51 protein-coding genes and 1 tRNA gene (2 of these 52 only partly in view) are annotated in these 55,260 nt (G+C 72.1%); 25 read left to right on the top strand and 27 right to left on the bottom strand.

What is annotated here, in order from left to right; all coding sequences use genetic code 11:
- From ACGH52_RS20980 to ssd, 4 genes are all read right to left on the bottom strand, one after another.
- Positions 1-434 carry the 5' portion of a type II secretion system F family protein gene (locus tag ACGH52_RS20980; RefSeq protein ID WP_121700550.1) on the bottom strand. It extends 364 nt beyond the left edge of the window, so 434 of the gene's 798 nt are visible here — the first part of the coding sequence; it begins with the start codon at positions 432-434; the stop codon falls past the left edge of the window.
- Positions 431-1,378, bottom strand: a complete 948-nt coding sequence (locus ACGH52_RS20975) for a type II secretion system F family protein (protein WP_399946817.1) — start codon at positions 1,376-1,378, stop codon at positions 431-433. The genes ACGH52_RS20980 and ACGH52_RS20975 overlap by 4 nt, the downstream gene beginning before the upstream one ends.
- Before the next feature lie 41 nt (positions 1,379-1,419).
- Positions 1,420-2,595 carry a TadA family conjugal transfer-associated ATPase gene (locus tag ACGH52_RS20970; RefSeq protein WP_399941418.1) on the bottom strand — a complete coding sequence of 392 codons (1,176 nt, stop codon included), beginning with the start codon at positions 2,593-2,595 and terminating at the stop codon, positions 1,420-1,422.
- 284 nt (positions 2,596-2,879) lie between these two features.
- Complete coding sequence (ssd, locus tag ACGH52_RS20965) at positions 2,880-4,064, bottom strand: septum site-determining protein Ssd (RefSeq protein ID WP_399941415.1); 1,185 nt, start codon at positions 4,062-4,064, stop codon at positions 2,880-2,882.
- Positions 4,065-4,674: 610 nt separating this feature from the next.
- Between ssd and ACGH52_RS20960 the strand changes: the two genes are divergently transcribed.
- Complete coding sequence (locus ACGH52_RS20960; RefSeq protein WP_076974970.1) at positions 4,675-5,532, top strand: HAD family phosphatase; 858 nt, start codon at positions 4,675-4,677, stop codon at positions 5,530-5,532.
- A 382-nt stretch (positions 5,533-5,914) separates the two neighbouring features.
- Here ACGH52_RS20960 and ACGH52_RS20955 read toward each other — a convergent pair whose 3' ends face one another.
- Positions 5,915-6,739 (bottom strand): Fic family protein, encoded by an 825-nt coding sequence (locus tag ACGH52_RS20955; RefSeq protein WP_059301700.1) that lies wholly within the window; start codon positions 6,737-6,739, stop codon positions 5,915-5,917.
- Between the two features lie 111 nt (positions 6,740-6,850).
- Here ACGH52_RS20955 and ACGH52_RS20950 point away from each other — a divergent pair, with 111 nt between their 5' ends.
- The gene (locus ACGH52_RS20950) at positions 6,851-7,831 is read left to right on the top strand and encodes an ATP-binding protein (RefSeq protein ID WP_399941412.1); all 981 of its coding nucleotides are present in this window, start codon (positions 6,851-6,853) and stop codon (positions 7,829-7,831) included.
- 62 nt (positions 7,832-7,893) lie between these two features.
- On the opposite strand, the gene ACGH52_RS20945 is transcribed toward ACGH52_RS20950, so the two are convergent.
- Positions 7,894-9,189 (bottom strand): hypothetical protein, encoded by a 1,296-nt coding sequence (locus ACGH52_RS20945; protein ID WP_059301701.1) that lies wholly within the window; start codon positions 9,187-9,189, stop codon positions 7,894-7,896.
- Positions 9,190-9,444: 255 nt separating this feature from the next.
- On the opposite strand from ACGH52_RS20945, the gene ACGH52_RS20940 reads away from it, so the two are divergent.
- From ACGH52_RS20940 to ACGH52_RS20915, 6 genes are all read left to right on the top strand, one after another.
- Positions 9,445-11,898, top strand: a complete 2,454-nt coding sequence (locus ACGH52_RS20940) for a SulP family inorganic anion transporter (RefSeq protein WP_210974280.1) — start codon at positions 9,445-9,447, stop codon at positions 11,896-11,898.
- A gap of 306 nt (positions 11,899-12,204) precedes the next feature.
- Positions 12,205-14,163 carry an acetate--CoA ligase gene (gene acs / locus ACGH52_RS20935; RefSeq protein WP_210974281.1) on the top strand — a complete coding sequence of 653 codons (1,959 nt, stop codon included), beginning with the start codon at positions 12,205-12,207 and terminating at the stop codon, positions 14,161-14,163.
- Positions 14,164-14,339: 176 nt separating this feature from the next.
- Positions 14,340-15,764 carry a Na+/H+ antiporter NhaA gene (nhaA, locus tag ACGH52_RS20930; RefSeq protein ID WP_399941407.1) on the top strand — a complete coding sequence of 475 codons (1,425 nt, stop codon included), beginning with the start codon at positions 14,340-14,342 and terminating at the stop codon, positions 15,762-15,764.
- A gap of 64 nt (positions 15,765-15,828) precedes the next feature.
- The gene (locus ACGH52_RS20925; RefSeq protein WP_076975088.1) at positions 15,829-16,317 is read left to right on the top strand and encodes a phage holin family protein; all 489 of its coding nucleotides are present in this window, start codon (positions 15,829-15,831) and stop codon (positions 16,315-16,317) included.
- A complete protein-coding gene (locus ACGH52_RS20920; protein WP_121701910.1) occupies positions 16,314-17,282 on the top strand; it encodes an alpha/beta fold hydrolase in 969 nt (322 codons plus the stop codon). Before ACGH52_RS20925 ends, ACGH52_RS20920 begins: the two co-directional genes overlap by 4 nt.
- Positions 17,283-17,431: 149 nt before the next feature.
- Entirely contained in the window at positions 17,432-17,617 is a 186-nt protein-coding gene (locus ACGH52_RS20915) for a hypothetical protein (RefSeq protein WP_076974977.1), read from the top strand.
- 48 nt (positions 17,618-17,665) lie between these two features.
- Here ACGH52_RS20915 and ACGH52_RS20910 read toward each other — a convergent pair whose 3' ends face one another.
- From ACGH52_RS20910 to nth, 3 genes are read right to left on the bottom strand one after another with little or no spacing between them, the layout of a single operon-like run.
- Positions 17,666-18,865, bottom strand: a complete 1,200-nt coding sequence (locus tag ACGH52_RS20910) for a MarP family serine protease (RefSeq protein ID WP_059301705.1) — start codon at positions 18,863-18,865, stop codon at positions 17,666-17,668.
- Between the two features lie 45 nt (positions 18,866-18,910).
- Positions 18,911-19,657, bottom strand: a complete 747-nt coding sequence (locus ACGH52_RS20905; RefSeq protein WP_059301777.1) for a CoA pyrophosphatase — start codon at positions 19,655-19,657, stop codon at positions 18,911-18,913.
- 52 nt (positions 19,658-19,709) lie between these two features.
- Complete coding sequence (gene nth, locus ACGH52_RS20900) at positions 19,710-20,894, bottom strand: endonuclease III (RefSeq protein ID WP_399941403.1); 1,185 nt, start codon at positions 20,892-20,894, stop codon at positions 19,710-19,712.
- Positions 20,895-21,263: 369 nt separating this feature from the next.
- Between nth and ACGH52_RS20895 the strand changes: the two genes are divergently transcribed.
- Positions 21,264-21,938 (top strand): Crp/Fnr family transcriptional regulator, encoded by a 675-nt coding sequence (locus tag ACGH52_RS20895; RefSeq protein WP_003975365.1) that lies wholly within the window; start codon positions 21,264-21,266, stop codon positions 21,936-21,938.
- A gap of 11 nt (positions 21,939-21,949) precedes the next feature.
- Here ACGH52_RS20895 and ACGH52_RS20890 read toward each other — a convergent pair whose 3' ends face one another.
- The 5 genes from ACGH52_RS20890 to ACGH52_RS20870 form a co-directional block, all read right to left on the bottom strand.
- Positions 21,950-22,792, bottom strand: coding sequence for an MBL fold metallo-hydrolase (locus tag ACGH52_RS20890; RefSeq protein ID WP_059301707.1), 843 nt, complete (start codon positions 22,790-22,792; stop codon positions 21,950-21,952).
- Complete coding sequence (locus ACGH52_RS20885; RefSeq protein WP_399941400.1) at positions 22,789-23,727, bottom strand: NUDIX hydrolase; 939 nt, start codon at positions 23,725-23,727, stop codon at positions 22,789-22,791. Before ACGH52_RS20885 ends, ACGH52_RS20890 begins: the two co-directional genes overlap by 4 nt.
- Positions 23,728-23,786: 59 nt before the next feature.
- Positions 23,787-24,806: an alpha/beta fold hydrolase gene (locus ACGH52_RS20880; RefSeq protein WP_399941397.1), complete on the bottom strand. Its 1,020-nt coding sequence runs from the start codon at positions 24,804-24,806 to the stop codon at positions 23,787-23,789.
- Between the two features lie 166 nt (positions 24,807-24,972).
- Positions 24,973-25,440 (bottom strand): RidA family protein, encoded by a 468-nt coding sequence (locus ACGH52_RS20875; RefSeq protein ID WP_059301710.1) that lies wholly within the window; start codon positions 25,438-25,440, stop codon positions 24,973-24,975.
- Entirely contained in the window at positions 25,437-25,598 is a 162-nt protein-coding gene (locus tag ACGH52_RS20870; protein ID WP_003975360.1) for a DUF4177 domain-containing protein, read from the bottom strand. The genes ACGH52_RS20875 and ACGH52_RS20870 overlap by 4 nt, the downstream gene beginning before the upstream one ends.
- 106 nt (positions 25,599-25,704) lie before the next feature.
- Here ACGH52_RS20870 and ACGH52_RS20865 point away from each other — a divergent pair, with 106 nt between their 5' ends.
- Entirely contained in the window at positions 25,705-26,682 is a 978-nt protein-coding gene (locus tag ACGH52_RS20865; RefSeq protein ID WP_121702326.1) for an ArsA-related P-loop ATPase, read from the top strand.
- Positions 26,679-28,082, top strand: a complete 1,404-nt coding sequence (locus tag ACGH52_RS20860) for an ArsA family ATPase (RefSeq protein WP_399941393.1) — start codon at positions 26,679-26,681, stop codon at positions 28,080-28,082. Before ACGH52_RS20865 ends, ACGH52_RS20860 begins: the two co-directional genes overlap by 4 nt.
- A gap of 33 nt (positions 28,083-28,115) precedes the next feature.
- Here ACGH52_RS20860 and wblA read toward each other — a convergent pair whose 3' ends face one another.
- Positions 28,116-28,454, bottom strand: a complete 339-nt coding sequence (gene wblA, locus ACGH52_RS20855; RefSeq protein WP_011029097.1) for a transcriptional regulator WblA — start codon at positions 28,452-28,454, stop codon at positions 28,116-28,118.
- Positions 28,455-28,914: 460 nt separating this feature from the next.
- Between wblA and ACGH52_RS20850 the strand changes: the two genes are divergently transcribed.
- A complete protein-coding gene (locus ACGH52_RS20850; RefSeq protein WP_121702324.1) occupies positions 28,915-31,182 on the top strand; it encodes a transglycosylase domain-containing protein in 2,268 nt (755 codons plus the stop codon).
- 111 nt (positions 31,183-31,293) lie between these two features.
- Here the strand turns inward: ACGH52_RS20850 and ACGH52_RS20845 are convergent, their stop codons facing one another.
- Positions 31,294-31,758: a GatB/YqeY domain-containing protein gene (locus ACGH52_RS20845; RefSeq protein WP_399941389.1), complete on the bottom strand. Its 465-nt coding sequence runs from the start codon at positions 31,756-31,758 to the stop codon at positions 31,294-31,296.
- Positions 31,759-31,878: 120 nt separating this feature from the next.
- Between ACGH52_RS20845 and ACGH52_RS20840 the strand changes: the two genes are divergently transcribed.
- From ACGH52_RS20840 to ACGH52_RS20830, 3 genes are all read left to right on the top strand, one after another.
- Positions 31,879-32,808, top strand: a complete 930-nt coding sequence (locus tag ACGH52_RS20840) for a metallophosphoesterase (RefSeq protein WP_210974286.1) — start codon at positions 31,879-31,881, stop codon at positions 32,806-32,808.
- Positions 32,809-32,907: 99 nt separating this feature from the next.
- Positions 32,908-33,660, top strand: coding sequence for a Pr6Pr family membrane protein (locus tag ACGH52_RS20835; protein ID WP_399941386.1), 753 nt, complete (start codon positions 32,908-32,910; stop codon positions 33,658-33,660).
- Between the two features lie 67 nt (positions 33,661-33,727).
- A tRNA-Pro gene (locus ACGH52_RS20830) sits at positions 33,728-33,801 on the top strand.
- Between the two features lie 106 nt (positions 33,802-33,907).
- On the opposite strand, the gene ACGH52_RS20825 is transcribed toward ACGH52_RS20830, so the two are convergent.
- The 4 genes from ACGH52_RS20825 to vanR-Sc all read right to left on the bottom strand — a co-directional run bounded on the left by ACGH52_RS20825 (position 33,908) and on the right by vanR-Sc (position 37,348).
- Positions 33,908-34,519: a dihydrofolate reductase family protein gene (locus ACGH52_RS20825; protein ID WP_399946815.1), complete on the bottom strand. Its 612-nt coding sequence runs from the start codon at positions 34,517-34,519 to the stop codon at positions 33,908-33,910.
- A gap of 95 nt (positions 34,520-34,614) precedes the next feature.
- A complete protein-coding gene (locus tag ACGH52_RS20820; RefSeq protein WP_399941383.1) occupies positions 34,615-35,349 on the bottom strand; it encodes a dienelactone hydrolase family protein in 735 nt (244 codons plus the stop codon).
- A 222-nt stretch (positions 35,350-35,571) separates the two neighbouring features.
- Complete coding sequence (locus tag ACGH52_RS20815; RefSeq protein ID WP_076975090.1) at positions 35,572-36,660, bottom strand: HAMP domain-containing sensor histidine kinase; 1,089 nt, start codon at positions 36,658-36,660, stop codon at positions 35,572-35,574.
- Positions 36,653-37,348 (bottom strand): VanSc-type vancomycin resistance response regulator transcription factor VanR, encoded by a 696-nt coding sequence (gene vanR-Sc / locus ACGH52_RS20810; protein ID WP_059301720.1) that lies wholly within the window; start codon positions 37,346-37,348, stop codon positions 36,653-36,655. Before vanR-Sc ends, ACGH52_RS20815 begins: the two co-directional genes overlap by 8 nt.
- Before the next feature lie 87 nt (positions 37,349-37,435).
- Here vanR-Sc and ACGH52_RS20805 point away from each other — a divergent pair, with 87 nt between their 5' ends.
- The 5 genes from ACGH52_RS20805 (at position 37,436) to vanX (ending at position 42,775) form a co-directional block, all read left to right on the top strand.
- Complete coding sequence (locus ACGH52_RS20805; protein WP_210974291.1) at positions 37,436-38,530, top strand: endonuclease/exonuclease/phosphatase family protein; 1,095 nt, start codon at positions 37,436-37,438, stop codon at positions 38,528-38,530.
- A gap of 120 nt (positions 38,531-38,650) precedes the next feature.
- The gene (locus tag ACGH52_RS20800) at positions 38,651-39,844 is read left to right on the top strand and encodes a lipid II:glycine glycyltransferase FemX (protein ID WP_399941379.1); all 1,194 of its coding nucleotides are present in this window, start codon (positions 38,651-38,653) and stop codon (positions 39,842-39,844) included.
- A gap of 174 nt (positions 39,845-40,018) precedes the next feature.
- Positions 40,019-41,044 carry a D-lactate dehydrogenase VanH gene (gene vanH / locus ACGH52_RS20795; protein ID WP_399946812.1) on the top strand — a complete coding sequence of 342 codons (1,026 nt, stop codon included), beginning with the start codon at positions 40,019-40,021 and terminating at the stop codon, positions 41,042-41,044.
- Positions 41,037-42,095: a D-alanine--(R)-lactate ligase VanA-Sc gene (vanA-Sc, locus tag ACGH52_RS20790; protein ID WP_399941376.1), complete on the top strand. Its 1,059-nt coding sequence runs from the start codon at positions 41,037-41,039 to the stop codon at positions 42,093-42,095. The genes vanH and vanA-Sc overlap by 8 nt, the downstream gene beginning before the upstream one ends.
- The gene (vanX, locus tag ACGH52_RS20785; protein ID WP_399941373.1) at positions 42,092-42,775 is read left to right on the top strand and encodes a D-Ala-D-Ala dipeptidase VanX; all 684 of its coding nucleotides are present in this window, start codon (positions 42,092-42,094) and stop codon (positions 42,773-42,775) included. The genes vanA-Sc and vanX overlap by 4 nt, the downstream gene beginning before the upstream one ends.
- Here vanX and ACGH52_RS20780 read toward each other — a convergent pair.
- On the bottom strand, positions 42,729-43,619 hold the full coding sequence (locus tag ACGH52_RS20780) for a CPBP family intramembrane glutamic endopeptidase (RefSeq protein ID WP_399941370.1): 891 nt from the start codon (positions 43,617-43,619) through the stop codon (positions 42,729-42,731). The genes vanX and ACGH52_RS20780 overlap by 47 nt on opposite strands.
- 115 nt (positions 43,620-43,734) lie before the next feature.
- Complete coding sequence (locus tag ACGH52_RS20775) at positions 43,735-44,694, bottom strand: alpha/beta hydrolase (RefSeq protein WP_399941367.1); 960 nt, start codon at positions 44,692-44,694, stop codon at positions 43,735-43,737.
- 64 nt (positions 44,695-44,758) lie between these two features.
- On the opposite strand from ACGH52_RS20775, the gene ACGH52_RS20770 reads away from it, so the two are divergent.
- Positions 44,759-45,313 (top strand): helix-turn-helix domain-containing protein, encoded by a 555-nt coding sequence (locus ACGH52_RS20770; RefSeq protein WP_399941364.1) that lies wholly within the window; start codon positions 44,759-44,761, stop codon positions 45,311-45,313.
- A 71-nt stretch (positions 45,314-45,384) separates the two neighbouring features.
- Here the strand turns inward: ACGH52_RS20770 and ACGH52_RS20765 are convergent, their stop codons facing one another.
- Positions 45,385-46,899, bottom strand: coding sequence for a potassium/proton antiporter (locus ACGH52_RS20765; protein WP_399941361.1), 1,515 nt, complete (start codon positions 46,897-46,899; stop codon positions 45,385-45,387).
- Positions 46,900-46,974: 75 nt separating this feature from the next.
- Complete coding sequence (locus ACGH52_RS20760) at positions 46,975-47,265, bottom strand: DUF3040 domain-containing protein (RefSeq protein ID WP_076974995.1); 291 nt, start codon at positions 47,263-47,265, stop codon at positions 46,975-46,977.
- Between the two features lie 271 nt (positions 47,266-47,536).
- Between ACGH52_RS20760 and ACGH52_RS20755 the strand changes: the two genes are divergently transcribed.
- Positions 47,537-47,824, top strand: coding sequence for a zinc-ribbon domain-containing protein (locus ACGH52_RS20755; protein WP_399941357.1), 288 nt, complete (start codon positions 47,537-47,539; stop codon positions 47,822-47,824).
- 11 nt (positions 47,825-47,835) lie between these two features.
- On the top strand, positions 47,836-48,918 hold the full coding sequence (locus ACGH52_RS20750; protein WP_059301729.1) for a helix-turn-helix domain-containing protein: 1,083 nt from the start codon (positions 47,836-47,838) through the stop codon (positions 48,916-48,918).
- 30 nt (positions 48,919-48,948) lie between these two features.
- On the opposite strand, the gene ACGH52_RS20745 is transcribed toward ACGH52_RS20750, so the two are convergent.
- The gene (locus ACGH52_RS20745) at positions 48,949-50,475 is read right to left on the bottom strand and encodes a flotillin family protein (protein ID WP_059301730.1); all 1,527 of its coding nucleotides are present in this window, start codon (positions 50,473-50,475) and stop codon (positions 48,949-48,951) included.
- Positions 50,476-50,561: 86 nt separating this feature from the next.
- On the bottom strand, positions 50,562-51,071 hold the full coding sequence (locus tag ACGH52_RS20740) for a hypothetical protein (RefSeq protein ID WP_210974298.1): 510 nt from the start codon (positions 51,069-51,071) through the stop codon (positions 50,562-50,564).
- Positions 51,072-51,304: 233 nt separating this feature from the next.
- Between ACGH52_RS20740 and ACGH52_RS20735 the strand changes: the two genes are divergently transcribed.
- Positions 51,305-53,176 carry an NAD(P)-binding protein gene (locus ACGH52_RS20735; protein ID WP_076974999.1) on the top strand — a complete coding sequence of 624 codons (1,872 nt, stop codon included), beginning with the start codon at positions 51,305-51,307 and terminating at the stop codon, positions 53,174-53,176.
- A 90-nt stretch (positions 53,177-53,266) separates the two neighbouring features.
- Here ACGH52_RS20735 and ACGH52_RS20730 read toward each other — a convergent pair whose 3' ends face one another.
- The gene (locus ACGH52_RS20730) at positions 53,267-55,087 is read right to left on the bottom strand and encodes a prolyl oligopeptidase family serine peptidase (RefSeq protein WP_076975000.1); all 1,821 of its coding nucleotides are present in this window, start codon (positions 55,085-55,087) and stop codon (positions 53,267-53,269) included.
- A gap of 143 nt (positions 55,088-55,230) precedes the next feature.
- Here ACGH52_RS20730 and ACGH52_RS20725 point away from each other — a divergent pair, with 143 nt between their 5' ends.
- On the top strand, positions 55,231-55,260 hold the 5' end (the start) of the coding sequence (locus ACGH52_RS20725; protein WP_399941352.1) for an SURF1 family protein. The gene runs 843 nt beyond the window's last position; the window shows 30 of its 873 coding nt (coding positions 1-30); the start codon lies at positions 55,231-55,233; the stop codon falls past the right edge of the window.

The raw sequence follows: 55,260 nt of genomic DNA, 5'->3' as shown, positions 1-55,260 counted from the left end.
CCGACCGCCCGTGCCGCGGCGACCGGGCTCGCGCCCGCCGCGACGCAGGCCGCCAGCAGGTCGGCCGCCAACGGCAGTTGACGGGCGGCCTCCGCGGCAGCGGCCTCCGCCGCCGCCGTCCCGGCCGCCGAACGACGGGCACTCCAGCGCCACAGCGCGGCCGCGCCGACCAGCCCCACCAGGACCCCGACCGCACCGCCGAGCACGGCCCAACCGGCGCCCACCGTGCCGACCAGCGGCAGCCATGGACGGACGGCGCTCAGCACCTCGGCGCGGCGCGCGGCGGGACGGGCCGGTTCCGGTGCCAGCAGGCCGGTGAGCCGCCTGCGCACCGCGCGCTCCCGCCGGGCGGCCACGAGACCGCGCGTCAGCCAGCAGGCGACCAGCGCCGTCCCCACCACCGCCCCCAGCCTGTGGACAAGGTCGCCGTTCACGACGCCGCCTCCGCTCCGCGCACGATCCGCGCCACCCACCACACGCCCAGGCTCTCCAGAAGCCCGCCGGCCAGCAGACAGCCCAGCCCGGCTCCGGTGTGCAGCAGCACGTGCAGCGGATCGGACCCGAGGGCGACGCCGAGCAGGAGGCCGAGGACCGGCAGACCGGCGAGCATCACGGCCGTGGCCCGAGCACCCGCCAACTGGGCGCGCAGGTCGGAGCGCTGGTCCCGCTCGGCGCGCAGCGCGCCCTCCAACCGGTCGAGACCGGCCGCGAGTCCGGCCCCTTGGTCGACCGCGACCCGCCAGCACGCCGCCAGTCCGCGCAGCCCTTCGGCGCCGGGCTGCCCGGCCGCCGCCGCCAGCGCCCCGGGGACGTCCCCGCCGAACCGGGCCGCAGCCAGCACCGCGGCCTGCGCGTCACCCAGCCCTCCGGAGTCGTGCGCGGCACACAGGAGCGCCTCGCCCGGTTGCCGCCCCGCTCGCACCTCCCCGGCGAGCGTCCCGCACAGGGCGATCACCGCGTCCTGCCGACGCTCCCGGGCCCGCCGCTCCCGGCCGGCCAGCCGCACCCGCCGCAGTACCGGCACACCGGCCGCCCCCGCGAGGATCGGCAGCACCGAATGGCCCAGGAGCGCCAGGACCAGCCCGGCCGCCGCTGACCACCACTCCGGCCTCAACCGGTTACGGACCTGCCGCCACCCGTCCGTCATCCGGCGCGCCGGGTGCGGCCCGGTACGGCCCGCTCCACTCGCTCCACCCGCTCCACCGGGCCCGTCAGCCCCGCCAGACCCGTCAGTCCCGTTCGTCCTGCCCGTTCCGCCCGTTCCGCCCGTTCCGCCCGTCCGGCCTTCGGCGAGCACCATCCGCGCCCGCCGTACGCCGGAGTGCCACCCACCGGCCAACCAGGCGGCCGCTCCCAGGCACACCAGGGCCACGCCCATCGACAGCTCGCCCGCCCCCGGCACACCCGTCCCCGTCGCGCTCAGCACCCCTGCACCTCCCGTCCGACGGCCCGGTCTTCGGGCCCCGCGCCCCGCAACAGCTCCCGCAGCCGCTGCCAGCCGCGTTCGGCCACGAATGCCTCCGCTCCCCATCGCAGCGCCGGCACGGTCCGCACCAGCCCCGACGGGTCCCGCTCCAGTACGTGCACCTCGGCGATCCGGCGCCGTCCCGCGCGGTCACGGACCAGGTGGAGGACCACCGAGAGGGCCGCCGCGAGCTGGCTGTGCAGAGCCGCACGATCCAGGCCCGCGACCGTGCCGAGCGCCTCCAGCCGGGCCGGGACGTCGACGGCCGCATTGGCGTGCACCGTCCCGCACCCGCCTTCGTGGCCCGTGTTCAACGCGGCGAGCAGATGGACCACTTCGGGGCCGCGCACCTCGCCCACGACCAGCCGGTCCGGTCGCATGCGCAGGGCCTGGCGCACCAGGTCCTCCAAGGTGACCAGCCCCGCGGCCTCCTGGTTCGCCGGTCTGGTCTCCAGACGGACGACGTGCGGATGGTCGGGTCGCAGCTCCGCCGAGTCCTCGGCCAGCACGATGCGCTCGTCCGGTCCGACGAGCCCGAGCAGGGCACTGAGCAACGTCGTCTTGCCGGTACCGGTCCCGCCGCTGACGAGGAAGGACAGCCGGGCCCGCAGAAGAGCGCGCAGCACGCGGTCGCCGCCGGGCGGCACGGTGCCCGCCGCCATCAGCTCGTCGAGGGTGAAGGCGCGCGGCCGTACCACCCGCAGCGACAGGCAGGTGCAGTCGACGGCGACCGGTGGCAGCACCGCGTGCAGCCGGGTGCCGTCGGGCAGCCTGGCGTCCACCCAGGGCCTGGCGTCGTCGAGCCTGCGTCCGGCGACGGTGGCGAGGCGCTGCGCGAGCCGCCGCACCGCCCCCGCGTCGGGGAAGGAGACCGGCGCCAACTCGAGGCCACCGCCCCGGTCCACCCAGACCCGGTCCGGGGCGGACACCAGTACGTCGGTCACCGAGGGGTCGGCGAGCAGCGGCTCGAGCGGCCCGCTGCCGACCAGTTCCGACCTGAGCTGGTCGGCGGCACCGAGCACCTCGGCGTCCCCCAGCACCCGGCCCTGCTCCCGCAGGGCCTGCGCCACACGCGCGGGCGTCGGCTCCGCCCCGCTCTCGGCGAGCCACCGCCGCACGCCGTCGAGCATCCCGGGCGCGGCACCCGGGCCCCTCGGAGACCGCACGGGACCCGGCGCCGTCGCCGCCCGTGCCCGTCCGGAGGCCGAGCCGGCCGATCCGGCGGCGTGCCGGATCGCCCAGCCCGGAGCCGCCCGCGCGGTCGGCCCGTCGGGCGTCCCCAGGCCCGGGCCGTCCGTTCCCCGCCCCGGTGGGGGCCCGCCGGGCCACCCCACAGTCCCGTCCCGCACCCCCACGGCCGCCGCGTCGACCCCGCCCAGCCTTCCGCCGCTCACGACCGGCCCCGTCACGCGCCTCATGAGCCGCTCACGCCCCGCCCGTCCGTCTCCGCCAGTGCCCGTTCCCAGAAGCCCCGGCAGAAGCGCGCCAGTGGGCCTCGGGAGGGCGTGCCCGGGGGGCGTTTGCTCTCCGTGGCGCGCAGGAGTCCGGACTCGACCGGCACCTCACCGACCAACGGCAGGCCGAGCAACCGGGCCACCTCACGGTCGTCGAGTCCGGAGGCGTAGGGCCCGCGCACCGCGACCCGGAGGTCGCGCAGGACCATGCCGACCGCGGCCGCCACCCGGCCCGCCGCGGCGACGGCCCGCAGCTCGGCGGGGACCACGAGGATCCCGATGTCGAGCTGGGCGAGGACCTCGGCGACGCCGTCGTCGATGCGGCGCGGCAGGTCCACGACGACCGTGCCGCCCCTTCGCCGGGCCGCCGCGAGCACCGCGCGCACGGCCTGCGCCGGTACGGCGACACAGTCGCCCCGGTCCCAGCTGAGCACCCGCAGGGAATGCAGCTCGGGCAGCGACTCCTCCAGAGCGCCGCCGCCGACCCGCCCCCGCGAGGCCGCGAACGCCGGCCACCTCAGCCCGTCGGCCGTCTCGCCGCCGAGGAGGACGTCGAGGCCGCCGCCCATCGGATCGGCGTCCACCAGCAGACTGCGCAGCCCCTCCCGCGCGGAGGTGACGGCGAGCGCGCAGGCCAGCGTGGACGCTCCAGCGCCGCCCCGGCCGCCGATGACGCCGACGGTGAGGGCCGGACGGCCGACTCCCTCGGCGACGTCGGCGATGCGGTCGACCAGCCACTGCTCACCGTCGGGCAGCATGAGGACGTGGTCGGCGCCGATCTCGACGGCCCGCTGCCAGATCCCCGAGTCGTCCTGGTCGCGGCCCACGAGGACGACGGCCCTTCTCCGCGCCGCCCCGCGCACGCGCCGGGCCGCGTCGTCCCCGACGAGGACCAGCGGCGCGGTCTCCCATCCGGTCCGCCGCCCGGACGCCGGGGATGCGGGGGACGTCGCCGTCCCGCTCGGTGCCGAAGGCGTCGCATGAGGCGTCAGGGGCATCGAGTGGTGCACCTCCGGTGTGGCGCCCGCGGCCGCGCACAGGCGCAGCAGGTCGTCCAGGAGCTCCGTGTCCTCGGTGACGATGAGGGGTGCGCCCTGCCGTCCCCCGGCGGTGGGCGGCGGGTCGTGCGCGATGGTTCCGGTCATGGCCTTTCCCCCTTCGGCGCGGCTCCCGCGGTCGCGCCCGGTGTCTGGTGGTCTCGCGCAGCCCCCGTGGCCCCGCGATTCACGGCCGCCCGAAGAACCGGAATCCGGTCTCCGCACGAGCGGCTCGCAGCACGCGTCCGGCAAACAGATCCGGCCATGGAACTCGGCACGGCCCGGACGCATGGGAATCACGGTGCAGCGATCCGGGAAATCGTGTGGATCTTGGTCAAAAACTGTGGACAACTCGGCGGTTGTGAATATCGACTCACTCGAACCGGTGAGCGTCGCGCGGCCCCGTTCCAGCCCGCGTGCGACTTCCGCAGAGCAGTCCGTCAACTACGCTGCGTAGTCGAACGGAGTCGCGACAGAACCTGGGCCCCGCACCGGCACGGCGCGGGGCCCAGATCATGGAAGGAGCGAGAAAACCCACCCGGACATGCGACGACCCCCGCCGGGGGGGAGAGCGGGGGTCGTCTCCACGGCCGACTCGGGGGGGGAGGAGTCGGACCGGGTTAGCACGGTCGCGAACGATCCGTGACTTCCATGGTGTACCCGAGAGCCTTCTCAGGCAAACCCACGCGCCCCACCTTACGCCGAATGGGCTGCGCCTATGCTCAGGGTTGTGGAAAACCACTCCTTGCCCCACTCCGCGTCTCACTCCACGCCCCGCACAGCGGCCTTCTTCGACTTGGACAAGACGGTCATTGCGAAGTCGAGCACGCTCACGTTCAGCAAGTCGTTCTACCAAGGCGGGCTGATCAACCGCAGGGCCGTGTTGCGCACCGCATATGCCCAGTTCGTCTTCCTCGCGGGCGGTGCCGACCACGACCAGATGGAGCGGATGCGCGAGTACCTCTCGGCGCTGTGCCGCGGGTGGAACGTCCAGTTGGTCAAGGAGCTGGTCGCCGAGACCCTGCACGACCTGATCGACCCGATCATCTACGACGAGGCGGCCTCCCTGATCGAGGAGCACCACACCGCCGGCCGGGACGTGGTGATCGTCTCCACGTCGGGCGCCGAGGTCGTCGAGCCGATCGGCGAGCTGCTCGGCGCGGACCGGGTGGTGGCGACCCGGATGATCGTGGGGGCGGACGGCTGCTTCACCGGAGAGGTGGAGTACTACGCGTACGGCCCGACCAAGGCGGAGGCGATCCGGGAGCTGGCCGCCTCCGAGGGATACGACCTGTCCCGCTGCTACGCCTACAGCGACTCGGCGACCGACCTGCCGATGCTGGAGGCCGTCGGGCACCCCCACGCGGTCAACCCGGACCGGGCGCTGCGCAGGGAGGCCCTCGCGCGCGAGTGGCCGATTCTCGATTTCCACCGCCCGGTGCGGCTCAAGCAGCGGCTCGGGGGGTTCTCCGTGCCGCCGCGGCCCGCGCTCGTCGCCGCCGCCGCGATAGGCGCCGCGGCGGCCACCGCGGGCCTCGTCTGGTACGCGAGCCGACGGCGGTCCACGGCGGCCTGACCGGCCACCTGACAGACCACCTGACCGGCCACCCGACCGACCCTTTCACCCGCGTATGAGCGCAAAAGTAAAGAAGTGCGGCGAGGACTTCCGCTTACTGGGGCCCGGTAGTACAAAGGAATCAACGGCCCGCGAGACCAAGGCCATCCGAAAGGATCGCCTTCAACACGCATTTGGCCCCACGGACCGAGCACGGACACCGGGCACCCACGCGACGTCGACCCGTCGATTACGGGCCAACCGCACCAGGTGACGGGCGAAGTTCCCGGCCTGATGGGCACATATCGAGGACGCTTGGTAACCCGGTGGGCGTGCCAGCGGCGGTACGAGCACTCGTACCGCCGCATTTCTGTCCCGTCCGCCGGACGGCGCGCCGTTCGCCCTACGCCGCCCCGCGCTGGAGCGCCTCGCAGACGGCCGTGGACTCGCGTGCGCCCAGCGCGACGGCCCTGCCGCAGTGGGCGATCCAGGCGGCCATGCCCTCCGGCGTGCCGGAGACGTAGCCGTCGAGCGCCGCGAGGTAGGCCGCGCGCCCCAGCTCGGCGTGGCCGACCTCGGCCGGGCACACCGACTTGGGGTCCAGTCCGCTGCCGACCAGGACGATGCGCTCCGCGGCGCGCGCGACCAGACCGTTGTGGGAGGCGAAGGGGCGCAGAGCCAGGAGTTCCCCGTGCACCACGGCGGCCGTCACCAGCGCCGGTGCCGAACCGCCGGCCGCGACCAGCGCGGCCAGGCCGTCCAGGCGGCCGTGTGCCTCCTCGGCGTCGGGCAGCGGCAGCTCGACGAGCGGTTCGTCCACCGGCTCGCCCGGCCGGCGGGGGCGCCCCACCTCGTCGGCCTTGTCCGCGGCCGCCACCAGGTGCAGCCGGGCCAGCACCCGCAGCGGCGACTGACGCCAGATGGACAGCAGCTGCCCCGCCTCGGCGGTCAGCCGCAGCGCGGCGCCCACCGCGCGCGCGTCGCCGTCGCCGCTGAAGTCGCTGCGTCGGCGCACCTCCTCCAGCGCCCAGTCCGCCCCCGACAGCGCCGCCGAGCCCCGGGCGCCGCGCAGTGCCGCCTCGGAGGTGATCTCGTTGCTGCGGCGCCGCATGATCCGGTGGCCGTAGACGCGGTCCACGGCCTTGCGCACGGACTCCACGGACTCGGCCACGCCGGGCAGGGCGCCCAGGGCCGCGAGCGGATCGGCGTTCGCGCCTGTCGTACTCATGAGTACGACCCTACGCAACCCGGCGCCGCGCCCCACGAATGAGTGGTCTTCTTCACCCCTCACCCGTCTCGCATGCCACCTACAGCTATCGAGCCACTACGCTTGGTGAACATGAAAATTGCTTTCGTCGGGAAGGGCGGCAGCGGCAAGACCACCCTGTCCTCCCTGTTCGTCCGCCATCTCGCCGCCACCGGCGCCCCCGTCGTCGCGATCGACGCCGACATCAACCAGCACCTGGGGGCCGCGCTGGGCCTCGACGACGCGGAGGCGGCCGGGCTGCCCGCGATGGGCGAGCACCTGCCGCTGATCAAGGACCATCTGCGCGGCAGCAATCCGCGGATCGCCTCCGCCGAGAAGATGATCAAGACGACGCCGCCCGGCGCGGGCTCGCGTCTGCTGCGGGTGCGCGAGGACAACCCGGTCTACGACGCCTGCGCCCGGCCGGTGGAACTCGACGGCAGGGCCGTCCGTTTGATGGTCACCGGCCCCTTCACGGACGCCGACCTGGGAGTCGCCTGCTACCACTCCAAGACCGGAGCGGTGGAGCTGTGCCTGAACCACCTGGTCGACGGCCGTGACGAGTACGTCGTGGTGGACATGACCGCCGGCTCGGACTCGTTCGCCTCCGGCATGTTCACCCGCTTCGACATCACGTTCCTCGTCGCCGAGCCGACCCGGAAGGGGGTCTCCGTCTACCGCCAGTACAAGGAGTACGCCCGCGACTTCGGCGTCACCCTGAAGGTCGTCGGCAACAAGGTGCAGGGCCAGGACGACCTCGACTTCCTGCGCGACCAGGTCGGGGACGACCTGCTGGTCACCGTCGGGCACTCGGACTGGGTGCGTTCCATGGAGAAGGGCCGCCCGCCCCGCTTCGAGCTCCTGGAGGAGGCCAACGGCCGGGCGCTGCGCGCGCTGCACACGGCCGTCGACGCGACGTACGAGCTGCGGGACTGGGAGCGCTACACCCGGCAGATGGTCCACTTCCACCTGAAGAACGCCGCCAGTTGGGGCAACGAGCGCACCGGGGACGACCTGGCGGCGCAGGTCGACCCCGGCTTCGTCCTCGGCGAGGAGGTCACCGCCCCCGCGTGACCCGCCGGTCACCGCGCCCTCGTACCCCTCGGTACTCCCTCGCGGCGCCCGGCGGCCCGGTGTTACGGCTTGGCGGCCGGCGCTCCGGGCACGCCCTTCGGCGCCGGTGCGGGTGCCGCGGACAGGAAGGACGCCCAGCCCTTCTTCGGAGCCTCACCGACGCCGAGGGTGCGCAGCTTCTTCAGCACCTTCGGGTCCTGGGCGTCCAGCCAGTCCGCGAGCTGCCGGAAGGAGACGCAGCGCACCTCCTCCTTGGTGCACACCGTCTCGACGACCTCCTCCACGGCACGCATGTAGGTGCCGCCGTTCCAGGACTCGAAGTGGTTGCCGATGATCAGGGGCGCGCGGTTCCCGTCGTAGGCCCGCTCGAAGCCCTGGAGCAGGCTGTCACGCATCTGGTCGCCCCAGAACTCGCGCTTGGCGGGGTCCCCCTGGGTGGCGGTGCCCGACTGGTTGACCATGTAGTTGTAGTCCATGGTGAGCTGCTCGTAGGAGTGGCCGGGGAACGGCACGAGCTGCATCGACAGGTCCCACAGGCCCTCCTTCTTCGACGGCCAGACCTGGTTGTTCACCCCGCTGCTGTCGTAGCGGAAGCCCATCTGGCCGGCGGCCTTCATGAAGTTCTTCTGGCCCTCCAGACACGGGGTGCGGGCGCCGATCAGCTCCTTGTCGTAGTCGAAGGGCAGGGGCGCCGCGTTCTTCATTCCGGTGTTGGTCTTCCAGGTCTTCACGAACTGCTTGGCCTGGCTGATCTCCTCCTTCCACTCCTCGACGGACCACTCGCCGACCCCGCCGCCGGCGCCGCAGAAGTGCCCGTTGAAGTGGGTGCCGATCTCGTTGCCCTCCTGCCACGCCAGCCGCAGCTGCTTCACGGTGTCGGCGATGCCCTGCTCGTCGTTGAAGCCGATGTCGGAGCGGCCCGGGGAGTGCTGGGGAGGGTTGTACTGGTCCCGCTTCTCGGTCGGCAGCATGTACACGCCGCTGAGGAAGTACGTCATCGTGGCGTTGTTCTCCTTGGCCACTTCACGGAAGTGGGAGAACAGCTTCTGGCTGTCCTCACCCGCGCCGTCCCAAGAGAACACCACGAACTGCGGAGGCTTCTGGCCCGCCTTGAGGCGTTCGGGGCGGGGCAGGTGCGGCTGGGCCCCGGTGTACGCGGTGGAGCCGTCGCCGATCAGCCGGACCGCGTTCTTGGGCGCCGGTGCCGCTTTCCCCTTTTCCTTCTCCGGACCTTGCGTCCCTTCGCCGGAACCGCTGCCGTCGTCGATCGCGCAACCGGCGAGCGACGCGGCGCAGATCGCGGCGACCACGGCGCGCGCGGCCATCCTGTGGGAGGCCATCCTGCGGGTGGCGGCCATGTCCGCCCACCTTCTTCCTTCTCTCGGGCCAACGCCGACTAGGCGATGTCGGGTGCTGAGCCGGGCCGTGCCGTCAGCGCCGTCAAGGTGACACGGAAATGAGAAGGAATTAGTACGACAAGCCGATGAAATAACTGATCCACCCGAATGCGCGGGGCGTTACTCCATTCGCGCTAAAAACCTATGCCTCTTCTTTACTCTGAATTACTCTCTATTTACTCGCTGTAATCGAACGGACCCACAGGAGACAGGAACATGTCAGCCTGCGTCCCCGCCCGCGCCGATTCGGCCCGGACCAAGCACGTCCACCCACCCCACAGCCCGCCGCCCGGCGGCCCCCGGCGCTTCCGCGTCGCGGGCGCCGACGTCTCGGCCGCCATCGCGGTCTTCCTGATCGCCCTGCCCCTCTCCCTGGGCATCGCCCTCGCCACCGGCGCCCCCCTCCAGGCCGGCCTCGTCGCCGCCGCGGTGGGCGGGATCGTCGCCGGACGCATCGGCGGCTGCCCGCTCCAGGTCAGCGGCCCCGCCGCCGGACTCACCGTGGTCACCGCCGACCTCATCCAGCAGTACGGCTGGCGCACGACCTGCGCCATCACCGTCCTCGCCGGGATCGCCCAGCTGGGGCTCGGCTGCCTGCGCGTGGCGCGCTCGGCGCTCGCCGTGAGCCCCGCCATCGTGCACGGCATGCTCGCCGGCATCGGCGTCACCATCGCCGTCGCCCAGCTGCACATCGTGCTCGGCGGCACCCCGCAGAGCTCCGTGCCCGACAACCTGGTCGCGCTGCCCGCCCAGTTGGCCAACCTCCACCCCGCCGACGTGGCCGTGAGCGTGCTGACCCTGACCCTCCTGCTGCTCTGGCCCCGCCTCCCCGGCCGGGCCGGGGAGATCCTGGGCAAGCTGCCCGCCGCCCTGATCGCCGTCGCCGGTGCCACCGCCGTCGCCGCCCTCACCGGGCTCCGCCTGCCCAAGGTCGACCTGCCGTCCTGGAGCAGCCACGCCCTGGCCTCGCTGCCCGAAGGACCGGTGCTCGGTCTTGTCGCCGCCATCCTCACCACCACACTCGTGTGCAGCGTGCAGTCCCTGCTCGGCGCGGTCGCCGTGGACAAGCTGGTCTCCGCCCGGCCCGCGCTGACCGGCCGCGTCAAGCGTTCCGACCTCGACCGCGAACTGCTCGGCCAGGGCGCCGCCAACATCGTCTCCGGGTCGCTCGGGGGGCTGCCCATCGCCGGTGTGGCCGTGCGCAGTTCCGCGAATGTGGCGGCAGGTGCCGTCAGCCGGAACTCCACGATGCTGCACGGCGTTCTCGTAGTGATCGCCGCACTGCTGATGGTCCCGGCGCTGGAGCTCATCCCGCTCGCCTCGCTCGCCGCCCTGGTCATGGCCGTCGGCCTCAAGATGGTGTCGCTGAACCACATCCGTACAGTGACCCGCCACCGCGAGGTGCTGGTCTACGCGGTCACCACCTGCGGCGTGGTGTTCCTCGGCGTCCTGGAGGGCGTCGCACTGGGCATCGCCGTCGCCGTCGGCGTCGCCCTGCACCGCCTCACCCGCACCCGGATCACCCACGACGACATGGAGGGAGTCCACCACGTACACGTACGGGGGCAGTTGACCTTCCTCGCCGTGCCGCGGCTCAGCCGGATCCTGCACCAAGTGCCCCCTGGCGCCGACGCCGTCGTGGAGCTGGACGGGTCCTTCATGGACCACGCGGCGTACGAGACACTCCAAGACTGGCAGAAGACGCACACCGCGCACGGCGGCTCCGTCGACATCACCGGCCGCCGGCCCGGCACCCGCCTCTCCGAACCGGCCGAGGTGGACGGCTGCCGCTGCCGCCCCTGGACGCCCTGGCGCAACCACCAGTGCGAACGGCCACCGAAGGCCCCGGCATCCGGCACGGACCGACAGGCCACCACCGCCAGGACCCCCGGCGGGTCCCCCGGCGCCACGACCGGCGCGAACGCCCGCGGCGCGACGGGCACGACCGGCGCGTCCCCGGCATCCGGTGCGACCGACGAACCTCACGGACACGAACTCGCCCGTGGCATCAACGCGTTCCACCGCAACACCACCCCGCTGATGCGCCGTGAACTGGCCCGGCTGGCCCGGGAAGGACAGCAGCCCTCCCAGCTGTTCCTGACCTGCGCCGACTCGCGGGTGGTCACGTCGATGATCACCTCCAGCGGCCCCGGCGACCTCTTCGTGGTGCGCAACGTCGGCAACTTCGTGCCGCTGCCCGGCAAGGAGAGCGGCGACGACTCGGTGGGCGCCGCGATCGAGTACGCGGTGGACGTGCTGAAGGTGCGGTCCATCACGGTGTGCGGACACTCCGGGTGCGGGGCGATGCAGGCGCTGCTCGGCGCCGACCCCGGTGGCGCGCGCACGCCTCTCCAGCGGTGGCTGCGGCACGGGGTGCCGAGCCTGGAGCGCGTGCCCGCGAACCTGGACACGGGCGGGGAGGACCGCGCCCGGCCCCGGCTCGCCGGACGTGCGCCCGCCGACGCCGCCGAGCGGCTGTGCCTGGCCAACGTGGTCCAGCAGCTGGAGCACCTGCGCGCCCACGAGTCGGTGGCCCGGGCGCTGGACGCCGGAGACCTGGAGCTGCACGGCATGTACTTCCACGTCGGCGAGGCGCAGTCGTACCTGCTGTCCGAGGACGCGGACGGCGGCGTGTTCGAGCTCGTACGGGAGACGAACCCGACCGCCTGACCTGCCTACCTCCCGATCGTGCGGGTGGCGGTCCCGGGGAGCCGCGGCGCGGGCCGGTGTGAGAGGCGTTACACACACTGAACCCCGCGTCGCCGGCTTCCGTGGGTACGGGTGACCACGGACCACGAAGGAGACGCGGCGGCAGGCGGCGACCGGAACAGGTCTAAACCATTTGCCCGTCGACCCTTGTCATCGGCCCCCCGGGTCTGATGAGCTGTGGCCTGGGACACAACGGACAACCCTGAGAAAGGGAGATGTCGTGAGCAACGAATCCTTGGCCAACCTGCTCAGGAAGGAGATGGGACGATGAGCGAGACTTCTTCCCTCTCCAACCTGCTCAAGGAAGAACGCAGGTTCGCACCCCCCGCCGACCTGGCCGCGAACGCCAACGTCACGGCGGAGGCGTACGAACAGGCCAAGGCTGACAGGCTCGGCTTCTGGGCCGAGCAGGCCCGCCGCCTCACCTGGGCGAAGGAGCCGACCGAGACGCTCGACTGGTCGAACCCGCCGTTCGCCAAGTGGTTCAAGGACGGCACGCTGAACGTCGCCTACAACTGCGTCGACCGGCACGTGGAGGCCGGCAACGGCGACCGCGTCGCCATCCACTTCGAGGGCGAGCCCGGCGACAGCCGCGCCCTCACCTACGCCCAGCTCAAGGACGAGGTCTCCAAGGCCGCCAACGCCCTGCTGGAGCTGGGCGTGCAGAAGGGCGACCGCGTCGCCATCTACATGCCGATGATCCCCGAGACGGCGATCGCGATGCTGGCCTGCGCCCGCATCGGCGCCGCGCACTCGGTCGTCTTCGGCGGCTTCTCCTCGGACGCGCTGGCCACCCGCATCCAGGACGCCGACGCCCGCGTCGTCATCACCGCCGACGGCGGCTACCGGCGCGGCAAGCCGTCCGCGCTCAAGCCGGCCGTCGACGAGGCCGTCGAGCGCGCCGGGATCGTCGAGCACGTGCTCGTCGTCCGCCGCACCGGCCAGGACGTCGCCTGGGACGGCTCCCGCGACAAGTGGTGGCACGAGACCGTCGACCGGCAGTCCGCCGAGCACACGCCCGAGGCGTTCGACGCCGAGCACCCGCTGTTCATCCTGTACACGTCCGGCACGACGGGTAAGCCCAAGGGCATCCTGCACACCTCCGGCGGCTACCTCACGCAGACGGCGTACACCCACTGGGCCGTCTTCGACCTCAAGCCGGAGACCGACGTCTTCTGGTGCACCGCCGACGTCGGCTGGGTCACCGGGCACTCCTACATCGTCTACGGCCCGCTCGCCAACGGCGCCACGCAGGTCATGTACGAGGGCACCCCGGACACCCCGCACCAGGGCCGGTTCTGGGAGATCGTGCAGAAGTACGGCGTGACGATCCTGTACACGGCGCCGACCGCGATCCGGACGTTCATGAAGTGGGGCGACGACATCCCCGCGAAGTTCGACCTGTCCTCCCTGCGCGTCCTCGGCTCGGTCGGCGAGCCGATCAACCCCGAGGCGTGGATCTGGTACCGCAAGAACATCGGCGCGGACGCGACCCCGGTCGTCGACACCTGGTGGCAGACCGAGACCGGCTCGATGATGATCACGCCGCTGCCGGGCGTGACCGAGGCCAAGCCGGGCTCCGCCCAGCGCGCGCTGCCCGGCATCAGCGCCACCGTCGTCGACGACGAGGCCAACGAGGTGCCCAACGGCGGGGGCGGCTACCTGGTCCTCACCGAGCCGTGGCCGTCGATGCTGCGCACCATCTGGGGCGACGACCAGCGGTTCATCGACACGTACTGGTCGCGCTTCGAGGGCAAGTACTTCGCGGGCGACGGCGCCAAGAAGGACGACGACGGCGACATCTGGCTGCTCGGCCGCGTCGACGACGTGATGCTCGTCTCCGGCCACAACATCTCCACCACCGAGGTCGAGTCGGCCCTCGTCTCACACCCGTCGGTCGCCGAGGCGGCCGTGGTCGGCGCGGCGGACGAGACCACGGGCCAGGCCATCGTCGCCTTCGTCATCCTGCGCGGCACGGCAGCGGAGAGCGAGGACTTGGTCACCGAGCTGCGCAACCACGTCGGTACCACGCTCGGCCCGATCGCCAAGCCCCAGCGGATCCTGCCGGTGGCGGAGCTGCCGAAGACCCGCTCCGGCAAGATCATGCGGCGCCTGCTCCGCGACGTCGCGGAGAACCGCCAGCTCGGGGACGTCACGACGCTGACGGACTCGACGGTCATGGACCTCATCCAGTCCAAGCTCCCGGCGGCATCCAGCGAGGACTGAGCCACGCACACCGAGGGCACCCGGCGCCGGACGCGCGCCGGGTGCCCTCGCCCTGTGCGGCACCCGGGGCACGGGTAAGCTGGACGGACGTAAGAGAATCATCAAGATCCTCATGGTGCGCCGGGAAGTCTGGTCGGCATGTGTTCCGTGCTGCCCACCCACCGGAGGTTCTCCCCGTGACCGCGCCCCGCACCCCCCGCAAGGCCTTCGGACGGCTGTCCCTCCCGGAGCGCACCTACCTCGCGGACGCGCTGCGCACCGAGACCGTCGGCGGTGTCCTGCTGCTCGTCGCCGCGATCGCCGCCCTGGTCTGGGCGAACATACCGGCGCTGCGCGACAGCTACGAGAGCGTCAGCCACTTCCACTTCGGCCCCTCGGCCCTCGGCCTCGACCTGTCGGTCGCGCACTGGGCCGCCGACGGGCTCCTGGCGATCTTCTTCTTCGTCGCCGGCATCGAACTCAAACGCGAACTCGTCGCCGGTGACCTGAAGGACCCCAAGGCCGCCGCGCTCCCGGTGGTGGCGGCGCTGTGCGGCATGGTCGTCCCGGCGCTCGTCTACACCGTCACCAACACCGCGGGCGGCGGTTCCCTGTCCGGCTGGGCCGTGCCGACCGCCACCGACATCGCCTTCGCGCTCGCCGTGCTCGCCGTCATCGGCACCTCGCTGCCGAGCGCCCTGCGCGCCTTCCTGCTGACGCTCGCCGTCGTCGACGACCTGTTCGCCATCCTGATCATCGCGGTCTTCTTCACCGACACCCTGAACTTCGCCGCGCTGGGCGGCGCGGTCGTCGGCCTCGTCGTCTTCTGGCTGCTGCTGCGCAAGGGGGTGCGCGGCTGGTACGTGTACGTCCCGCTCGGCCTGGTGATCTGGGCCCTGATGTACAACAGCGGCGTCCACGCCACCATCGCCGGTGTCGCGATGGGCCTGATGCTGCGCTGCCACCGGCGCGAGGGCGAGGACCACTCCCCGGGCGAGCGCATCGAACACCTGGTGCGCCCGCTGTCGGCGGGCCTGGCCGTTCCGCTGTTCGCGCTGTTCAGCGCGGGTGTGGCCATCTCCGGCGGGGCGCTGGCGGACGTGTTCACCAAGCCGGAGACCCTCGGTGTCGTGCTCGGGCTCGTGGTCGGCAAGACGCTGGGCATCTTCTTCGGCACCTGGCTGACCTCCCGCTTCACCCGGGCCTCGCTCAGCGACGACCTCCAGTGGGCGGACGTGTTCGCGGTGGCGACCCTGGCCGGCATCGGGTTCACCGTCTCGCTGCTCATCGGCGAGCTGGCCTTCGAGGGCGACGCGGCGATGACCGACCAGGTCAAGGCCGCCGTCCTGACCGGCTCGCTCATCGCCGCGGCCCTGGCCACGGTGCTGCTGAAGATACGGAACGCGAAGTACCGGGGCATGGTCGCGGAGGAGGAGCGCGACGACGACCTCAGCGGCGTACCGGACATCTACGAGGAGGACGACCCCGAGTACCACCTCCGCGTGGCCGCCGTCTACGAGCGCAAGGCCGCCGAGCACCGCCGGATCGCCGAGGAGATGGAGTCGGCGCGGCTTGCCGAAGTGGCGGGCGGGGCAGGCGATGAGGACGACCGTCCGGCATGATCTGACGAGACGGTACAAAAGACGGAACCGTACTCAGATGAGCCAGCAGAAGAGGGAGACCGCGATGAGCGCACCCGACGGCAGCCCGGTCGGCACCGAACGCAGCATCGGCCAGCTGTTCGCCTCGGCGACCACCGAAATGTCGGCGCTCGTGCACGACGAGATCGCGCTGGCGAAGGCGCAGCTGAAGCAGGACGTCAAGCGCGGGGCGACGAGCGGCGGCGCGTTCTCCGCCGCGGGCCTGCTCCTGCTGTTCTCGCTGCCGATGCTGAGCTTCGCGCTGGCCTACGGCATCCGCACCTGGAGCCACTGGAACCTCGCGGTCTGCTTCCTGCTCTCCTTCGCGGCCAACGTCCTGATCGCGGGCCTCCTCGCGCTGATCGGCGTCGTCTTCGCAAAGAAGGCCAAGAAGGGCCGCGGACCGCAGAAGGTCGCCGCCTCGGTGAAGCAGTCCGCGGGCGTGCTGCAGAACGCCAAGCCGCACCCGCGCCCGGAACTGCCCGCGGACCGGTCCCCCGAAGCGATCGAGGCTGTGGCACGCTCGTCCTCATGACGGGCTCCACCACCCCTTCGGGGCACTCCCCCTCGGCGCAGCACCCCACGTCGGTCGTACGCCTCGGCATCCCCGGCGGTCCCGAGGTGACCCACCGGGACGTCGCGGCCAACGGCGCCCGCTTCCACATCGCCGAGCTGGGCGACGGACCGCTGGTGCTGCTGCTGCACGGCTTCCCGCAGTACTGGTGGGCCTGGCGGCACCAGCTGGTGGCGCTCGCCGACGCCGGTTTCCGCGCGGTCGCCATGGACCTGCGCGGCGTCGGCGGCAGCGACCGGACCCCGCGCGGCTACGACCCCGCGGGCCTCGCCCTCGACATCACCGGCGTGATCCGCTCCCTCGGCGAGCCGGACGCCGCGCTGGTCGGTCACGACCTCGGCGGCTACCTGGCCTGGACGGCCGCCGCGATGCGCCCCAAGCTCGTGCGGCGGCTCGCGGTGTCCTCGATGCCACACCCCCGGCGCTGGCGCTCGGCCATGCTCGGGGACGTCCGCCAGAGCCGGGCGGGCTCCTACATCTGGGGCTTCCAGCGCCCCTGGGTGCCGGAGCGTCAACTGACCGCGGACGACGGTGCGCTGGTCGGCCGGCTGCTCCACGACTGGTCGGGGCCGCGGCTCCTGGACGACGAGGCGGTGACGGCGTACCGGCGCGCCATGTGCATCCCCTCCACGGCGCACTGCTCGGTCGAGCCGTACCGCTGGCTGGTGCGCTCCCTGGCCCGGCCGGACGGCATCCAGTTCTACCGCCGGATGAAGCGGCCGGTGCGCGTGCCGACGCTGCACCTGCACGGTTCCCTGGACCCCGTGATGCGGACGCGGAGTGCCGCCGGGTCCGGACAGTACGTCGAAGCGCCGTACCGCTGGCGGCTGTTCGACGGGCTCGGGCACTTCCCGCACGAAGAGGATCCGGTCGCTTTCTCGACCGAACTGATCAACTGGCTGAAGGACCCCGAACCCGATCGGTGAGGATGTGATGAGCGATCGGTCACCGAACGGACGCACCCGGTATCCGAACCAGAACGCTTGTCCTATGAACGGCCACTTGCCCGGCGCATAGGCCAATTGGGCGCGCCGGGCACGGTTATCGACCATGGGTCGGGGGCACACGTCCGGTTATGGGCTGGACGCACGACTACAGTGACGTAGCACGCGACGGCCGCTCCACGAGCGGCGTGAGCAGTACCCACCGACGCGACAGCACCCCGCAACTCGCGGGTGCGGACCTTCGGGTGGGCATTCCGCGCATCCTGCGCCGCCGGGCCCGCTGGGTCTCCGTACGCCTGCGCCATCCGCGGACCTGAGACACCGCTCCGCCGCCCCGACGCCTCCCGGATGCGGGGAGCGCGGGCCTAGAGCGCGCAGCTGTCGCTGTCCACCTGCTGGCTGGCGGTGCGGCCCTTGCTGATGTCCTCGCGGATCTCGTCCGCGGTGAGCGCGTACCCGGTGTCGGGGTCGTCCAGGGACTTGGCGAAGACCACGCCGTACACCTCGCCCTCCGGCGTCAGCAGCGGGCCGCCGGAGTTGCCCTGACGGACGGTCGCGTACAGCGAGTAGACGTCGCGGCGGACGGTGTCGCGGTGGTAGATGTCCGGCCCGTTGGCCGTGATGCGCCCGCGCACCCGCGCGGCACGGACGTCGTACGCCCCGTTCTCCGGGAAGCCCGCGACGATCGCGCCGTCGTCGCCCTCCGCATCCTCGTCGGTGAACCGCAGGGCGGGCGCGTCCAGTTCCGGCACGTCCAGGACGGCGATGTCGCGCCGCCAGTCGTAGAGGACGACCGTCGCGTCGTACTTCCGGCCCTCGCCGCCTATCTGCACGGTGGGTTCGTCGACGCCGCCCACGACGTGGGCGTTGGTCATGACGCGGCGGTCGGCGAAGACGAAGCCGGTGCCCTCCAGGACCTTGCCGCAGTCGGGGGCCGTGCCCATCACCTTGACGATGGAGCGCTTGGCACCGGCGGCGACCGGGCTGTTCACCAGGGCCGGGTCCGGCGGCAGCGTGTCGGGGATCGACTCGTTGGAGAACGGGCTGAAGACCTGCGGGAAGCCGTTCTCCCCGAGGACCGAGGTGAAGCTGTCGAACCAGTTCTCGGCCCCCGCGGGCAGCACCTCCTGCACCCCCGCCAGCAGCGTGGACTGACGCACCTCCTTGCCGACCGTCGGCATCGTGGTTCGCGCCAGGGCGGAGCCCAGCAGCCAGGCGACCAGGAGCATGGCGACAACGTTGACCAGGGCGCCGCCGGTGGCGTCCAGGGCGCGGGCCGGGGACCAGGTGATGTAGCGGCGCAGCTTGTTGCCCAGATGGGTCGTCAGGGCCTGGCCCACGGAGGCGCACACGATGACGACCACGACCGCGACGACGGCGGCGGTGGTGCTCACCTCCGCGTTGTCCGTCAGCGCGTCCCAGATCACCGGGAGCAGGTAGACGGCGACGAGACCGCCGCCGAGGAAACCGATCACCGACAGGATGCCGACGACGAAGCCCTGGCGGAAGCCGACGATCGCGAACCAGACGGCGGCCAGCAGCAACAGGATGTCCAGCACGTTCACCGATTCAGGCCTCGTCTTGTCGTCTGCGGTACGCAGGCCACCCTGTCATGAGCGCCAGTCCAGCGGGACCTGCTTATCCCGGTCCCACGGCCGCTCCCAGCCCGCGAAGTGCAGCAACCGGTCGATGATGCCGGCGGTGAAGCCCCACACGAGCGCCGATTCGACCAGGAATGCCGGGCCTCGGTGACCGCTGGGGTGGATGGTCGTCACCCGGTTGGCGGGGTCCGTGAGATCCGCCACGGGGACCGTGAAGACGCGGGCGGTCTCCGCCGGGTCGACGACGCCGACCGGGGTGGGCTCGCGCCACCAGGCCAGCACCGGGGTGACGACGAAGCCGCTGACCGGGATGTAGAGCTTGGGCAGGACACCGAAGAGCTGGACGCCGGCCGGGTCGAGCCCGGTCTCCTCCTCGGCCTCGCGCAGGGCGGCCCGCAGCGGACCGTCACCGAGCGGGTCGCCGTCCTCGGGGTCGAGGGCACCGCCCGGGAAGGCGGGCTGGCCGGGGTGGGAGCGCAGGGAGCCGGCCCGCTCCATGAGCAGCAGCTCCGGGCCGCGGCCGGCCTCCTCGCCGCCCTCGCCCGCACGCCTGCCGTCGCCGAAGAGGATCAGGACGGCGGACTGGCGGCCGGCGCCGTCCGCGGGCGGCAGGAAGCGGCTCAGCTGGGTGGGCCGGACCGTCTCGACGGCCCGCACCACCGGGTCCAGCCAGCCGGGCAGACCCTCCTTGCTGAGGACCGCGCCGTCCCGAGTGCGGTCCCTGGCGGGGCCCTGCGTGTCGCTCGCCCGTGTCATCTCCACCCCCGTCCTGCCGACTCCAACGCCCGACGCCTCCGCGATCGTTCCGTCACCCGGCCCCCAGCGGCGGGGCCGGCTTGCCGCCCGCGTCCAGGTAGGCCTGCGGGGGCTTCAGCCGCTGTCCCGGGAAGCCGCCCTTCTCGTACTTCAGCAGCTTCTTCGCCTTCTCCGGGTCCGTCTCGCCCTCGCCGTACGCCGGACACAGCGGGGCGATGGGGCAGGCGCCGCAGGCGGGCTTGCGGGCGTGGCAGATGCGGCGGCCGTGCCAGATCACGTGGTGGGAGAGGTCGGTCCAGTCGCTCTTCGGGAAGAGCGCGCCGACGGCGGCCTCGATCTTGTCCGGGTCGGTCTCCTCGGTCCACCGCCAGCGGCGCACCAGGCGCTGGAAGTGCGTGTCCACGGTGATGCCGGGGCGGCCGAACGCGTTTCCGAGCACGACGAAGGCGGTCTTGCGGCCGACGCCGGGCAGCTTGACGAGGTCTTCGAGGCGTCCGGGGACCTCGCCCCCGAAGTCCTCCGCCAGGGCCTTGGACAGCCCTATGACCGACTTGGTCTTGGCCCGGAAGAAGCCGGTCGGGCGCAGGATCTCCTCGACCTCCTCGGGGACGGCGGCGGCCAGGTCCTCGGGGGTGGGGTACTTGGCGAAGAGGGCGGGCGTCGTCTGGTTGACCCTGAGGTCGGTGGTCTGGGCGGACAGCACCGTGGCGACGACCAGCTGGAACGGGTTCTCGAAGTCCAGTTCCGGGTGGGCGTACGGGTAGACCTCGGCCAGCTCGCGGTCGATACGGCGGGCGCGGCGGACCAGTGCGGTGCGGGACTCGCCGCGCGGCGGCTTGGGGGCGACGGTCTTCGCCGGGGCGACGCCCTTGACGGCGGCGGTGGCCTTCTTCGGGGCGACGGCGGGCTTCTTGGCGGGCGCCTGCCTCTTGAGAGGCGCGGCCTTCTTCGCGGGGCTCGCCTTCTTGGCCGCGGACGCTTTCTTCGCCGGGGACGCTTTCTTCGCCGGGGACGCTTTCTTCGCTGCGGAAGTCTTCGCGGTCGCGGCAGTCCTCGCCGTCGCCGCCGTCTTCTTGGCCGCGGAGGTCTTCTTAGCCGCGGAGGTCTTCTTGGCCGTGGAGGCCTGCTTACTCGCGGTAGCCTTCTCGCTCACGGCGGCCTTCTTCGCCGGAGTCTCCGCACTCGCGGCGCTCTTCCCGCTCGCGGCGGACTCCTTGCTCGCGGCGCTCTTCTTCACGGCACCCTTCTCCGCAGTCACCCTCTTGGCAGGCACTGCCCTCTTTGTCGCTTTCGCCGTTTTCCTACCGCCATCGGGACCCTGTTCGCCCACAGCGGAATCGCGACGTACACTCACCCGCGCAGCCCCCTAGGCCTGTGCTCTCACCGGCGATTTGGACACCCGGCCAGCCTACGACCCGGCACCGACATCCGCCCCGGACCTCGAAGATCGGCGTCCAATTGGACCCCTGCCGCGTACCCCGGGACACCAGTGCGGCATCCTTGTGACAGATCACACTGTTTGGACTGTCCGGCAAAATGGGCACCACGGACCCCTGGTACACCGGGGGAACAAGATCCTCTGAGCCGGTCGACAAGGAGAGAACTCGTGGACGACGTTCTGCGGCGCAACCCGCTCTTCGCGGCGCTCGACGACGAGCAATCCGCGGAGCTCCGCGCCTCCATGAGTGAGGTGACCCTCGCCCGCGGCGACACCCTGTTCCACGAGGGGGACCCCGGAGACCGCCTCTATGTGGTCACGGAAGGCAAGGTCAAGCTCCACCGCACGTCCCCCGACGGGCGCGAGAACATGCTGGCCGTCGTCGGCCCCAGCGAGCTGATCGGCGAGCTGTCGCTCTTCGACCCGGGCCCGCGCACGGCGACCGGTACCGCGCTGACCGAGGTCAAGCTGCTCGCCCTCGGCCACGGCGACCTCCAGCCCTGGCTGAACGTCCGGCCGGAGGTGGCCACCGCACTGCTGCGCGCCGTCGCGCGCCGTCTGCGCAAGACCAACGACGCCATGTCCGACCTGGTCTTCTCGGACGTCCCCGGCCGCGTCGCCCGCGCCCTGCTGGACCTCTCCCGCCGCTTCGGCGTGCAGTCCGAGGAGGGCATCCACGTGGTGCACGACCTGACGCAGGAGGAGCTGGCCCAGCTGGTCGGCGCGTCCCGCGAGACGGTCAACAAGGCACTCGCGGACTTCGCCCAGCGCGGCTGGCTCCGGCTGGAGGCCCGCGCGGTGATCCTGCTGGACGTGGAGCGGCTGGCCAAGCGCTCCCGCTGAGCGCCCGGCCGCTACTCGGGCAGCTGGATGAGCCCGTGCTCGCCCAGGTACTCCAGCTGCGCCCGCACCGACAGCTCCGCCGCCGGCCACAGGGAGCGGTCGACGTCCGCGTACACGTGGGCGACGACCTCGCCCGGCGTGCGGTGGCCGTCCTCCACCGCCGTCTCGACCTGGGCGAGGCGGTGGGCGCGATGGGCGAGGTAGTACTCCACGACGCCCTGGGCGTCGTCCAGGACGGGTCCGTGCCCCGGGAGCACCGTGTGCACCCCGTCGTCGGCCGTGAGCGACCTGAGCCTGCGCAGCGAGTCCAGGTAGTCGCCGAGACGGCCGTCGGGGTGGGCCACCATCGTCGTACCGCGCCCCAGGACGGTGTCGCCCGTCAGGACGGCCCGGTCGGCCGGGAGATGGAAGCACAGGGAGTCCGCCGTGTGCCCCGGACTCGCCACGACCCTCAGCTCCAGGCCGCCGACCCCGATCACGTCACCGGCGGCCAGCCCCTCGTCGCCCAGTCGCAGGGCCGGGTCCAGTGCCCTTACGTTCGTCCGGGTCAGCTCGGCGAAGCGCGCCGCGCCCTCCGCGTGGTCCGGGTGACCGTGCGTCAGCAGCGTCAGCGCGACCCGCTTGCCGGCCCGCTCGGCCGTGTCGACGACGTTCCGCAGGTGGGCGTCGTCCAGCGGGCCCGGGTCGACGACGACGGCCAGGTCGGAGTCGGGTTCGGCGAGGATCCAGGTGTTCGTGCCGTCCAGGGTCATCGCCGAGGCGTTGGGCGCCAGGACGTTCACCGCGCGCGCGGTGGCCGGTCCCGACAGGACACCGCCCCGCGGCTGTCCGGGCAGTGCTGCTGCGTCCGTCATGCGGGGGCTCCCCCGGTCGGGTCGGAAGGTGTCGCCGGTGGTGCCGCCGCACCCGGGACGTGCTTGGTGAACTCGTCGTGCCCCGGCCAGGAGAGGACGACCTCGTCGCCGGACAGCCGCGCGCGGGCCAGTACCGGCGTCATGTCGCGGCCGGGCGCCGACGCCAGCGCCTCGGCCACTGTGCCGCACTCCGCGAGGCCCCGCAGGGTTGCGACGGTGGGCGGCATCATCAGCAGCTCGCCCTTGTCGTACCCGGCGGTCGCGTCCGCCGCGGTGATCCACACCGTGCGGTCGGCCTCCGTGGACGCGTTGCGGGTGCGCTGGCCCTCGGGGAGCGCGGCCACGAAGAACCAGGTGTCGTAGCGCCGGGACTCGAACTCCGGGGTGATCCAGCGCGCCCAGGCGCCCAGCAGGTCGGAGCGCAGGACGAGGCCCCTGCGGTCCAGGAACTCCGCGAAGGACAGCTCGCGGTCGACCAGGGCGGCCCGGTCGGCCTCCCAGTCCGCGCCCGTCGTGTCGCCGACCACCGAGTCACCGGTCGGACCGGCGAGCAGGACGCCTGCCTCCTCGTACGTCTCCCGGACGGCCGCGCAGACGATCGCCTGGGCGCCCGCCTCGTCGACGCCCAGCCGATCCGCCCACCACGCGCGCGTCGGGCCCGCCCAGCCGATGTCGCGGTCGTCGTCCCGCGGGTCGACCCCGCCGCCCGGATAGGCGTACGCGCCCCCGGCGAACGCCATGGAGGTGCGGCGGCGCAGCATGTGGACGACGGGTCCGGACCCGGACCCCGTGGTGCCGGGGCCGGTGTCCTTGAGGAGCATGACGGTGGCCGCGCGCTTCGGGGTGACCGGGGTGAGGGTGCCGGCCGCCAGCGCGCGGATGCGGTCCGGCCACTCCGATGGGTACCACTGACCATTCGCCTGACCATTCGCCATGGCCGGAGGCTATCCGGTGACGGGCGGATGTTCGAGTGGCCCCCGGGGCCGGACGGGCCTCAGGTGGACAGGCCGGTCAGCCACTCGATGAGCAGCCGGTTCGTCTCCTGGGGGCGCTCCTGCTGGAGCCAGTGGCCGCAGCCCTCCAGGACGTGCGAGGCGCGCAGGCCGGGCAGGGTGACGGGATACGCCTCGATGGCCTCGGACAGCCAGGTGGTGGAGGCGTCCAGGCCGCCGCCGAGGAACAGCGACGGCTGGGTGATCGGGGCGCCCTCGTGCGCGGCCAGGTCGGCCCAGTCGCGGTCCATGTTGCGGTAGCGGTTGAGGGCGCCGGTCAGGCCGGTCCGCTCGAACTCCCCGGCGTAGACGTCCAGCTCCTCCTCGGTCAGCCAGGAGGGCAGCCGCCCGGCGGCCGGGAACCGGTCGCGCATCCTGCCGCCGGGGGCGACGAAGTGCGGGTCGGGCTCCTCGGGGCCGGGCATGGTGTCGGCGGACAGCGCGGCGTAGAGGCCGCCGAGCCAGCCGCGTACGTCCGGCTCGATCTCCGCCTCGGCACGGCCGGGCTCCTGGAAGTAGGAGACGTAGAACTCCTGCCCGGCGAACGGCCCGGCCGGGTCGCTCATGCCGGCGAAGACCTCGCTGGGCTTCGGCCCGCCCGGCGGGGTGTACGGCACGCTCAGCAGGCCCACCGCGCGGAAGACGTCCGGCCGCAGCAGCGCGGAGTGGGCGGCGATGTTCGAACCCCAGTCGTGGCCGACGACCACGGCGGAGCGTTCTCCCAGGGCCTCCACCACGGCGACGTTGTCCGCGACCAGGTCGTGCATCCGGTACGCCTCCACGGCCTCGGGCCGCGAGGAGCGCCCGTAGCCGCGTACGTCGAGGGCGACGGCGCGGAACCCGGCGGCGGCCAGCGCGGGCAGCTGGTGGCGCCAGGAGTACCAGGACTCGGGGAAGCCGTGCACGAGCAGGACCAGCGGCCCGCTGCCCTGCTCCACCAGATGGATCCGGCCGGCGGGTGAGGGCACCAGACGGTGGACGGGCTGGTCAACCTGCTGGTCGGTCACGGGCGGCTGCGGCATGGCTCCTCCTGGCGCATACGGTCGGTACGGCCCCGGTACGGGCCGGGACCCGCCGACCTGGGCCGGCTCCCGCCCCGTAGGGGGCATGGAACCGATCCTGCGGGTCCTGAGCGGCGGGGGCGAGGTTTGTTGCCGGGCTGGCAACGCGCCTCGCACCCGGCGTCCGCTACGGCTGGACCAGCTCCACCTGGACCTCGACCTCCACCGGCGCGTCCAGCGGGAGGACCGCCACGCCGACCGCGCTGCGGGCGTGGACGCCCTTGTCGCCCAGGACCTCGCCGAGGAGTTCGCTGGCGCCGTTGATCACGCCGGGCTGCCCGGTGAAGTCGGCCGCGGAGGCGACGAAGCCGACGACCTTGACGACCCGCGCGACGCGGTCGAGGTCACCGGCGACGGACTTCACCGCGGCCAGGGCGTTCAGCGCGCAGGTGCGGGCCAGTTCCTTGGCCTCGTCCGGGGTGACCTCCGCGCCGACCTTGCCGGTGACCGGAAGCTTGCCCCCCAGCATCGGCAGCTGGCCGGAGGTGTAGACGTACGGCCCGGACTGCACGGCGGGCTGGTACGCGGCCAGCGGCGGGACGACCTCGGGCAGTGTGAGACCCAGCTCGGCGAGCTTCGCCTCGACGGCGCTCATGCCTGCTTCTCCCGCTTCAGGTAGGCGACGAGCTGCTCGGGGTTGTTCGGCCCGGGCACGACCTGGACGAGCTCCCAGCCGTCCTCGCCCCAGGTGTCCAGAATCTGCTTCGTGGCATGGACGAGCAGCGGCACGGTTGCGTATTCCCACTTGGTCATGCGGCCGACTCTAGCCGTTGCCCGACACGCCTTCGCGGGCCGTCCGCGGCGACGTTGTCCACAGCCTCCGGCGTACTCGGCGCGCGGACTGGTTACGCTCGAAGACGTGAGCAGGCTCCAGGTCGTCAGTGGCAAGGGCGGTACCGGCAAGACCACGGTGGCCGCGGCCCTCGCGCTGGCCCTGGCCACCGAGGGGAAGCGCGCGCTTCTCGTCGAGGTCGAGGGCCGCCAGGGCATCGCGCAGCTCTTCGAAACGGAGGCGCTGCCTTATGAGGAGCGGAAGATCGCCGTCGCTCCCGGGGGCGGGGAGGTGTACGCCCTCGCCATCGACGCCGAACTGGCGCTGTTGGACTACCTCCAGATGTTCTACAAGCTGGGCAGCGCCGGACGCGCCCTGAAGAAGCTCGGCGCGATCGACTTCGCGACGACCATCGCGCCGGGGGTCAGGGACGTCCTGCTGACCGGCAAGGCGTGCGAGGCGGTCCGGCGCAAGGACAAAAAGGGACGGTTCGTCTACGACTACGTCGTCATGGACGCCCCGCCGACCGGCCGCATCACCCGCTTCCTCAACGTCAACGACGAGGTGGCCGGGCTCGCGAAGGTCGGCCCCATACACAATCAGGCGCAGGCCGTGATGCGGGTGCTGAAGTCGCGGGAGACCGCCGTGCACCTGGTGACGCTGCTGGAGGAGATGCCGGTCCAGGAGACCGTGGACGGCATCGCCGAGCTGCGGACGGCGCGGCTCCCGGTGGGCCGGGTCTTCGTCAACATGGTCCGGCCGCAGACCCTGGACGCCACCGACCTGGAGCTCGTACGGGAGACACCGCGTACGGCGCTGGCCCGGTCGCTGTCCGGGGCCGGGCTCGGCGGCGCGCGGCGGGGCGGGCACGCCGAGCGGCTCGTGGACCCGCTGCTGGCCCAGGCCGGGGAGTACGCCGAGCGGTACGCGCTGGAGCAGGAGCAGCGGGCGGTCCTCGCCGGGCTGGGCCTGCCGACGCACGAACTGCCGCGGCTCGCCGAGGGCATGGACCTGGCGGGCCTGTACGAACTGGCCACCGAGCTGCGGAAGCAGGGGATCGCATGAGTCCGGACGACCCGGCCCGCCACCAGGAGGGCGCGCGCCGCCTGGCCCCCGCGCGCGTGCTCGACGTCGACCGACTGCTGGAGGACCCGCGCAACCGCATCGTGGTGTGCTGCGGATCGGGCGGGGTCGGCAAGACGACCACGGCGGCGGCGCTGGGCCTGCGCGCGGCCGAGCGCGGCCGCAAGGTGGTCGTCCTCACCATCGACCCGGCCCGGCGGCTCGCGCAGTCCATGGGCATCGACTCCCTCGACAACACCCCGCGCCGGGTGAAGGGCGTCGATGACTCGGCGGGCGGCGAGCTGCACGCCATGATGCTCGACATGAAGCGGACCTTCGACGAGATCGTCGAGTCCCACGCGGATCCCGAACGGGCGGCGGCGATCCTGGGCAACCCCTTCTACCAGTCGCTGTCGGCCGGCTTCGCGGGCACGCAGGAGTACATGGCGATGGAGAAGCTCGGGCAGCTGCGGGCGACGAACGAGTGGGACCTCATCGTCGTCGACACGCCGCCGTCCCGCTCGGCGTTGGACTTCCTGGACGCCCCCAAGCGCCTCGGTTCCTTCCTGGACGGCAAGCTGATCCGCGTCCTGCTGGCCCCGGCGAAGGTCGGCGGCCGGGCGGGCATGAAGTTCCTGAACGTCGGCATGTCGATGATGACGGGCGTCCTGGGGAAGGTGCTGGGCGGGCCGTTCCTGAAGGACGTGCAGACCTTCGTGGCCGCGATGGACTCGATGTTCGGCGGGTTCCGTACCCGCGCGGACGCGACGTACAAGCTGCTCCAGGCGTCCGGGACGGCGTTCCTGGTGGTCGCGGCCCCGGAGCGGGACGCACTGCGCGAGGCCGCGTACTTCGTGGAGCGGCTGGCCGCCGAGGACATGCCGCTGGCCGGTCTGGTGCTCAACCGGGTCCACGGCAGCGGTGCCGACCGGCTGTCGGCCGAGCGGGCACTCGCCGCCGCGGAAAATCTTGAGGACGCCCGCATTGTGGATCAGGACGGCGGGAAAGCTGGAGTTCGTACCGCCCCCGGCAACTCTCCCGACCCGCACGGCAGTTCAGGACCCGCCGACTCCGACTCCCACCCCGACGACTCGGCCTCCGCCGCCTCTCCCGAGGCTCCCGACACCTCTTCGGAGGTCACCGACACCTCCTCCGAGGCTCCCGACGCACCGGAGCGGTCCGTCGACGCCCTCGCCGCCGGTCTGCTGCGCCTGCACGCCGAGCGCATGCACCTGCTCGCCCGCGAGCAGCGCACGCGTGACCGCTTCACCGCGCGTCATCCCGAGGTGGCGGTCACCGAGGTGGCCGCGCTGCCCGGCGACGTGCACGACCTCGCGGGGCTGCGGGACATCGGGGCACGCCTGGCTTCCGGCGGGACCGAGCTGCCCGAGCCGGGCGCCTGATCCAGCCTTCGGGCCCTGCGGCCCTGGTGGGGGTCAGCCCACGGCCGCGTAGTTCTCGTACACCTCGTCGTCGTCGAGGGGCACGATGCCGACCCCTCGTTCGTACTCCGTCCGCGCCGTCTCGAGGAGCCGGCGCCAGGAGGTCACGGTGGGCCGCCTGCGCAGCAGTGCGCGGCGCTCCCGCTCCGTCATGCCTCCCCACACGCCGAACTCGACGCGGTTGTCGAGCGCGTCGGCCAGGCACTCGGTCCGCACCGGACATCCGGTGCACACCGCCTTGGCCCTGTTCTGCGCTGCTCCCTGAACGAACAGTTCGTCCGGATCGGTAGTGCGGCAGGCAGCCTGCGCACTCCAGTCGGTTACCCAGCCCATACCGGCGCCGTCCTCTCCCGAATCGAGGCTCCCCCACGGCGGCAGCGGCATATTCACCGCCGCCAGTTGAGGACGTTACGGAAGGTGGGCACAGCGCAACACCCCCTTCGGGCCCAATCTTGAATGGCCCGAACGGACTATGGGTAAGCGGCAGATCACCCGGGGGAGTGAGCTGGCGACATGCGCGACGATCCCGACATAAGGGTCATCTCTGTTGCACCACAAGGGACACTGGTTGACACACAAGGCGGATTCGGACACGCATCCCCCACGCCGTGGCACGCGCCGGTGCACACCAACACGCCCCCCAGCGGGGCCCCCTCAGAAAAAATTCGAGGGATCCGGAACGATTCGGGGTCGCCGGACGTATTGATACGTGGCCTCACTGCTGTGACAGTTGAGTGCAGCTTAGGCCAAGGCATATACGTGTGTCCGGCGAATGAGAACGTAGGCTGCCTCCATGCCAAAGAAGCGCTCGGGCGGTGGTCTGTCGCCAACGCAGCAGGCCGCCAAGTTCCTCGGTGTCAGTGTGCTCGCGGGAGCAGTGCTGGCCGGCATCGCGTTGCCCGCCGTGGGCGCGCTGGGGCTGGCCGCCAAGGGGTCGGTGGAGGGCTTCGACGCCCTCCCGGCCAACCTGAAGACTCCCCCGCTGAGCCAGCGCACCACCATCCTCGACGCCGAGGGCGGCACCATCGCCACGGTCTACTCCCGCGACCGGACGGTGGTCGACCTCAAGGACATCTCGCCGTACATGCAGAAGGCGATCGTCGCGATCGAGGACTCCCGCTTCTACGAGCACGGCGCGATCGACCTGAAGGGCGTGCTGCGCGCCCTCAACAAGAACGCGCGCAGCGGCGAGGTCTCCGAGGGTGCCTCCACGCTCACCCAGCAGTACGTCAAGAACGTCTTCGTGGAGGAGGCGGGCGACGACGCCACGAAGGTCGCCCAGGCCACCCAGCAGACGATCGGCCGCAAGATCCAGGAGCTGAAGCTCGCGATCCAGGTCGAGGAGGAGCTGGGCAAGAAGAAGATCCTCGAGAACTACCTGAACATCACGTTCTTCGGCCAGCAGGCCTACGGTGTCGAGGCGGCCTCCCAGCGCTACTTCTCCAAGCACGCCAAGGACCTCACCGTCCAGGAGGCCGCCCTCCTGGCCGGCATCGTCCAGTCGCCCAGCCGGTACGACCCGGTCAACGACGAGGCGGAGGCCACCAAGCGGCGCAACATCGTCCTGAACCGCATGGCCCAGGTCGGCGACATCTCCCCGGCCCAGGCCGAGAAGGCGAAGAAGGCACCGCTCGGGCTGAAGGTCAGCAAGCCGAAGAACGGCTGCATCACCGCCGTGAACGACGCAAGCTTCTTCTGCGACTACGTGCGCGAGGTCTTCCTGAGCGAACCGGTCTTCGGCAAGACCCGCAAGGACCGGGCCAAGGTCTGGAACCAGGGCGGCCTGACCATCCGTACGACGCTCGACCCGCAGGCCCAGGAGTCGGTGCACCAGTCGCTCAAGGACCACGTCAACAAGTCGGACTCGGTCGCCGCGGCGAGCACGCTGGTCGAACCGGGCACCGGCCGGATCGTCGCGATGGGCCAGTCGAAGCCGTACGGCTACGGCAAGAACGAGACCGAGATCAACTACTCGGTCGACCACGCCGTGGGCGGCTCCAACTTCGGCTTCCCGACCGGTTCGACGTTCAAGCCGTTCCTGGCGGCCGCGGCCCTGGAGGAGAACGTACCGGCGACGAAGGAGTACGCGTCGCCGTACGACATGGACTACCCGAGCCCCATCCAGACCTGCGACAAGCCCTGGATCAACGACAGCGGCTACCGCGTCGAGAACGAGAACGAGTCGGAGGTCGGCCCGTACCGGCTGAAGGAGGCGATGGCCAAGTCGGTCAACACCTACTTCGTCCAGATGCTCGCCGACATCGGGCTGTGCCCGGTCTCCTCCATGGCGGACAAGCTCCACGTCCACCAGGGCAACGGCGACAAGCTGCCGCAGAACCCCTCCGCCCTCGCCCTCGGCTCGGTCGGTATGTCCCCGCTGACGATGGCGAGCGCCTACGCGACCTTCGCCTCGCGCGGCATGTACTGCACGCCGGTCGCGATCGAGTCGATCACCCAGAAGGTCGGCAACAAGCAGAAGTCGCTGGAGGTCCCGAAGTCGACGTGCTCGCGCGCGATGACGGAGAAGACCGCGGACAGCGTGAACACCCTGCTGCAGGGCGTGGTCGACTCCGGTACCGGTAAGGAGGCCGGTCTGAGCGACCGCGCCAACGCCGGCAAGACGGGTACGACCGACGAGCGCAGGAACGCCTGGTTCGTCGGCTACACGCCGAACATGTCGGGCGCGGTCTGGGTCGGCAGCGCCACCCAGAAGGTCGAGATGAAGAACATCACGATCGGCGGCGTCTACCACCCCCTCGTCTTCGGTGGCGCGGTCCCCGGCCCGATCTGGAAGGACGCCATGACCGGCGCCCTGGAGGGCAAGGACTCCCCCTCGTTCAACCTCGTCGACATCCCGGACGGCGACAAGAACAAGGACAAGGACAAGGGCCGTGACGAGGACAAGCCCGACGACGGGAACAACGGCGACGGGAACAACGGCGACGACGAAGGCTTCATCGCCGGCCTGACCGACGGCGGCAACGGCAACGGCGGCGGGGACGGCGGCTTCCCGGGGAACCTGATCCAGGGTCCGGGCAACGGGCCCGGCGGACGTCGCTGACCGCTCCCCGTCACCGAGTGAGGACCGAGTGGGCCAAAGTGAGGGCCCCCTCCGCGACCGCGCGGAGGGGGCCCTCACTGCCCTACGGCGTCACCAGGGCGCCGCGGCGCCTCAGCCGGCCAGGAGCGTCTTGACCGCGGCGGCGACCCGGCCGCCCTCGGCCTGCCCGGCCACCTTCGGGTTCACGATCTTCATCACGGCGCCCATGGCACGCGGACCCTCGGCACCGGCCGCCTTCGCCTCCTCGACGGCCTGCGCGACGATCGCGTTCAGCTCGTCGTCGGAGAGCTGCTTCGGCAGGTAGGCGGCGAGCACCTCGCCCTCCGCCTTCTCCCGCTCGGCCTGCTCGGCGCGGCCACCCTGGGCGAAGGCCTCGGCGGCCTCACGGCGCTTCTTCGCCTCGCGGGTGATCACCTTCTGCACCTCGTCGTCGGAGAGCTCACGCTTCTCCTTACCCGCGACCTCCTCCTTGGTGATCGCGGACAGCGTCAGCCGGAGCGTCGAGGAGCGGAGCTCGTCGCGCTCCTTGATCGCGGAGTTGAGGTCGTCGTGCAGCTTCGACTTGAGCGTGGTCATGGACCTGATTGTCGCAGGTGCGCGAGGAACGGCGCCCGCTGATTTCCGCGCCCCCGGTGAGGGCGGCCGCGGACGGCCTCCCCTCGCCGCTTTCCCCGCCGCTTCTGACACGATGGACGTATGCGCGCGCGATACGGAGTACCCCTGGGAATCACGGCGGTTGGCGCCGCCGGTCTGATCTACGCGGCGGGGATCGAGCCCCGTGCCTTCCGCCTCCGACGGGTGACGGTCCCCGTCCTCCCGTCCGGAATGCGCCCGCTGCGCGTCCTCCAGGTCTCCGACATCCACATGGTCGGCGGTCAGCGCCAGAAGCAGCGCTGGCTGCGCTCGCTGGCCGGGCTGCGCCCCGACTTCGTGATCAACACCGGCGACAACCTGTCCGACCCGGAGGGCATCCCCGAGGTCCTGGACGCCCTGGGCCCCCTGATGGAGTTCCCGGGTGCCTATGTCTTCGGCTCCAACGACTACTACGGGCCCAGGCCCCGCAACCCCGCCCGGTACCTGCTCGAGAAGGTCCAGGGCCGCCACGGGCTGAACGGCAACCCGCCGGTCGTGGGTGCCGTCCACAACCCGTGGGAGGACCTGCGCGACGGCTTCGACGCCGCGGGCTGGCAGAACCTCACGAACACCCGCGGCTCGCTCAAGATCGAGGGTGTGTCGGTCGAGCTGACGGGACTGGACGACCCGCACATCAAGCGGGACCGGTACGCGGAGGTGGCCGGCGGCCCGTCCGGCACGGCCGACTTCTCGATGGGCGTGGTGCACGCCCCCTACCTGCGCGTCCTGGACGCCTACGCGGCGGACGGCTACCCCCTGATCCTGGCCGGCCACACCCACGGCGGCCAGCTGTGCGTCCCCTTCTACGGTGCCCTGGTCACCAACTGCGACCTGGACACCGACCGCGTGAAGGGCCTGTCCACGCACACCTCCGGGGGCCACACGTCCTACCTCCACGTCTCGGCCGGCTGCGGCGCGAACCGCTACACCCCGTTCCGCTTCGCCTGCCCACCGGAGGCGACGCTGCTGACCCTGGTGGGGCGGGAGAGCTGACGTCCTGGGCCCCGGGGAGCCGGGGCCCAGGGCCACCTGGGGTAACCCACACGGCCCACCCACATAGCCCGCTACGTCCGGTCTGTCTAGTTTGACCCCATGACAGCCCCGATACCCAGGGACATCCCGGACCTCCCCCCGATCCCGGGCCACGTCGTCCTGCCGCCCACCGTCGTACCGGCCCGCGCCGTACTGATCCCGGCCCGCCGACGCGCGGTCGCCGTCTTCCGCGGCCTGATCGCCCTGCTGGCCCTCACCGGCGTCGCGCTCGAACTGCTCACCGGCGGTGCCCCCGCCACGGCCCTGAGCCACTTCACGATCCAGAGCGGCATCCTGTTGGCGCTGGTCATGCTCGCCTCCGCGCGGTGCGCCTGGTCCGCCCACCACCCACTGCCGGGCGCCCTCACGGGTGCGGCCCTCTTCTACGTCCTCGCCGCGGCCCTGGTCCACCACGTGCTCCTGGCCCACGCGTCGAGTCCCTTCGCGGCGTCGGCGGACGGCACCGGCACGGCCTGGCAGACCGCCGCGACGCACATCCTCCACACGGCGCTACCGGTGGCCGCACTCCTGGACTGGCTCCTGCTCACCCCCGCCGGCCGCCTCCACCTGCGCCAGGCCCCCGTATGGCTCCTGTACCCCCTGGCCTACCTGGCCTTCTCCCTGACCCGCGGCGAGCTGCTCCTCCCCGGCTCCGAGGGCCGGTACCTCTACCCCTTCCTCGACGTCGACCAGCACGGCTACAAGATCGTCCTCGGCAACGCCCTCCTCATCGGCCTCGCCCTCTACGCCCTGGCCGTACTCCTCGTATCCCTGGACCACATCCGCCCGGACCCGCTCCGCCGCCCCCGCTAAACCGGATTTCGTCTCCGGCCACCGGTGGGCTAAAGTAAACGACGTCGCCGCGACGAGCAGCGACGATCGGGGTGTGGCGCAGCTTGGTAGCGCGCTTCGTTCGGGACGAAGAGGTCGTGGGTTCAAATCCCGCCACCCCGACAGTGAAGTAACAGGTCAGGGCCTGATCCGCAGTGCGGGTCGGGCCCTGACGGCTTTCCTGCGCGGGGTGCCGGAGGCGACCGGTGAGGGCCTCCGGCGGTAGGGGCTACGCGTCGGCCCCGTACGTCCCGTACTCCGGGGAGCCCGTCGGTTCATAGGTGTGGATCGAGAGGCCGCCCGGGGTCGTCTGTTGGCCGGTGAGCCGTAGGGCGGTCGGTGCTCCGCCGGGTGGGAAGAGGCGGTGGCCCTGGCCCAGCACGACCGGGGCGGTCACGAGGCGCAGGGTGTCGATCAGGCCGGTGGCCAGCAGGGACTGGGCCAGTCGGGCGCTGCCGTGGATCTGCAGTTCCCGGCCGGGCTGTCGCTTCAGGGCGGCGACCTGGGTGGGGAGGTCGCCGGACAGGATCGTGGTCGGGTTCCAGTCGGCCCGGGTCAGGGTGTGGGAGGCCACGTACTTCGGCAGGCCGTTGAGGATGCGGGCGTTGGGGTGGTCGGTCATGTTCGGCCAGTCCCGGGCGAAGTTCTGGTAGGTACGGCGGCCGAAGAGGAAGGCGTCCGCCTCGTCGAGCCAGGTGCCGACCAGCCGGTCGAACTCCTCGTCCAGGTACGGCACGAACCAGCCGCCCCGGGTGAACCCCTCGCTGGTGTCCTCGTCCGGGGAACCCGGACCCTGGGAGACACCGTCGAGCGTCAGGAACTCCTGCACCACCAGTTTCATCACGCATCACTTCCTCTCCGCGGTTCGGCTTCTACGGCCGACTCGGCCCTCTCCGAGGGGAACACGGCCGGCCCCCTTCTCCGCTCACCGACGCCTCAGTCGTTGGTCAGAGTGCGGGCGAGCAGGGGGAGCAGGCGGTCCCAGTGGTGCCGTTGTGCGGCCGCGTCGAAGGAGTCGGTGTCGGGCATGGTGAAGCCGTGGACGGTGCCGGGGTAGATCTCCGAGGTGTAGTCGACCCCCGCGGCGTCCAGGGCCCCGTTGAGTTCGCCCAGGGCCTCGGAGGTCAGGTCGGTTTCGGCATGGCCGAAGTGGACCTGGGCGGTGAGACTCGCGAGGGCGTCGGGCCCGGCCGCTCCCACGGGGGCGTGGAACGCGGCGAGAGCGGCCACCTGGCGGGGGTGGGCCACCGCGGTACGCACGGCCAGGAGGCCGCCGATGCAGTAGCCGGTCACGGCGACCGGTCCGGAGCCGACCTCGGGCTGGGCGGTGAGGAACCCGAGGTAGGCGTCGGCGTCGCTCACCACGCGTTCGGTCGTGTGTGCCTCGATCAGGGGCATCAGGCGGGCGACGAGCGCGACGCGGGCCTCTTCTCCGATGTGCTCGGGAAGTTCGACCACCGGTGCCGGGCCGTGCCGGTAGAAGAAGTGGGGGACGAGTACGTAGTAGCCGTGACCGGCCAGTTCGCGGGCCATCTCGCGCAGCGCGGGCCGGATGCCGAAGGCGTCCGCGTACATGAGCACCCCCGGGTGCCGCTCTCCGTCGTCGGGGAAGGCGGCGAAGGCGTCGGCCACGCCGTCCGTGGTGGGAATCCGCAGCGTCTTGGTGGGCATGAGTTCTCTCTCCTGTCGTGGTTGATGTGCCGAGGCTGTGATCAACACACGACGGAGGCGGGGACCGTGCGGCGGTGCGGGATCCTCGGTCCGACAGCGGGACCGCGCCCGGCCGTGCGGCGCTCAGGAGGGCACCGGGTCACCGATCCGTGTGTGGCGCGAAGCCGTCCCGGTAGTCATGGCCGCACCGTAGTCCACCGGACGCGTTCCCTGCCACGGCTTCTATGCACCGGGGTGGCTCGTCGGCAGTTCCACGGTGACGCGGAGGCCGCCGGCGGGGCGGGGGGTGAGGGTGAGGGTGCCGTCGTGGGCCTGGGTGATGGTGTGGACGATGGCCAGGCCCAGGCCGACGCCCGGGTGGTCGGTGTGTACGCGTTCCGTGCCGCGTTGGAAGGGTTCCGTGAGGGTCGAGGCCTGGTGGGGGCTGATCCGTTCGCCGGTGTTCTCGACGGTGAGCAGCGCGGTGCGGGGGCCTGGAGTGGTGTGGACCCGGACGCTGCCCCCGTCGGGGAGGTTGTGGACGATCGCGTTGTGGACGAGGTTCGTGGTCAGTTGCAGGAGGAGGGTCGGTGATCCGAGGGCGGGGGTCACCTCGCCGCCGGTTTCGAGGGTGATGCCGTGTCTCTCCGCGAGGGGGAGGAGGGTTTCGGCGGCCTCTTCCGCGAGGAGGGACAGGTCGACGCGTTCCCGGGCGAAGGAGCGCTGGCCGGCGCGGCTGAGCAGGAGCAGGGCCTCGGTGAGGTCGATCGCCCGGGTGTTCACGGAGTGGAGGCGGTCGATGATCTCGTCGGTGTCCTGGTCCGGGTCGGTGCGGGCCACGTCCAGGAGGGCCTTCGAGACGGCCAGCGGGGTGCGCAGCTCGTGCGAGGCGTTGGCCGCGAAGCGCTGCTGTTCGGCCACGTGGGCTTCGAGGCGGGCGAGCATCGTGTCGAAGGCGTCGGCGAGTTCGCGGAACTCGTCCTTGCGGCCCGGCAGCCGGATCCGGTGGGACAGCGATCCGGCCTCGGCCGTGCGGGTGGCGTGGGTGATGCGGTCCAGGGGGGCGAGCATCCGTCCGGCGAGGAACCAGCCGCCCAGGAGGCCGAACACCAGGAGGAACACCATGAGCGCGGCTGCCGTCGGGGCGAAACTGCGGAGGAAGATGGTGCCCGGAGTCGCTCTCACCGACCCCCATTCGTTGGTGATCAGCCACCCCTGCCGCACGAGGAACACGCCCACGGCGACGAGCAGCAGAGCACCGGCGAGCATGAGGAACCCGGCGTAGCTGAGGGTGAGTTTGAGGCGGACGCTCAAGCCGGGCTGTCTAGCCACGGTCACCGCCGTCGGGCCCGGCGGCGGGCCCCGTGTCGATGCGGTAGCCGACGCCCGGCACGGTGGCGATGATCCACGGTTCGCCGAGGCGCTTGCGCAGGGCCGAGACGGTGATGCGGACCGCGTTGGTGAAGGGGTCGGCGTTCTCGTCCCACGCGCGTTCCAGGAGTTCCTCGGCGCTGACGACACCGCCCTCCGCGGCGACCAGCACTTCGAGCACCGCGAACTGCTTCCTGGTCAGCGCGACGTAGCGGCCGTCCCGGTAGACCTCCCTGCGGAACGGGTCGACGCGCAGACCGGCGATCTCCCGCACGGGGGGCCTGCTGTGGGCGCGCCTGCGGTCGAGGGCCCGGAGCCTGAGCGCCAGCTCCTGCAGCTCGAACGGCTTGGTCAGGTAGTCGTCGGCGCCGAGCCCGAAGCCGGAGGCCTTGTCGTCGAGGCGGTCGGCCGCGGTGAGCATGAGGATCGGCATGCCGCTGCCGGAGGCGACGATGCGCGCGGCGATCTCGTCGCCGGACGGGCCGGGGATGTCGCGGTCGAGGACGGCGATGTCGTAGGCGTTGACGCTCAGCAGCGCCAGCGCGGTGTCGCCGTCCCCCGCGATGTCGGCCGCGATCGCCTCCAGGCGCAGGCCGTCGCGGATCGCCTCCGCCAGGTAGGGCTCGTCCTCGACAATCAGCACACGCATGCCGTCGAGGTTACGAGTGGGCGCGTATCGCCGGCATATCGAAAACCGCATACGTGCCGGCAACACCGCGCCCCGTTCACTGACCGTATGCGTCACACCTCACCGCCGGCGCCACCTCCGGTATCGGAAGCAGCGGCACCGGCAGAAGCTACGAGAGATACGGCCGCGGCACCGAGTCGGCTGCCGCGTGCCACGTTCCGTCGTGCCGTCCGGTCGGCGGCATGGAAGCGGGGGCCTGTGCTCACGGGGGCCGCGCTGCTGCTGGGTCTGGTCATGCTGCTGCACGGCGGGATCCCGAACCGGGCCGGGTCGCTCGGCAGTCTGGTGGAGACCTTCCTGCCGTGGTTCGGGCTCCTCGTCCCCGTGCTCGCGGCCGGGGCGCTGTGGCGCCGGTCCGCCTCCGCGGTGCTCGCGCTGGTGCTGCCGGTCACGGTGTGGCTGAGCCTCTTCGGCGGGCTGCTCGTCGACAAGTCCGAACCGGGCGGCGACCTCACCGTGGCCACCCACAACGTCGGCGCCGAGAATCCGGACCCGGTCGGCACCGCCCGCGACCTGGTCGCCTCCGGGGTGGACGTGCTGGCCCTGGAGGAGATCACCGAGGAGGACCGGGGGGTGTACGAGAAGGAGCTGGCGGGGGCGTACCCGCACCACACGGTGCAGGGCACGGTCGGGCTGTGGAGCAGGCTGCCGCTGTCGGACTCGCGGCCGGTCGACATCGCGACGGACTACGGGCCGCTCGCGGACACCAAACCGGCCGACGTCCAGCTGGCCGGCAACCGGGCGCTGCGCACCACGGTGGCCACGGAGCGGGGTCCGCTGGTGGTGTACGTGGCCCATCTGGGTTCCGTACGGCTCACGCCCCGGTCGGGCTTCTGGACGGGCTCCCGCGACCGGAACGCGCAAGCGCTCGGCGAGGTCCTCGCCGCCGACCGGAGCGAGCGGGTGATGCTGCTCGGCGACCTGAACGGCACCCTGGACGACCGCGCGTTGGCGGGCATCACCTCGCGGCTGCGCTCGGCCCAGGACGCGGCCGGGGACGGGTTCGGCTTCAGCTGGCCGGCGAGGTTCCCGGTGGCGCGGATCGACCAGATCCTGGTGCGCGGCGTGGAGCCGACCGGTTCGTGGGTGCTGCCCGCCACCGGCAGCGACCATCTGCCGGTGGCGGCCGGAGTCAGCTGGTGAGCGTCGCCTGACGGGACCGGGGCCGCCTTGCCCGACCTCGCCCGGAGATCCGGGAGATATCGCCGGCGTATCGAAAACCGCATACGTGTCGGCAACACCGCGCCGCCTTGACTGGGCGGCATGTCCTACAGCGAACCAGCACGACCAGCGTCCCGGACCCGGCGGCACCCCTCCGGGACGGCGAGCGGGGACCTGACCCTCCGGCCGATCAGCGCCGCCGAGCACCTGGCGTTCGTGCGGGCACAGCGCTCGGTCAGCTTCCTGCAGACCCCGGCCTGGGGGCGGGTCAAGACCGAGTGGCGCAGCGAGTCCCTCGGCTGGTACGACGGCCCGCGACTGGTCGGCGCCGGGCTCGTCCTGCACCGCCCGGTGCCGCGGCTCGAGCGCTTCACGCTGGCCTATCTTCCCGAGGGCCCGGTCATCGACTGGTCCGGCGACCTCGACGCGTGGCTCGACCCACTGGCCGCCTACCTCAAGGCACGGGGCGCGTTCGCGATCCGGCTCGGTCCGCCGGTGCGCACGGACGGCTGGAGCGCCGACCAGGTCAAGGAGGGCATCGCCGATCCGGGCACGCGGCGGCTCACCGATGTGCCCGCCCACTGGACCGACCCCGTCGGTGCCCGGGTGACCGGTCGGCTCAGGGACGCGGGCTGGCTGCCGCAGAACCCGGAGGACGGCTTCGGGGTCGGGCATCCGCAGTTCAAGTACGAGGTCCCGCTGACCGGCAGAACCGAGGACGACCTGCTCAAGGGCATGAACCAGCTCTGGCGGCGCAACATCAGGAAGGCGGCCAAGGAGGGCGTTGAGGTCACCGGCGGCCCGGTCGTGCACCGGGATGAGGTGAAGGCGTTTCACGACCTCTACGTCCACACCGCCGAGCGCGACCGCTTCACGCCCCGGCCGCTGCGCTACTTCGAAACCATGTTCGCGGTGCTCGGTGCCGAGGACCCCGAGCGGATCAGGCTCTACCTGGCCCGTCACCGGGGCGACCTGGTCGCCGCCACCGTCATGGTCCGCGTCGGTACGCACGCGGTGTACGCCTACGGTGCCTCGTCCACCGAGAAGCGCGAGGTGCGGGGCTCCAACGCCTGCCAGTGGGCGATGATCCGCGACGCGCTGGCCGCCGGCTGCGACGTCTACGACCTGCGCGGCATCACCCCGACCCTCGACGGCGACGACCCGCACGTCGGGCTGGTCCGGTTCAAGGTCGGCGCCGGCGGTCAGGCGGTGCGGTACGTGGGCGAGTGGGACCTGCCGCTGCGGCCGCTGGTCTACCGGACCTTCGACCTCTACATGAGACGACGCGGGCGGTGAGGGGCAACTCGTGCAACCCGTCGACCCGTGCAACTCGTGCAACTCGTGCAACTCGTTCGCCTCGTTCAGCTCGTACTCGTATGACTCACCCGCGACTTACCGGCCGGTAACGTATTGCCGGGATATCGAAAAGCGCATACGCACCGGCAACACCTGGCCGCCTTGAATCGGGGCATGACCTTTTCACCGGCATCCCCGCCCTCCTCGGCCCCGTCGATCTCCTCGGCCGTTCCGGCCACGACGGGAATCACGGTGTACGGCTGCGGGAACGACGAGGCCGCCCTGTTCCGGCAGTTGGCACCCCGTTTCGGCGTCAGGGCCACCCTTACTCAGGACGCGGTGTCCGAAGACAATGTCGGGTTGACCTCCGGAAACCGGTGCGTCAGCGTGGGGCACAAGGCGCCCGTCGCCGCGGCCACTCTTCTCGCGCTCCGCCAAGCCGGTGTGACGTACCTGTCCACACGGAGCATCGGCTACGACCACATCGACGTGGAATACGCGGCACGTATCGGCATGACCGTCGGGAACGTCGTCTACTCCCCCGACAGCGTGGCCGACTACACCCTGATGCTCATGCTGATGGCGGTGCGCAATGCGAAAGCCACCGTCCGCCGCACCGACCTGCACGACTACCGGTTGCACGAGGTGCGCGGCAGGGAGCTGCGCGACCTGACCGTCGGCGTGGTCGGAACGGGGCGCATCGGCGCGGCGGTCGTGGACAGGCTGCGGGGTTTCGGCGCCCGTGTCCTGGCTCACGGCAACCGGGCCGGGACCGCGGCCGATCACGTCCCCCTGGATGACTTGCTGCGGTCGAGCGACATCGTGACGCTGCATGTCCCGCTGAGCGCGGATACGCGTCACCTCCTCGACGAGCGACGTATTCGGCGGATCAAGAGGGGCGCGTTCGTCATCAACACCGGACGGGGCCCGCTCATCGACACCGAGGCCCTGGTCGCGGCGCTGGAGAGCGGCGGATTGAGCGGTGCGGCGCTGGACGTCCTCGAAGGCGAGGAAGGAATCTTCTACGCCGACTGCCGGAACAGGCCCATCGAAAGCACCCTGCTGGCGCGGCTGCAGAAGATGCCGAACGTGCTCATCAGCCCGCACACCGCCTTTTACACCGACCACGCCCTCAGGGACACGGTCGAGAACTCCCTCATCAACTGCCTGAATTTCGAAAGCGGGAAGCAGCATGTCTGAGTCGGACCAGTCGGCCAAGGTGAGGATCGGCGTCATATTCGGAGGCTCTTCCGAAGAACACGCCGTCTCCGTCAAGTCGGCCCGGGAGGTCGCACGCCACCTCGACACCGAGAAGTACGAGCCCTTCTTCGTGGGCATCACGAGGGACGGCGCGTGGAAGCTCTGCGACGGTCCCGGGCCGGACTGGGAGGACGGCGACTGCCGCCCGGCCGTGCTGTCGCCGGACCGCGGCGTCCACGGGCTGCTCGTGCTGGAGCAGGGGCGGTACACGACGATCAGCCTGGACGTCGTCCTGCCCGTCCTGCACGGCACCCTCGGCGAGGACGGTGCGACGCAGGGCCTGCTGGAGCTATCCGGCATTCCGTACGTGGGCTGCGACGTCCAGAGTTCCGCCGTGTGCATGGACAAGTCCCTCGCGTACGTCGTCGCCGGGAGCGCGGGGATCGCCACGCCCGACTTCTGGAACGTGACGGGGGACGAGCGCGTCGATCCCGACCGGTTCACGTATCCCGTCTTCGTGAAGCCGGCCCGTTCGGGGTCGTCCTTCGGCGTCGGCAAGGTGTCCCGGCCCGAGGAGCTGGCGGCGGCGGTCGAGGCCGCCCGGCGGTACGACAGGAAGGTGCTGGTCGAGGAGGCCGTCGTCGGCAGCGAGATCGGCTGCGCCGTCCTGGGCGACGACACGGAACTGGTCGTGGGTGAGGTGGACCGCATCGCGCTCTCCCACGGGTTCTTCCGGATCCACCAGGAGGAGGAGCCCGAAAGCGGCTCGGAGAACTCCACGGCGATCGTTCCCGCCGACATCCCGGCCGAGGCGCGGACGCGCGTCCAGGAGACCGCGAAGGCCGTGTACGTCGCCCTCGGGTGCAGCGGGCTGGCGCGGGTGGACCTGTTCCTCAAGGACGACGGCGAGGTCGTCCTCAACGAGGTCAACACCCTGCCCGGCATGACCTCGTACAGCCGCTATCCGAGGATGATGGCCGCCGCCGGGCTGCCGCTCGCCGAAGTGATCGACCGGACGGTGTCGCTGGCGTTGACGGGGAAGCTCCGATGACCGGGGTGGCACCGACGACCGGGGTGGCACCGACGACCGGGGACTTCGCCTTCGTGGACGAGCTGGTGCCGGACATCCGGTGGGACGCCAAGTACGCCACCTGGGACAACTTCACCGGCAAACCGGTGGACGGATACCTGGCGAACCGGATCGTCGGCACGAAGGCCCTGTGTGCGGCTCTGGGCCGGGCGGAGGAGCGGGCCGAGTCCCTCGGTTTCGGGCTGCTCCTGTGGGACGGCTACCGCCCGCAGCGGGCCGTGGACTGCTTCCTCCGCTGGTCCCGGCAGCCGGAGGACGGCCGGACGAAGGCGCGGCACTACCCGAACATCGGCAGGGCCGAGATGTTCGACCGGGGGTACGTGGCCGCCAGGTCGGGCCACAGCCGGGGCGGCACCGTCGACCTGACGCTGTACCACCTGGCCACCGGTGAACTCGCCCCCATGGGCGGCGACCACGACCTCATGGACGCCGTCTCCCATCACGACGCACCGGGGATCCCGGAAGTCGAGGCGGCGAACCGCAGGCGGCTGCGTTCGATCATGGACGCCTGCGGTTTCGACTCCTACGACTGCGAGTGGTGGCACTACACGCTGAAGGACGAACCGCACCCGGACACCTACTTCGACTTCCCCGTCACCGCGACGATCCTGCCCGCCGCAGTCGTTCCGTGCGGTGGGTGAGGAGGAGGGCCGTCACCGTGAGGGTCTGGATGCCGAGAATCATGGCCTGGACCTTCGGCTCCTCCACGGCGAGCAGGATCATCGTCGTGTTGACCGCGAAGTGCCCCGCGATCGAGGCGGCGATGCCGGCGCGCTCGTAGGCGGCGGTGACCAGCATGGCCATCGGGATGTTGCTGGCGACGAACAGGACGCCGCTCGGGGTGGCGAGGCCCAGGTCGTGCTGAACGGTGCCGTCGATGAAGAACAGCGGGAGGTGCCACACGGCCCAGGTGACGCCCAGGACCAGGCAGACCCGGAAGGTGCCCAGCTTCTCGCGCAGCCTCGGGTAGGCGGTGCCCCGCCAGCCCGGCTCCTCGGACAGCGGGCCGCTGACCAGCATGCCTACGAGGAACGCCGCGGGTCCGCCGAAGTCCTCGACGGCGTCCTTCGCCACGTCCAGGCTCAGTTCGGGGCCGCCCGCTCGGCTCGCCAGCAGGGCGGCGGCCAGGACGGTCACCGAGCCCAGCACCAGCAGGAGCAGGGCCTTGGGCAGCAGCGCCCACCGGAAGGGGACGACGTGCCCGGGGACCGGTTCGCCGCGTCGGCGGCGGCGGACGCGGAGCACCAGGGCGCCCACCAGCGGGCCGAATGCGCCGAGCATGAACGGGGCGTTGGCGGCGGCGTTCGTCTCCGTGCCGCCCAGCGCGATCGCCACGCCCCAGGAGAGCCAGCTCACGGCGAAGGCGATGACCATGAAGAGGGTCAGGTCGGCGCGGTAGGAGCGACCGGGGGTGGGGGCGGAGGCGGTGCGCGAGGTGAGTGAGGAATCTTGCGGGGTGGTCTGTGCAGTCTGTGAAGTGGGCATGCCAAACCTTCGATCGTCCGTGGTCATGGGGTGTCGTGCGTCAGGACGTCAGGACGTCGTGACGTCAGGACGTCAGGAGGTCAGTGCGTCACGGCGTCAGTGCGTATGTGGCCGGTCAGGGGCGGGCGGCTCGCCGTTCGTCCGAGGGGGCGCGCAAGGGCTCCCGCAGGCGGGCCCGGAGCCACTCGGCGACGAGGGTGATCAGCTCGGGATCGACCGGCTCGCGCAGGAGGCGCCGGTAGGAGCGGATCGTCGGGCGGCCGGCGTCGCGGCGCAGCAGGTGGGTCAGGTCGGGGACGCGGTGGATCTCGGTGTCGCCGCCGGGCACCAGGCGTCGGATCTCGTCGAGGTCGGCGGGCGGGACCTGGATGTCCTTGTCGCCGGTGACGGCGAGGACGGGGACCGCGGCCGGGACGGCGGCCAGGTCGTCACGGGTGTCGTGGACGAGCATCTCGCGCATCCAGCGCGCGTTGACCGGGAGGAGACCGGCGATGCGCGCCACGTCGGTGCGGGTGCGCTTGACGCGGGCCAGGACGCGCTCGGCCAGGGCGCCCAGCGGGCGGCGCAGCAGGCGGACCGGGGCGGGCAGACCGCCGAAGACCGACGCCGCCTGCCAGCGGAAGGCCGACTCACCCTCGCGGGCGAACCCCGCCAGCAGTACCACCGCCGCCACCTCGTGCCGGGCGGCGAGGGTCATCGCGTGCAGGGCGCCTTCGCTGTGGCCGACGACGCCGACGGCGTCGGGGTGTATGTCCGGGTGGGCGGCGAGGGTCCGCAGGGCCGCGCTCGCGTCGCGGCGGTTGTCGGTGAAGCCGGTCTCCTCCCAGACGCCGGGCGTGGCTCCCGCGCCGCGCCGGTCGTAGCGCAGGGTGGCGATGCCCGCCGCGGCGAGGGCGTCGGCCAGCGGGCGCCCGAGGTTCAGCGGCAGGGTGCGCGTGTTGCCCTCGCGGTCCAGCGGGCCCGAACCGTGCAGCAGGAGGACGGCGGGGTGCGGTCCGGGGCCGGCGGGCAGGCTCAGGGTGCCGGCCAGCAGGGTTCCGTCGTCCGCGGTGACCGTCAGGTCGGTTTCGGGCAAGGCTCCGCCTCTCTCGATCGCTCTCAACTACGAGAACGTTATCAGATGTGAGAACATGGGTCCCATGGCTACCTCGAACCTCCTCCTCCACCCCGTCCGCATGCGCATCCTGCAGACCCTGGTCGGCGCCGGTGAACTGACCACCGCCCAGCTGCGCGAAAGGCTCCCCGACGTCTCGCCCGCCTCCATGTACCGGCACATGGCCACGCTCACCGAGGCCGGTGTCCTGGAGGTCAGCCACGAGAAGCGCGTCCGCGGCACCGTCGAGCGCAGCTACCGGGTGCGCCAGGACGAGGCCCTCGTCGACGAGGACGCCCGGGCCGCCATGACCAAGGACGACCACCGGCAGGCCTTCACCCTCTTCACCGGCGCCCTCATGGCCGACTTCGACCGCTACCTCTCCCGCGACGACACCGAGCCCGTCCGCGAAGGCGTCCTCTACCGGCAGGGCGCGGTCTGGCTGACCGACGAGGAGTTCACCGGACTCGTCGAGGAACTGGAGGCCGTGGTCGCCCGGCGCTCCGAGCACAGACCGGACGACGGCCGCGTCCGCCACCTCATCAGTCTCGTCGTGATGCCGGACAAGGAGGGCGGGTCGGACGGCGGCGGTACGGAGTGACCGGGCCCTGAGGGGCGAGAGGGACGGCGCCGCCCACCCTCACGCGGTCACACCCTCACGCGCCCACCCCCTCACACCCCGGCGTGCTCCGCCTCCGGAGCCCCGTGCTCGCCCAGCCAGCGGGCCAGCCTGCCGCGGCGGCCGACGGCGCGCAGTCGGCGTTCCGCCGCCTCCCGGACCCGGGGTGTGGTGATGAGCAGCAGCTCGTCACCGGCGCGCAGCACGGTGTCGCGGTCGGGTACGAGGCTGGTGCCGTCGCGGATGACCAGGGTGACGACCGTCGGGTGCGGCAGCCGCAGCTCGCAGACGGTGACGCCGTGCAGGCGCGAGCCCCGCGGGACGGACACGGTGAGCAGGTCGGCGTCCAGCAGGTCGAGCGGCGCGGTCTCGACCTGGATCTCGCGCAGCGCGTCCGGCCGGGTCACCCGCGTCCACCGGGCGACCGCGGGCAGCGTGGGCCCCTGGAGCAGGGTGAACAGGACGACGAGGACGAACACGATGTTCAGGGCGTCGCGCGCTCCGGTCACCCCGGCCACCACCGGGAAGGTCGTGAGCACGATGGGCACCGCGCCGCGCAGCCCGGCCCAGGAGATGAAGACCTGCTCGCGCCAGGGCACCCGGAACGGCAGCAGACACAGCAGGACCGAGACGGGGCGGGCGACCAGCAGCAGCACCAGGCCCACGACCAGGGCGGGGACGATCGCGGAGGGCAGTTCGGTCGGGTCGACGAGCAGCCCGAGCATGACGAACAGGCCGATCTGGGCCAGCCAGCCGACGCCCTCGGAGAAGGAGCGGGTGGCCGCGCGGTGGGGCAGCTTGGCGTTGCCGAGGACGAGCCCGGAGAGGTAGGCGGCGATGATGCCGCTGGCGCCCAGCGCTCCGGCGGCGGCGAAGGCGACGACGCCGAAACCGACCGTGGCCAGCGGGTAAAGGCCGGTCGCGGGCAGGGCGATGTGCCGCAGCGCCGCGACGCCCAGCCATCCGATCGCCACGCCGAGGACGCCGCCGACCACGAGCTGGAAGAGGAGGTTGCCGACGACGGGGAGCGGTCCCGGCACGCCGCCGGTGGTGGAGAAGAGCAGCACCAGGATGATGGTGGGCGCGTCGTTGAAGCCGGACTCGGCCTCCACCAGCACGCTCACCTTCCGCGGCAGCGGCAGGGCGCGCAGGACGGCGAAGACGGCGGCGGCGTCGGTCGAGGAGACGATCGCGCCGATCAGCAGGGCCAGCCGCCAGTCGATCCCCAGCAGCCAGTGCGCGCCCGCCGCGGTCACCACGACGGAGATCGCCACGCCCACCGTGGCGAGCACACCGGCGGGGGCGAGCAGGCGCCGCACATCGCTCCACCGGGTGGTCAGGCCGCCCTCGACCAGGATCAGCGCGAGGGCGGCGGCGCCCAGTGCCTGGGCCAGCTGGGCGTCGTCGAACCGCAGGCCGAGACCGTCCTCACCGGCGACGAGGCCGACGCACAGGAACAGCAGCAGACTGGGCAGGCCGATGCGGTGGGCGGCGCGTGCGGCGGCGATGCTGGCCAGCAGCACGGTGCCGCCGATCAGCAGCATCACGTACAGCTCGGACAGGGTCATCGAGCGGGCTCCGGGCCGTACGCGGCCACGGCCGGGGTCGCGGTCCGGCCCGCGTCCCGGCGGCGCGCGGCGAGGTCAGGATCCGGACGGCGGGCACCGGGTGCCGCGCTCGCGGCGGTGCGGGTCGAAGAGTTCACCGGCGACACCGGCGAAGACCAGCCCGGCGGCGATGAGCAGCCCGTGGGCCAGGAACATGCCGGTGGCCAGCGCGCCCAGGGCGACGGCGAGCAGCAGCCAGGCCCGGTGGAACCGGTACTCGCGCGGGCGGCGGGGGCGGCCGTCGGCGAAGGCCCTGGCGAACCGGGGGTCCTCGCGGTGCAGCCGGGACTCGATCTCGGTGAGCCTGCGGTCCTCGGGCACGGGCATGGGGTCCTCCTCCCGACGCGGGGCCCTGGGCGGGCGACGTGGTCAGCGGGGCGGGCCATGTGCTCTCCTTGCGGGTGGGACATCCCGAGCGCACCGGGACCGAGCGGCCGGGTAAGGGGAGTGGGCTCCAGGGTCGCCCGCGCGGACGCGTCCGGGCCATCCGGGGCGGCACCCACATACCGAGGGGTGCGACCTGTAGGAGTCCGGCATCTGAGAGAGGATCGGGGTGTCCTGCGCGTTCGCAGGGGGCCGACCGGGAAGGACCCAGCTCGTGATCATCTTCGGCACCAAGGGCTACCTCTACCAACTCGCGATACTGACGCTGGTGTGCGGCCGGTGCGGCAACCCCGCCGCGCACACGCTCAGGAAGCGCGTCACGAAGTTCACGCTGTTCTTCGTGCCGCTGTTCCCCTTCTCCACCAAGTACGCGACGCAGTGCACGTTCTGCGGCGCCGAGCAGCAGGTGACCAAGGAACAGGCGGAGCAGCTCCAGGCGCAGGAGGGCGGCGACCAGGCGTACGGTCCGTCGGGTCAGCAGCAGCCGTACCAGCGGCCGTAGGGAGGCGCGGGGTGACGGACCTGCAGACGGAGCAGCGGGAGGCGTACCTGACCGGGTACGCGGAGACCCTGGCGGCGGTCGCCGACACGGGGCGCCGGCTGACCCGCGACGAGCTGGAGGAGCGGCGGCTCTTCGGCGAGCAGGCCGCCGAGGCGGGACACAGTCTGCGCAGTCTCGTACGGCTGCACCTGGACGCCACGCGCACGTCCTGGCCCGGCGGCGGTCCGGCGGCCTCGGGCCCGGACGTCGCCGACACCGTGCTCGCGGCCGTCGCCCAAGCCGTGGACGCCTTCGCGGAGGGCTACGAACGCGCGCAGCGGCTCGCCGTACGCCAGGAGGAGGCCGCGCGGCGGGAGTTCATCGACGACCTGCTCTACGGGCGCAGCGATCTCGGCCGCCTCGCCGAACGGGCCGAGCGCTTCGGCCTCGTCCTCTCCCGCGCCCACGCCGTCGCGGTGGCCGAGGGGCCCGAGGCGTACGACGACACCGCCCCGGTCACCCGGGTCGTGGAGAGCGCGCTCATCTCCCGCTTCGGCGACCGGCGCGTCCTGATCACCACCAAGAACGGGCAGTTGATCTGCATCGCGCCCGGCGACCAGGACGACGTCCTGACCTTCTTCGCCAAGCAGGCCTACGCCGCCACGGACGGCAGCAGGGTCGCCGTCGGGCGCCCGCAGAGCGGCGCGGGCGGCGTGGTGCACAGCTACGAGGAGGCGCTCAGCACCCTCGAACTCGCCGACCGGCTGGGCCTCGACGAACCCGTGGTGCGCGCCGCCGACATGCTGGTCTACCCGGTCCTCGCCCGTGACCGGCAGGCGATGGCCGACCTGGTGCTGAGTGTGCTGGGTCCGCTGCGCGAGGCCCGCGGCGGTGCCGAACCGCTGCTGCGGACCCTGGAGGTGTACTTCGACGCGGGCTGCACCGCGGCCGAGGCCGCCCGGCGTCTGACGCTCAGCGTGCGGGCACTCACCTACCGGCTGGACCGCATCCACCAGCTGACCGGGGCGAACGCCTCCAACCCGGTGCACCGCTACACCCTGCAGACCGCGGTCATCGGAGCCCGGCTGCTGGGGTGGCCCGACCAGGAGATCTGATCGGGCCCCCGCGGACGCGTCCGCCTCGGGTCAGCCGGTGATCTCGACCTTGCCGTTGCGCTGGTCGGGTCCGCTCTCCGGCTCCGGAGCACCCTTCGCCGTGATGTTCTTCAGCAGGGCCGCCAGGTCGACGCCCGTGGTCGAGCCGAGCAGTTCCATGCCCTGCGCCACGTTGTCGGCGACCGTACGGGAGAGCCGGCTCGCGCCGTCCGTCGAGATGACCGTCATCTTGTCCACGGCCGACAGCGGCTCGGACGCCTTCGCCACCACCTGCGGCAGCACCTCGACCAGCATCTGCAGGACGGCGGCGTCGCCGTACCGGTCGAAGGCGTCGGCCTTCTTCTCCATCGCCTCGGCCTCGGCCGCGCCCTTGGCGCCGATCGCGGCGGCCTCCGCGTCGCCCTCGAGGCGTACGGCCTCGGCGATCGCCGCACGCCGGGAGCGCTCCGCCTCACCCTGCTTGAGGCCCTCGATGGCCTCCGCCTCGGCCAGGGCGCTGCGCCGCTGCTTCTCGCCCTCACCGGTGAGCCGGGCCCGCTCGGCCTCGGCCTGGGCCGCGGCGATACTGGCGGCGCGCTCGGCCTCGGCCTGCTTCACCCGGGCCACCCGGCGGCCCTCGGCCTCCTGCTCGGCCTCGTACCGCTTGGCGTCGGCGGGCTTGCGCACCTCGGTGTCCAGCTGGCGGTCCTTCAGCGCGGCCTGCCGCTCGGCGACCTTCTCCTGCTCGGCGAGGATGTCCTGCTGCCGGGCCGCCTCCGCGAGGGGGCCCGAGGCGTTGGCGCGGGCCGCGGCCTGGTCGGTCTCGGCCTTGATCTCGGCCTGCTTGAGGTAGAGGGTCCGCTGCGCGACCGCGATCTCCTCCTCCGCCTTCAGCCGCGCCTGCTCGGCCGCCCGCCGCGCCACGGCCTCGGCGATGTCGGCCTCCTGCTTCGCGCGGGCCGCCTCGGGACGGCCGAGGTCCTCCAGGTAGGAGCCCTCGGTGGAGATGTCCTGGATCTGGAAGGCGTCGAGCACCAGGCCCTGCCCGGACAGGCTCGCCTCCGCCTCCTCGGCCACCTGACCGGCGAACGCCGCCCGGTCCCGGATGACGTCCTCCACGGACATCCGGCCGACGATCGCGCGCAGCGCGCCGGACAGCACCTCCTGGGTGAAGCCGACGATGCCGTCCTGCTGCATCAGGAACCGCTGAGCGGCGGCGCGGATCGCGTCCTCCGTGCCCCCGACCTTGACGATCGCGACACCCTCCAGGTGGGCCTTCACCCCGCGCAGCGTCACCGCGCCGCGCACGGCGACCGGGATGTGCCGCGAGGACAGGTCGAGGGTGAACCGCTGCTGCACGAACGGCACGACGAAGACGCCGCCGCCCACCACGACCTTCTGGCCGCTGTTGTCGGTGAAGACACGGCCCGTCTCCGGATCGGTGGACTTCTTGCCGCGCCGCCCCGTGACGATGAACGCCTCGCTCGGGCCGGCCACCTTGTACCGGCTGACCACCACCAGCGCGAGCAGCACCAGGAGTACGACGACCCCCAGCACCGCGATGACAACAGGACTCATGGCAACGCCCCCGATTCACAGAGAGGTACGGACGAACAAGAACAGGAGGGAGGGGAGGGAGGGGAAGGACGGGCCCGCGGGACCGTTCAGCGGTCCACCGGGCGGACCACGACCGACGTCCCGGTCGGCGCCGCCTCGACCCACACCTCGGCGCCCCGCGCCACCGGCACCGCGCTGCGCGCCGCGCACTTCAGCGGCTGGCCGCCGAGCCGGAGCAGCACCTCGCCGTAGCCGTCCGCCGGGATGGCGGTCACGACCCTGCCGGACGTGCCGAGCAGGTCGTCGCTACGGGGCGTGACGGCCGTCTGGTCGCGCATCAGGGCACGGCTGAAGCGGTACGTCAGCCAGCCGGCCCCCGCTCCGGCGACCGCGCCGACCCCGGCGGCGCCCGCGGGACCGGTCCAGCCGGTGCCGAGGGCGATGGCGCCGGCGAAGCCGGTCATCGCCGTGAACCCGGCGACGACCGGCAGCGACAGCCACCCCTCCAGGAGTCCGGCCGGCGCTCCCCCGAACGCGCCTTCCAGCACTCCGTCGAAGACCAGCGACAGGGCGAGCAGCACGACCCCCGTGATACCCAATCCGAGAAACCAGGCCATGCGTGCCGTCCCCCTCTCGCCCGTCGCTGAGCTTCGGTGCGATGAATCGTCACACGCGGCACGACAGCGGGTCATTGCCGTGTTCCGGCAATCTTTACGCGTCTTTGATGCCGCCCTCGGTCCGTTCCGTCCCTCCTGGAACCGCGGGCCCGGCCTGTACTGTCCTTCTCTTGATGGGGACTCATACGGGGAGCGTTCCGAACCAGGTTCCGCAGGGCGACGGGTACGCGCCCATGGTGGTGTGCGGCGACGACGGGCTGGCCCACCGGCTGGCCGCCGAACTGCGCGGCGTCTACCGCGAACAGGTCACTCTCGTCGTCCCGCCCTCCGGGCGCCGGGTGCGCCAGCCGGTGGTCGGACGGGCCCGTGCGGCCTCGGCGGCCCTGCTGGACATGGTCAACGCGGCGGTGAACCGGTCGGGCAACGGCGACCCGGGCGGCGCCGACCGCGCAGTGGAGGCCACCGAGCCGACCGAGGACGTGCTCGCGGAGGCCGGGGTCGAGCGGGCCACCGCGCTGGCGCTCGTGTACGACGACGACGAGACGAACATCCGCGCCGCCCTGACCGCGCGCCGCCTCAACCCCCGTCTGCGGCTGGTCCTGCGCCTGTACAACCGGCGTCTGGGCCAGCACATCGAGGAACTCCTCGACCAGAGCGCCGCGCTGGCCACCGGCGGCGGCCCCGGCTCCGCGACCGGGTCCACGACCGTGCTGTCCGACGCCGACACCGCCGCGCCCGCGCTGGCGGCCACCGCCCTCGTCGGCACCAGCAAGGTCGTCGAGACGGACGGCCTGCTGCTGCGCGCCGTCGAGCGCAATCCGCCCCGGCCCGGCGAGGTGGCCGACCCGGGGCTGTGCACCCTCGCGCTGCTGTCGGCGACGAGCAACGACCCGGCCGGTGCGGACGGTTCGGAGGGCAGCGGTGACCAGGGGCCGCAGTTGCTGCCCGACGAGGCGGCGGTGCGGGCCGCCACCGGACGCGGGACCGTGGTCCTGGAGCAGGTGTCGTACTCCGGGCCCGCGCTGCCCGCCGGGCGGGCCGGGGTGCCCGCCTTCAAGGAGCTGTTCTCGCGGCGGCTGCGGTGGTCGCTGGCCGGTCTCGCGGCGTGCGTGGTGGCCCTCGCCGTGGCGCTGATGGTGGTCACCGGCGACCATCCGCTGCACGCCACCTACGTGACGCTGCTCGACCTGTTCTCCATCAACGAGCCCGCGCACAACAAAGACACCGGCCGTCAGATCCTCCAGCTGCTCTCCGGCTTCGTCGGACTACTGCTGCTGCCCGTCCTGCTGGCGGCCGTACTCGAAGCCCTCGGGACCTTCCGCAGCGCGACAGCACTGCGGAAGCCGCCGCGTGGGCTCGGCGGGCACGTCGTCCTGCTGGGTCTCGGCAAGATCGGCACGCGGGTCCTGACCCGGCTGCGGGAGATGGACATCCCCGTGGTCTGCGTCGAGGCCGATCCCGAGGCGCGCGGCATGGCGACCGCGCGGCGGCTGCGGGTGCCGGTGGTGCTCGGGGACGTCACCCAGGAGGGCGTACTGGAGGCCGCCAAGATCCACCGCGCGCACTCGCTGCTCGCGCTGACCAGCGTCGACACGACCAACCTGGAGGCGGTGCTGTACGCCCGCTCCGTACGCTCCCGGCTGCGGGTGGTGCTGCGCCTGTACGACGACGACTTCGCGACCGCCGTGTACCGCACGCTGCGTGCCGCGCACCCCCGCGCGCTCACCCGGAGCCGGAGCGTGACGCATCTGGCGGCGCCGTCCTTCGCCGGGGCGATGATGGGCCGCCAGATCCTGGGGGCGATCCCCGTGGAGCGGCGGGTGCTGCTGTTCGCGGCGGTGGAGGTGGCGGGGCATCCGCAGCTGGAGGGTCGGACGGTCGGGGAGGCGTTCCGGGCGGGGGCGTGGCGGGTGCTGGCGCTCGAGGTCTCCGACGGTGAGCGGGTGGAGGGCGTTGCCCCGGAGGGGGCGCGGGAGTCGCGGTTGGTGTGGGAGCTGCCCGACACGTATGTCCTGCGGGGCTCGGACCGGGTGGTGCTGGCGGCGACCCGGCGGGGGCTCGCCGAATTGCTGGGGCGGCGGGCCCGGCGGGGGGTGGACGTGTAGGGGCGCCGCCCCTACGACCCCGCCAGGGGGCGCCGCCCCCTGGACCCCCGGCCTATGCCCACCCACCACCCGACTCGGTCGGTCGAGAAGCTAGCTCTTCGGCAAGTGCCTCTCCGCGAAGTCCAGTTCCAGGCGTACCTGCTTGATGCGTTCGTCGACGACCAGGGAGCCGTGGCCCGCGTCGTAGCGGTAGACCTCGTGGACGGCGCCCCTGGCCTCCAGGCGCTCGACGTAGTTCTCGACCTGGCGGATCGGGCAGCGCGGGTCGTTGACGCCCGCCGAGATGTACACCGGGGCCTTGACCTGGTCGACGTAGGTCAGCGGGGAGGACGCCTCGAAGCGCTCGGGAACCTCCTCCGGGGTGCCGCCCAGCAGGGTGCGGTCCAGGGCCTTCAGGCCCTCCATCTCGTCGTGGTACGCGGTGACGTAGTCGGCGACCGGCACGGCCGCGATGCCCAGCGTCCACGCCTCGGGCTGGGTGCCGATGCCGAGGAGCGTGAGATACCCGCCCCAGGAGCCGCCGGTGAGGATCAGGCGCTCGGGGTCCGCGAGGCCCGAGGTGACCGCCCACTCCCGCACCGCCGCGATGTCCTCCAGCTCGATGAGGCCCACCCGGTGCTTGAGGGCGTCGGTCCAGGCGCGGCCGTACCCGGTGGAGCCCCGGTAGTTGACGCGGACCACCGCGTACCCGTGGTCGACCCAGGCGGCCGGGCCCGCGGCGAAGGAGTCGCTGTCGTGCCAGGTCGGGCCGCCGTGGATGTCGAAGACCGTCGGGAGCGGACCGGCCGCCCCGGCCGGCTTCTGGACCAGGGCGTGGATGCGGCCTCCCGGCCCCTCCACCCACACGTCCTCCACCGGGACCGAGCCCGGCGACTTCAGGCCGGGCGGGTCCAGGACGACGCGGCCGGTGGTGGAGCGGACGGCCGACGGCTCGGCGGCCGAGGACCACAGGTACTCCACGCTGCCGTCCGGGCGTGCCGTGGCCCCGGAGACGGTGCCCGCGGGGGTGTCGATCTCCGTCAGGCCGCGCTCGGCGAAGTCGTAGCGGAACAGCTCGCTGCGCGCCTCGAAGCCGTGCACGATCAGCAGGGCGGAACCGTCCGGATACCACTCCGCGCTCACGTCGCCCGGCAGCTCCAGCGCGAGGTCGGTCTGCTCCCCCGTCGCCACGTCCCACACCAGGGGCTCCCAGCGGCCCCGGCGCTGGTGGCCGATGAGCAGCCGGGTGTCTCCGTCGACCGGCGCGAAGCCCAGGACCTCCAGGCCCAGCTCCCGCTCGCCGCCCTCGGTGTCGTCCAGCTCCGCGACCGTGCTGCCGTCGGGGCGCAGGACGCGCAGCGCCGAGTGCATGGCGTCGCCGTGCTCGGTGTGCTCGATCGCGATCAGGGAGCCGTCGTGGGAGAGGTCGCCGACGCCCGCGGACTCGCGGTGCCGGTAGATCTCCGCCGGGGCGCCGCCGTCCCCGCGCGCGAGGTGGATGGTCGTACCGTCCTCGTCCGTCGAGCGGCCGATCACCGCCGTGCGGCCGTCCCGGCCGAGGGCGAGGCCCGCCGGGTAGGAGGGGTCGAGGCCCGGCACGGCCTCCTCGTCCGCGCCGCCCGCGAAGGGCTGGCGGCGCCAGACGCCGAACTCGTCGCCGTCCTTGTCGTCGAACCACCAGATCCACTCGCCGTCCGGCGCGAGCACCCCGTCCGTCGTGCCGTTGGGCCGGTCGGTGACCTGGCGCTGCTCGCCGCTCGACCGGTCCCAGGCGTACAGCTCGTAGGTCCCCGTCGCGTTCGACACGAACAGGGAGCGGTCCGGGGCGTCCTCGGCCCAGTCGGGCAGCGACACCCTCGGCGCCCGGAACCGCTTCTCCCAGTCGGGCGCCTGCTCGCCCTGCGTCTGCCGCAACCCGTTGCTCTCAGTCATGGCCCCATACTGCCCCGACCGGACGGCCACGCGCAGAAGAGATCCCCAGCCTGTGGACAACCTCCGCCCGGCCACCCCCGCGCGACCATGTTTTCCACAGCCCCGCTGCGGGGTCGTCGGGCCCGCACCGTACCGTGGAGGGCGTGTACCGGTTTCTGCTGACGCCCCGATGG

It is taken from the genome of Streptomyces sp. BBFR25, from assembly GCF_044590125.1.
Lineage (GTDB): Bacteria > Actinomycetota > Actinomycetes > Streptomycetales > Streptomycetaceae > Streptomyces > Streptomyces canus_D.
Note: the sequence above shows the minus strand (reverse complement) of the source record. Positions and strands in the feature narration are given on the sequence as shown.

Excerpts from the sequence above, each read along its gene's own strand:
- ACGH52_RS20735 (WP_076974999.1), top strand. The coding sequence starts at position 51,305 with ATGGTGGTGTGCGGCGACGACGGGCTGGCCCACCGGCTGGCCGCCGAA.
- ACGH52_RS20840 (WP_210974286.1), top strand. The coding sequence starts at position 31,879 with ATGCGCGCGCGATACGGAGTACCCCTGGGAATCACGGCGGTTGGCGCC.
- vanA-Sc (WP_399941376.1), top strand. The coding sequence starts at position 41,037 with ATGTCTGAGTCGGACCAGTCGGCCAAGGTGAGGATCGGCGTCATATTC.
- ACGH52_RS20740 (WP_210974298.1), bottom strand. The coding sequence starts at position 51,071 with ATGGCCTGGTTTCTCGGATTGGGTATCACGGGGGTCGTGCTGCTCGCC.
- ACGH52_RS20805 (WP_210974291.1), top strand. The coding sequence starts at position 37,436 with ATGCGTCACACCTCACCGCCGGCGCCACCTCCGGTATCGGAAGCAGCG.
- ACGH52_RS20975 (WP_399946817.1), bottom strand. The coding sequence starts at position 1,378 with ATGGGCGTGGCCCTGGTGTGCCTGGGAGCGGCCGCCTGGTTGGCCGGT.
- ACGH52_RS20960 (WP_076974970.1), top strand. The coding sequence starts at position 4,675 with ATGCTCAGGGTTGTGGAAAACCACTCCTTGCCCCACTCCGCGTCTCAC.
- ACGH52_RS20880 (WP_399941397.1), bottom strand. The coding sequence starts at position 24,806 with ATGCCGCAGCCGCCCGTGACCGACCAGCAGGTTGACCAGCCCGTCCAC.
- ACGH52_RS20825 (WP_399946815.1), bottom strand. The coding sequence starts at position 34,519 with ATGAAACTGGTGGTGCAGGAGTTCCTGACGCTCGACGGTGTCTCCCAG.
- ACGH52_RS20945 (WP_059301701.1), bottom strand. The coding sequence starts at position 9,189 with ATGGCCGCCACCCGCAGGATGGCCTCCCACAGGATGGCCGCGCGCGCC.
- ACGH52_RS20820 (WP_399941383.1), bottom strand. The coding sequence starts at position 35,349 with ATGCCCACCAAGACGCTGCGGATTCCCACCACGGACGGCGTGGCCGAC.
- ACGH52_RS20860 (WP_399941393.1), top strand. The coding sequence starts at position 26,679 with ATGAGTCCGGACGACCCGGCCCGCCACCAGGAGGGCGCGCGCCGCCTG.
- ACGH52_RS20915 (WP_076974977.1), top strand. The coding sequence starts at position 17,432 with ATGGGCTGGACGCACGACTACAGTGACGTAGCACGCGACGGCCGCTCC.
- acs (WP_210974281.1), top strand. The coding sequence starts at position 12,205 with ATGAGCGAGACTTCTTCCCTCTCCAACCTGCTCAAGGAAGAACGCAGG.
- vanR-Sc (WP_059301720.1), bottom strand. The coding sequence starts at position 37,348 with ATGCGTGTGCTGATTGTCGAGGACGAGCCCTACCTGGCGGAGGCGATC.
- ACGH52_RS20925 (WP_076975088.1), top strand. The coding sequence starts at position 15,829 with ATGAGCGCACCCGACGGCAGCCCGGTCGGCACCGAACGCAGCATCGGC.
- ACGH52_RS20780 (WP_399941370.1), bottom strand. The coding sequence starts at position 43,619 with ATGCCCACTTCACAGACTGCACAGACCACCCCGCAAGATTCCTCACTC.
- vanH (WP_399946812.1), top strand. The coding sequence starts at position 40,019 with ATGACCTTTTCACCGGCATCCCCGCCCTCCTCGGCCCCGTCGATCTCC.
- ACGH52_RS20835 (WP_399941386.1), top strand. The coding sequence starts at position 32,908 with ATGACAGCCCCGATACCCAGGGACATCCCGGACCTCCCCCCGATCCCG.
- ACGH52_RS20940 (WP_210974280.1), top strand. The coding sequence starts at position 9,445 with ATGTCAGCCTGCGTCCCCGCCCGCGCCGATTCGGCCCGGACCAAGCAC.
- ACGH52_RS20870 (WP_003975360.1), bottom strand. The coding sequence starts at position 25,598 with ATGACCAAGTGGGAATACGCAACCGTGCCGCTGCTCGTCCATGCCACG.
- wblA (WP_011029097.1), bottom strand. The coding sequence starts at position 28,454 with ATGGGCTGGGTAACCGACTGGAGTGCGCAGGCTGCCTGCCGCACTACC.
- ACGH52_RS20970 (WP_399941418.1), bottom strand. The coding sequence starts at position 2,595 with ATGCTCGACGGCGTGCGGCGGTGGCTCGCCGAGAGCGGGGCGGAGCCG.
- ACGH52_RS20885 (WP_399941400.1), bottom strand. The coding sequence starts at position 23,727 with ATGGCGAATGGTCAGGCGAATGGTCAGTGGTACCCATCGGAGTGGCCG.
- vanX (WP_399941373.1), top strand. The coding sequence starts at position 42,092 with ATGACCGGGGTGGCACCGACGACCGGGGTGGCACCGACGACCGGGGAC.
- ACGH52_RS20875 (WP_059301710.1), bottom strand. The coding sequence starts at position 25,440 with ATGAGCGCCGTCGAGGCGAAGCTCGCCGAGCTGGGTCTCACACTGCCC.
- ACGH52_RS20730 (WP_076975000.1), bottom strand. The coding sequence starts at position 55,087 with ATGACTGAGAGCAACGGGTTGCGGCAGACGCAGGGCGAGCAGGCGCCC.
- ACGH52_RS20770 (WP_399941364.1), top strand. The coding sequence starts at position 44,759 with ATGGCTACCTCGAACCTCCTCCTCCACCCCGTCCGCATGCGCATCCTG.
- ACGH52_RS20950 (WP_399941412.1), top strand. The coding sequence starts at position 6,851 with ATGAAAATTGCTTTCGTCGGGAAGGGCGGCAGCGGCAAGACCACCCTG.
- ACGH52_RS20800 (WP_399941379.1), top strand. The coding sequence starts at position 38,651 with ATGTCCTACAGCGAACCAGCACGACCAGCGTCCCGGACCCGGCGGCAC.
- ACGH52_RS20890 (WP_059301707.1), bottom strand. The coding sequence starts at position 22,792 with ATGACGGACGCAGCAGCACTGCCCGGACAGCCGCGGGGCGGTGTCCTG.
- ACGH52_RS20920 (WP_121701910.1), top strand. The coding sequence starts at position 16,314 with ATGACGGGCTCCACCACCCCTTCGGGGCACTCCCCCTCGGCGCAGCAC.
- ssd (WP_399941415.1), bottom strand. The coding sequence starts at position 4,064 with ATGACCGGAACCATCGCGCACGACCCGCCGCCCACCGCCGGGGGACGG.
- ACGH52_RS20745 (WP_059301730.1), bottom strand. The coding sequence starts at position 50,475 with ATGAGTCCTGTTGTCATCGCGGTGCTGGGGGTCGTCGTACTCCTGGTG.
- ACGH52_RS20850 (WP_121702324.1), top strand. The coding sequence starts at position 28,915 with ATGCCAAAGAAGCGCTCGGGCGGTGGTCTGTCGCCAACGCAGCAGGCC.
- ACGH52_RS20905 (WP_059301777.1), bottom strand. The coding sequence starts at position 19,657 with ATGACACGGGCGAGCGACACGCAGGGCCCCGCCAGGGACCGCACTCGG.
- ACGH52_RS20955 (WP_059301700.1), bottom strand. The coding sequence starts at position 6,739 with ATGAGTACGACAGGCGCGAACGCCGATCCGCTCGCGGCCCTGGGCGCC.
- ACGH52_RS20765 (WP_399941361.1), bottom strand. The coding sequence starts at position 46,899 with ATGACCCTGTCCGAGCTGTACGTGATGCTGCTGATCGGCGGCACCGTG.
- ACGH52_RS20760 (WP_076974995.1), bottom strand. The coding sequence starts at position 47,265 with ATGCCCGTGCCCGAGGACCGCAGGCTCACCGAGATCGAGTCCCGGCTG.
- ACGH52_RS20845 (WP_399941389.1), bottom strand. The coding sequence starts at position 31,758 with ATGACCACGCTCAAGTCGAAGCTGCACGACGACCTCAACTCCGCGATC.